Here is a 57273-nt window from a genome sequence, read left to right as displayed (position 1 = left end):
GCACGGCGTTCCACGCGTCGACGTACTTGTCGAGCGTCCACGGGTCGGGCCAGAAGCTCAGCGGGTCCTGCAGCAGCTGCGGCAGTGTCTTGAACGAGGTCAGCAGCATCCAGACGAAGGGGAACACCATCGCGAGGCCCGCGACGACGAGGGCAGCGTGGATGAGGACCCGGCCGACGGTTCGGCGGGTGCGGTCGCGTCCGGGACGAGGGCCGGCGCCGTGGTCGCCCCCGCTCTCGAGGTCCGGATCGCCGACGAGCGGCGGGGTCAGGTCTGCGGCGGTCATGCGGCGTCATCCTCGTAGTGGACGAACTTCTTCTGCGCGCCGAACTGGATCGCGGTGATGACGAGGGTCAGCAGCAGCAGGATCACGGAGGCGGCGCTGGACGGACCGAACTCGAACCGTCCGAAGCCCAGGTCGTAGATGTGGTAGACGATTGTGCGGGTCGCGTTGTCGGGGCCCGCGTTCGCGGTGAGCACGAACACCGTGTCGAACGTCTGCAGCGACGAGATGAACGCCACGATCGACGAGAAGAACACGATCGGCGAAAGCAGCGGCAAGCGGATGCTGCTGAAGAGCCGCCATGCGCCGGCCCCGTCGATGCGCGCGGCCTCGATCACCGACGGCGAGATGTTCTGCAGCCCGGCGAGGAAGATGATCACGTTCAACCCGAGCGACGACCAGATCGACACGATGCACACCGCGAGGAGCGCGAGGCGCGGGTCGTTGAGCCAGTCGGGCGGGGCGACGCCGAACACGCTCGCGATCGTGGTGCTCAGCACCCCGTCGGCGCGGAAGAGCTGCTGCCAGATCATCGCGACCGCGACCGTGCTGGTGACCACGGGAGCGAAGAACAGGATGAGGTAGAGCGTGCGCGTGCGCAGCCGCTCGAGCGCGACGGCGATGACGACCGCGATGCCGAGGCCCACTGGCACCGTGATGAGGGCGATGAGCAGCGTGTTCACGATCGATCGCAGGAGCAGTTCGTCTTGGAGCTGCGCCGTGAAGTTCTCGAAGCCGACCCATTCGAGCTCGGTGAGGCCGTTCCATGACGCGAACGCCAGGACGAGGCTCGCGACGAACGGCAGCAGCACGAACAGGGCCATGCCGACGAGCTGCGGGGCGACGAAGACGTATCCCCAGCGGCGGTCGCGGCGACGCCAGGCCGCTTCGCGCCGCGGGCCGGTTCCGTCCGAACTCGACGTGCGGGGACTGCTCGTCGCGGAGCCGGCGGGCGGTGTTGCGGGCGCGGGCGGCGCGACCGGGGTCCCGGTCGCGCCGCCCGTCGTGATCGCCATGGGTCGACTCACTCCCCCGACTTCTCGGCGACGAGCTCGGCCACGGCGTCGAGCGTCGCCTGCGCGTCGGCCTTGCCCTGGTAGAGCTCGAGGAACAGCGCGCTGATGTCGCTCGACAGGCCCGGCACGCGTGCCTCGGCGGGGTGGTTGGCGAACCCGATGTCGCGCATGTCGAGGAAGGTCCGCGCGTGCGCCGGGTAGCCGTCCTCGAGCACGACGTCGTCGGCACCCGCGATCGAGGGCACGGCGTTGCCGCCGCCCTGGAGGCGGAACGTCTGCCCCTCGGCCGAGAGGAATTCGGTCCAGAACGTGAACGCGGCATCCTTCGCCTCGGTGCGGCCGTTGATCGCCAGGTACGACGCGGCCACGCCGGTGGAGGCCTCGGCGCCGTCGGGGGTGGGCCAGCGGACGATGTCGTAGTCGTCCTCGACGCCCGCGCTCATCACGGTGCCGATCGTGTAGCGGCCCTGCACGAAGAACCCCGCACCGTGCGTGACGAACTCGCTGTCGGCTCCGGCGCCCTCCGGCATCGTGTCGGCGACGACGAAGGTGCCGTCCTGGAAGTAGTCGCCGAGCGTGGTGACGGCGTCGACCGTGGCTGGGTCGGTGTTGCCGACGAACTCGCCCGAGTCGTCGTAGGCGGTTCCGCCCTGTGCCGAGATCCAGCTGTAATGCGTCGCCCAGTAGTTCCAGAACATGGAGCCGATGAGCCCGGCCTCGGCGAGCTTGTCGTTCATCTCGAGGTACTTCTCGGTGGTCCATTCGCCGTTCTCGGCGAGCGTTGCGGGATCCTCGGTGATGCCGGCGGCCGCCAGAGCGCTCTTGTCGTACCAGAGCACGTCCGGGTTGGAGTCGTTGGGGGCGGCGTAGTACTCGCCGTCGCGCTCGGCGACGCCGAACAGCCCGGGGAAGAAGTCATCGGGCCGTGTCTCGCTCGCGTCCGACTCCATGAGGTCACCGAGCGGGAGGAGGACGTCGGCGTCGACGAACTGGCCGAGCATGTCGTCGCCGATGTAGAAGACATCGGGCGCCGTGCCGCTCGTGAGCTGCGCGAGGAGCTTGGAGTGGTAGTCGCCGTAGCTGGCGACCGGCTGCAGCTCGACCGTGATGTCGGGGTGGCGCTCCATGAAGTCCTGGTTGAACTCCTCGAAGCGCGTCAGCTCCTCCGGGGTGCCCCACGTCGACCAGACCACCGTGTCCTCGTCGGATCCGCCGCCGCCTCCCCCGCTGCAGGCAGCCAGCCCGATCGTCATCACGCTGATTGCGCCGGCTGCGAGCAGACGCCTCGTCATTGAGTTCGCACGGCGCATCGCGCCCACCTCTTCCGTCGTTGGTCTTCACACCGGCGTATCCGGCACTCAGTATTTTGTATACAGAACGCAGCGAGGTCAAGCCTTGGTTCCATCTGCGTCGACATCTCGAACGCCCAACGTGACGTCGACTACCGGACAACCGTCGGCTTCGTCCTTGCGCGGGACCGACGCGCTCTGGGCGCCCGTACGCAGTTCGGCATAGCTCGAGCGTGGGAACGCAATCCCCCTGCCGCCGAGAAGCTCTCGCCTACCCCCACCGACCTCGCATCGCACTGAGTCGATCGCAGAGCCGCCGAAGGCTCCCCGTCGAGAACGGGAACGCGGCGAGCATTCCTTCGCCGAGCGGCTGCAGCTCGAGCCGGTCGCCGGAGGCCAGGGCCACGTGGATTCCGTGACTCGACCGTGTATCGATGAAGACGCGACCCGGTGCGATCTGCTCGATGTCTCGCCATGGGATCACGGCGAGTGCGACCGGATCGCAGGCCGGCCCTCACCAACGTCGAAAGCGGGCGTAGCCTCGGATGGTGACCGAGCAACAGCCGTTCGAGGTCGCCCAGGAGCATGACGGGTGGGAGGTGCGCCACTATCCGTCACACGTCGTGGCCGAGACCGTGGTGCGGGGCGTGCCGTTCGAGGATGCCGGCAATCAGGCCTTCCGCCTGCTCGTCGGCTACATCGGCGGTGAGAACGCCGCCCGCCGTTCGATCGAGATGACGGCGCCGGTAGTGCAGTCGCCGGAGAAGATCGCGATGACGGCGCCCGTGCTGCAGGAGCGGACCAGTGAAGGGCATGTCGTGGCCTTCGTGCTGCCGGCGGGGATCACTGAGGCCGAGGCGCCGATCCCCACTCGTCCCGAAGTGAGGTTGCGGACAGTGCCGGAGCAGCTGGTGGCCGTACTCCGGTTCAGCGGTCGCTGGACGCGGGAGTCGTGGGAGCGGCACCGCGACGAACTGCTCGCCAGGGTGAGTTCCGCGGGGCTCCCGGTCCTCGGCGAACCGCGTTTCGCGCGTTTCAACCCGCCCTTCACCCCCTGATTCCTGCGCCACAACGAGGCGCAGGTGGAGGTGGAACGCGCCGCCTGATCCCGTGCGACGGCCGTGATCGGCAAGACGGCGACCGCGGATGCCGCGGCGCCGAGCTCTGCGCGCCATCCGCTGATCTGCTCGGCCGACGCGACGTACACGATGCGCCCGAGCCCGACCCACGCGTGCGCCGCCGAACACGTCGGGCAGTGCTCCCCCGACGTGTACACCGTCGCCGCCGCCGCCCGCTCACGATCTCGTGCTACGTCCACCGATGCCGCATGGCGCTGAGCTGAGCGCTGAGACGGAGAAGGCTCTTCGTCGAGAAGGGGAACGCAGCGACGAGTCCTTCGCCGAGCGGATGCAGCTCGAGCTGTTCGCCGGAGGACAATGACACGTGGAGTCCCTGACTCGACCTGGTGTCGATCGATACACGACCCGGCGCGATCTTCACGACGTGCCGCCACGGGATCACCGCCAGTGCGACGGGCTCCCGCGCCGGCCCTCCCCAGAAGGTGAGACCCGTAACCGTGCACGACACGGTGAAGTCGTAGCCCAGCGATTCCGAGTCCTGCACGACCGCATAGGGCTCAAGCGCTTCCCGAAGCCGCCGGGTCCTCCCCGACGAAAACACCAGTCCCTCTTGGTGACGAACGCGATCCCACACGCTCGTGTCCCGCCACGCGCCGATCATCCGGTAGGCCCCGAGACCCAAGACGAAGAGAGCGAGCACGGTGATCGCCCCGACGGGGACGATGACCGCATTGCCGAAGCCGCGCTCCGCCAGTCGCGCCGCAGCGACGGCCGCAAGCGCGCCCAGCAGCGCCACGCCCGCTGCTGTTCCGGCCGATGTCGCTCGCCGTTGCCATGAACGAAGCGGAAGCAGCTCTGCCACGCGGTCCCCTCCGTCATCATCACGTCAGGGCCCAGCGTAAGCGCACCCGCCGCTACGCGATTCACTCGCCTCGCCTCGTTCAGCGCCTCGGCCGCCTGATCAGTCCCATACCCTCAGCGCAGCGGATGGCACGACTGACTCGCCCGGCAAGCGCACCGCTACTCCGCTGTGTACACCGTCGCGCCGCCCGTTCGTCGGCGGTCAGGTTCGCCGCCGCCCACCGCGCGATCTCGAACTCCGGATGCCGCGTGGCATCCCCCGTCGTCACCTCACGGTTGCGGCGGTGAGCGGACCCAAGCTGTTCCGCGCCAGTGCAGGCCCTCGCGGATGCACCCGATCGGGGGGTGACTCACCGGGGTGCGCTACCGATAGACAGAAGGATGCGGCCCTACCTCGCGGGCACTGTGTGATCCGAATCCGATGATTCGGGTCGCCGTCGGAGGGAACAGGGATGAACATGACGGTGGATTCCTCGGTCCGCAACGAAGCACAGAACGACGCCGGTCCATCTCCGAATGGGCGCCGCTCCGCCGTCGTTTCGCTTGTTCTCTCCGGGCTCGGGGTTCTGTTGACGTTCGGTATTGTGGCACCGCTCGCGTCGAAGGAGCTCGCTGCGTTCTTCTTCCCACCCTGGTGGCGAGCGTTTGCGATCGTGGTGACGTTCGGTCTCCTCGCGGCGGGCTTCGTCGCCGCCATCTGGTCGCTCGTTGCCGCGAGGCGGATGATTCATGGCGCACTCGCCGTCTCGATCGCCGCCGGCGTGATCTGGACCGTCTCCATCGCGGTCGTGACGTACTTCTCGTTCGGATACCAGGTGTCGGCGGGTGACCTGTACTCCGAACAGCTCGCCGACTCTCCGACTACCCGAGCCGCCCCGCTCCCGTACGGCAGCGAGGTGGAGCTTCGCACTCTCGGCACCCGGAACCCCGCGATGCTCGTGGCGGCCGGGGATCCCATCGATATCACCCAGGAGGCCATCGCTGCAGGCGCACCCGCCCCTGAGGATCAGTACATCGCCGTTCCGCTAACGGTGCGCGTCATCGACGCAGCCGAAATCGATCCCGACCTCCTCCCCGATCGGCGGTGGGATACCGAAAGCGGTTACGAGGCGTGGCCGGTCGAATTCTCGATCGCTGGATACGAGGCGCTCAAAGGGTGGGACCTCAACGTCGAAGGCGAGTACAGCCGCTACGACGTCTTCGACGCCGATTGGTCTTCAGCTGAGGATTCGCGCTATACGTGGTTGCTGCCTGCACGAGGGCAACGGATCTACTGGGGCGCCGCAATCGAGGAGTTCATCCCGGAGGCTGATCGGGCGACCTATGGATCCTGGGTCGACCTGACCTCTACCGTGACGGGCGAGAATGCGGCACGGATCCGCGTTGATCGGCCTGTCGACGTGACCGATGCCGCGGATGCCGCCTCGGTCCCTCGGCCCGCGAACGGCGCATATTTCGCCTGCCACGTCACCGTCGAAGTAGATCGCTCCGCGCTGGCTGATCCGAACGCCGACTTCCGGTTCCCCGACATGATTTACACGATCCCCGAGGGCGCGAGCGTCGAATCACCGACCTTTGCTGCCGATCACGTGATACCCGGTTACCCCACTGTGAAGGAGCTTGCGTCAGCCGACTCCGCAACTACGTTCGAGTACGACTACGTCTTCGAAGCGCCGCCGTCGCTCGGACCCGACGGATCATGTGTCGTGATGCTGGCCGAAACCGAGTCAGGCGTCTCGTACTCGATCCAGTTCGTGCCCTGAAGCGATCGCGTCGCCATTCGGCGCCACCCCCGTCGGCGCGCGACACCGCCGACCGATGCGTCCGAGCTTCCGTAGAGCGTCCGGAGTGAGGGCGCGATGAAGGAACAGCGATCAGGACACCTTGGGGCATGCAGAAGGAATTCCGTGTCAAGGGAGGTCGCGCTGCCGCTCCCACCAGGCTGCGGCGGCGGCGCGACCGGGAAGGCCAGCCTTCTCGTACACCGATGAGAGGTGTTTGCGGACGGTGCGTTCCGTAATGAAGAGGCGGGAAGCGATCTGAGTGTTTGTCCACCCCGCGGCCATCAGGGTAAGCACTTCCGCCTCGCGCCGGCTTGGTGCTTCCCGGGCACCCCGGACCTGACCGCGCTCGGTGTCCTTCGGCGAGCCAGAGTCGGCCAGGGAGGCAAGCTGATGAAGCGCACCTTGCACAGCTCGCCGATAGCGGAATGCCGCAACGACCGGTTGCTGGAAGCGACTCAGCGCCAGCACTTCGTCATCGGAGAAGTCTCTCTTCGCGCGATTGAGGCCGACAAACACCACAGCATCCCGACCGAGATGGAGGGTGGCTCCAAGCGAGTATCGACCATTCCAGGGATGATGCATCACCCACCACGTCTCGGTCGTCCAGAACCGATCAAGGTTCACCTCGTCGCTCACGCGGACCGCCCTCGCGGTCCCCAAACGCTGCTGCGCAAGAATGCCAGGGTGCTTGGCAGCGAAGAGGGTGGCGCTAGCGGCTGTTGCCTCGGAGCAGGCGGGGCCGCCGCCCACCACCACGCGGATCTGGGGTTCGGGCACCGCGTGCCGCATCGACGTGACGCCGACTCCGCCGTCCGCATCGAAGAGAACGGAGAGCCGTTCGGCAAAGCCCTGCTCGTCGAACTCATCACGAGCGATCGAATGCGCAGATTCGACTGCGAACTGCAGCGTGTCGGCAACGTTCATGGCGCCCTTCTGACTCCGGGGGCAACGACCGGACACCATCAGATTGGCAGAAACGGCGGTGTGTCGAAAGAGTGTCGGAATCGACACCTGCTGGACCGAGCCGCTGAATGGGACCATCCGGTATACCGCTCCAATAGGCGGCTCGTGCGGTTCCTTCGTTCCTGGAGAGCGCGGGATTCCCACGATTCGGAACGACTCCTACTCCCGGTAGATGAGGGTCAGGCGTCCTATCGCACGTGTCACGTTGAGAAGGGGTTGTCCGATGGATGGACTGACTTGGCGTCAACGGCTCTCCGCCTTGACGGTTGCAGCACTGGCCTGCCTGCTTTTTTCGGCGACACCCGCTCATGCGGCGGCACCCACCAACGACAACTTCGCCGATGCAGCCGAGATCGCACAGCTGCCGTTCTCCGAGACACTGGATGCGAGCGAGGCCTCGGCGGAGCAAGGCGAGGAGAACCTTTGCAACGGTGGTGGCGCATCGGTCTGGTACCTGTTCACGCCCGACCGCGACATGTCCGTCAAGGCCGAAGCGAGTGACAACATCACCTTCCAGACGGTCGGCCTCTCCCTGTATACCGGCACATCGCTCGACGCTCTGACACCGATCGCGTGCGGAACGCAGAGCCCCCTCGGCTACTTCTTCCCGCAGTCGATCGACTTCTATGCCACAGCCGGCACCACCTACTTCGTCCGCGCGGCGGGGTTCACTGGAACGCTGGGCACCTTCACCCTCGACGTTGAGGAGCTCATCCGCCCCGCCAACGACGACAGGACGAACGCGCAACCAGTCGGCGATCTGCCCGCTTCAGTGAGCGCAGACACCACGAATGCCACAACCGAACCCGGCGAGGAGCGACCCTGCGGAGGCAGCACCGGATCCGTCTGGTACTCAGTCACCACAGCCACCGCAAGCGATTTGTCGGTGCGGCCAGCCTCGGCCGGTGTCGCGGTCTATGACGTCGACGGCGGCCTTATCGGCTGCGGTGGACCGTTCCGCACCGTGGCCGGCGGAACCTACCTGATCCAGGTCGTGAGTTACCCCAGCCAGGGGCCTATCAACTTTGAGGTTCGCACCTACACCCCAATTACGGGCTCAGTTTCGGTTGATTCACAAGCGACGATAGACCGATTCGGGAAGGTGACTGTGACCGGCACCCTCCGCTGCACCGGCGACTTCGGTACCGGATTCAACGTCCAGGTCACACTCCAACAGCAATTGGGGAAGCAGCCCGTTGCCGAGGGTTATGGCTTTGCCTCCCCCTATACGCCGCCCGGCCAAGCGATTTGTGATGGGCAGCCACACGCGTGGACGGCAATTGTCTACGACAGCCAGACATCGACCGCGTTTTGGACGGGATCGATGACGGCCATTCCGTCTGCAACTATCCTCACGGACCCGTATTACTTCCAGGCCGACCTGTCTGGGCCGACGAGCAAAGTCTCCGCCAAGCGCGCGAAATAGAGCTCTCGCGGCGGTGCCCAGCAACTCCTGCAATTCCGAATTTCAAGGTGGAAACTACTCGCAATCTGGGTGGGTTCGGGGACAGGGTTCTACGACACCAGGGAGTGAGTAAGGAGTCGATATGCACTTGCGCATCGCACTCGCCGCGATGATGACCGTTGCGGTTTCGCTCGGTTGCGCGTCGTGCGTCGCCGCCACCGGGTCACCGCCCTCGAGCGAACCGTCGGGCAGCGAGTCGCCGGCATCGGATACCGAGTCTCCGACGGCCGAACCTGAACCGGCGACGGCTCTCGTCACGCTCGATTTCGAAGGCGGCAGTCGACTTGACCCGGCGGCGAGCGTCGGATGGAGGATCTCGTTCGGGTCCGATGCTGATTGGGCACCCGATTCCGAGGCGCCGGAAGACGAGGTGCAATTCGTGCACGCGAATGGATCGTGCACTGCGCGCTACATCCAGGAGGTCATCGAGACATCGGCCACGGACGACGCCGCGGCATCCGATGAGTTCCTTGCTGAGCTGACCGGGGACACTGTCGAATCAAATGCTCCCTACGTGGCCGACGGTCACTTCGCGCTTACAGGACCCGAGGAAGATCCGGGAGCCACTGTTGCGACGCGAACCATCCTCCTCGGCGATGGTGACTCCACGTGGCTCATCGCCGTCCGAGTGTTCACCGCACTCGACCCGAGCATCCACGGAATGAGCAACGCTTACACGCTCGAACTGAACTGCGTATCGGGTATCGATCCCGAAAGCGTGGTCGAGTCGTTGGACGAGGTCGCGGCGATCACCGTCTCGCAGTGATCTCTCGCGATTCCCTCGCGTAACTCGGCCTCCGCCACACGTGCGGCGGATGGGCGACGGCATCCCTTCACGGGCCATGACCTCGAAAGCGGGCGTAGCCTCGCAATGTGACCGAGCAGCAGCCGTTCGACGTCGTCCAGGAGCATGACGGGTGGGAGGTGCGCCACTATCCGTCACACGTCGTGGCCGAGACCGTGGTGCGGGGCGTGCCGTTCGAGGATGCCGGCAATCAGGCCTTCCGCCTGCTCGTCGGCTACATCGGCGGTGAGAACGCCGCCCGCCGTTCGATCGAGATGACGGCGCCGGTGGTGCAGTCGCCGGAGAAGATCGCGATGACGGCGCCCGTGCTGCAGGAGCGGACCAGTGAAGGGCATGTCGTGGCCTTCGTGCTGCCGGCGGGGATCACTGAGGCCGAGGCGCCGATCCCCACTCGTCCCGAAGTGAGGTTGCGGACGGTGCCGGAGCAGTTGGTGGCCGTACTCCGGTTCAGCGGTCGCTGGACGCGGGAGTCGTGGGAGCGGCACCGCGACGAACTGCTCGCCAGGGTGAGTTCCGCGGGGCTCCCGGTCCGCGGCGAACCGCGTTTCGCGCGTTTCGACCCGCCCTTCACCCCCTGGTTCCTGCGCCACAACGAGGCGCAGGTGGAGGTGGAACGCGCCGCCTGATCCGGCGCCCCGCATTCCGATGGCCCGCATCTGCGCGGCAATCGCCTGGTGGTGTGAAGCCACGCCCGATCAGGTCGACCGAGCCGTCTGCTCGATGAGCGTCCGAACCTCGGGAACGAGCTCGTCGACCGGTCCCTCGACCGGCAGCCCCGGCGCGACCGCCGTGATCGGCAAGACCGCGACAGCGGATGCCGCGGCACCGGCCGCTGCGCGCCATCCGCTGATCTGTTCGGCCGACGCCACGTACACGATGCGCCCGAGCCCGACCCACGCGTGCGCCGCCGAGCACATCGGCAGTGCTCCCCCGACGTGTACACCGTCGCCGCCGCCCGCTCGTCGGCGGTCAGGTTCGCCGCCGCCCAGCGCGCGATCTCGAACTCCGGATGCCGCGTGGCATCCCCCGCCGTCACCTCACGGTTGCGGTCTTCGAACCGCACCGTGCCGGACGTGTCGACGAGCACCGACCCGAACGGGCCGTCGCCGGCGTCGAGCGCTTCACGCGCGAGCTCGACCGCGCGGCGCAGATGGACGAGGTCGGCCTCGGAGATCGTCATGCGTCCAAGCTAGGCGCGCGGCACGCCCGGTGGCGAGCACCGACCCAGCCGCGCGAGGATGGCTCCATGTCGACCCCGCTCGAAGACCTTGCGACTCAGGCCTACCTGTTCGGCTTCCCCCTCGTGTTCAACCTCGATCAGGTCGAGCGCTACGTGACATCCGGGGTCGGAAAGAACGCCGCCGCGCCGTGGAATCGTTTCAGCCACGCCCGCGCGCTCGCCGGCCCCGAGGACACGTTCGTCACGATCAACAACGACACGGTGTACTCGATGGCGCAGCTCGACCTCGGCGTCGGCCCGGTGCGGCTCGAGGTGCCCGACACGGCGGGCCGCTATTACGTGCTGCAGTTCGTTTCGGCGTGGACCGACAACTTCGCCTACATCGGCCATCGGGCCACCGGCACGGATGCCGCGACGCATTTGCTCGTCCCGCCCGGCTGGAGCGGAGAGGCGGCTCCCGGCGAGACCGTCGTCCGCGTGCCCACGCGCGTCGCGTCGATCGTCGGACGCTGGGCGGTCGCCGGCGACGACGACCTGCCCGCGGTGCATGCGCTGCAGGATGCCACGACCCTGACCCCGATCGGCTCGGCCACCCCCGAGGGCCTGCCCTCGAGCAAGGCGGCGACAGGCAGCGAGGCGCTGCAGTTCTTCGACAGGCTGCGGCTGTGGAGCCAGGCGTTCCCGCCCGCCCCGCGCGATGCCGGCACGCTCGCCGCCTTCGCCCCGCTCGGCCTCACGGCGACCGGCGCCACCCCATACGGCGAAGACCCCGAGCTGGATGCCGCACTGGAGGCCGGCTACGCCAAGGGCAAAGCCGTGCTCGAGGCCGCCGTCGCGTCGGGCGGCGGCAACCCGGTCGTGAACGGCTGGAACCTCGCCTACCACTCGTTCGACTACAACCTCGACTACTTCGAGGTCGGCTCACTCGACGACCCGGCGTTCAAGATCGCCGACCCGGCGCACCGGATCGTCCAGCGCGCGGGCGCCGCCCTCGGCGGGCTCTGGGGCAACCAGGCCTTCGAGGCCGCCTACATCGCCACCTACGTCGACGACCACGGCGACCGGCTCACCGGCGAGCGCACCTACACGCTCACCCTGAGCCCGCCGCCCCCGGTCGGCGCGTTCTGGTCGCTCACGATGTACGACGTGCCCGACTACTACCTCGTCGCCAACCCGATCGACCGCTACTCGATCGGCGACCGAACCCCCGGCATCCGCTACGAGGATGATGGCTCGCTCGTCATCACCATCTCCCACACGGAGCCCGCCGACGAGAAGGCCCGCGCCAACTGGCTGCCCACACCGGCTGGCGAGTTCCGGCCGGTGCTGCGCATGTACGAGCCCGCCGCCGCCATCCTCGACCAGACCTACCTCGTGCCCGCCATCACGCGGGTCTGACGCGGCGCTCTCCCCGGGGTCGCCCTTTCCAGTGAGACGGATGTCACGCCGCCGCGCCGTGCGTCCCGTCCATAGGATGTCCCGGTGCCTCTCTTCGATCACATCGGCATCACCGTCGACGACCTCCCCCGCGCGATCGCCCAGTTCGACCCGGTGATGCAGGCGCTCGGCTGCACCCGGCAGGACGCCGACAACGGCGTCTCCTGGTACCTCGGCGAGGAGGAGCTGATCCTCTTCCCCGCCCGCGAGCCGGGCACCGGCCCCCACCGGCACGGCCAGGTCGGATGGCAGCACCTCGCCTTCCCCGTCGCCTCCCGCGCCGAGGTCGACCGCCTCCACCAGATCGCGACGGATGCCGGGTGGACGGCGGTCAGCGGACCGAAGCTCTTCCCGCGCTTCAACGACCGCTACTACGCCGCCTTCGTCGAGGACGACAACGGCATCCGCCTTGAGTTCATGCACAATCCACCGCGGGACGCCGGCACGATGTGAGCGGCGCTTTCGCAACCGGTCACGGCTCACTCACGCTCGACCGGCAGCCACAATTCCGTCGTCGCGGTACTGAAGTCCTCGGCCCGCTCGAGCACCGCCACCATCGACGGTCCCGGCCGCAGCCGCCACGGGTTCGACGAGAACCAGTCCGCGGCCGTGCCGCCCACATCGCCTGCCGTTCCTCGGGATATGCCCCTGATGATCGGAACACACACCCATCTTTCCGGCCTGCCAGCGTCACCGTGCGAAGAGCCGAGGTCGCCGTCCCGACATGATGGGTGCCGCCGCACGGGTGCGGCGACACCCACCGGAGATCAGGCGGCCTGGTCGGAGCTGTCGCCCCCGTCGTACCGCTCGTCGACGAAGGCCTTGAAGACCCTCAGAAGATCCTCCCTACTCGCAATCGCCCTCAGAGTCACGCGAAGACTCGTCGTCCGTCCGGGCTGAAGGTCGCGCTGCTTCCTGAGGTCAGCCTTCCGCGCGTTCCAGACCTTGCCGTCAGACATGAGAATGGCCTGCTCCATCTGCGCATACGAAAGGACCACCGTGTCGTAGTAGCGGCCCGCAGACATCAGAAGTGTGGGACGCGCCCAGCCAACAGGGACGAGCAGCAGAGGCTCGCCCTTCACCACGGGAAGGGTGAACTCGGCCTCGTCCCATTCGCAGGAGTCGGGGTTCCACACGGGCTTCCTGTACGTGCGTACCTCTTTGCCGTCGGCGGCGAACTCTGGATAGTCGGCGATCATCTGCTCGGTGAAGCGTCCGAGCGGCTCGAAGTAGATCCGAGTTGCAATGTCGCTCGTGATGTCCTTGTCAATGCCACCTACGAAGACCGGAAGGTCCTCCAGTTGATGGAGAATGCCCAGCCGCACGAGGGCTTCCAGGTCGCCGACGAAGGCCTCCCAGATCCAGCCACCCACTACCGAGGCACCGCCACGTCCGTGGAAGCCCTCGTCCGACATGCCAAGTCGCGTCTCCCAGGGCTCGACGAACCGCTCGAGGAGCTCCCGTCCGCGCCCAAGTGCGCCGGGAGACCCGTCAAAGACGCAGTCGGTGACGGTGGTGAGGAATGTATCCGCACACCTCACTGCTTGGTCCGCATAACGCTGCGGGGACCTCCGCAGCCTGACGGCCCGCGGATCGATGTACAGCCGGTTGTCGGCGTCCACGTCCACGTCGATGAAGGGCACAGCACCCGTGATTCCGAAGTGATTCTTGATCGATGCCATAAGGCGATCTCCTCAATGTCGTGACACGAGGAGGAAGCAAGGTGAATCCCTTAGGTTTCTTCGCTACGCTGTAGGTGACCGTCAAAGTCACTACCGCGTCCTCGTGCCGGTTGTTCTGGCCCGTATCCGCTGCAACGGATCGGGCCAGAAGTCTGTATGGGGTTGTCATGCGCCATCCCTGGGCTGCCACTGTCCACGAGCGACGTTCACGACGCGGTCAGTGCGATTGAGGTAGGCGAGTGCCGCGCCGATGGCATCGCGTGTGTCATCCCGTCCGCCTGCGCGCAGGAACTCCTCGATCGCGGCGGGGCTTGCGGTTCCTCGCTCGTCGGCGATGGAACGCACTGCCGCCTCTACGGCGTCCGCCCGCGTCTGCTTTAGGAAGTCGTCCGTGCGCCGCACCGATCCAGGGGCGGAGTCCGCAGCGAAGTTGGGAGCGTCGATGTCTTCATCGGGGAACCGGCGCGCGAGCGCGAACCGATACCCCTGCTCCTCCTGCAGAAGTTGATCGCGCTTCACCTCAAGACCCTCGAGCTCACGACGCAGAGCCTGGATCTGCTTGTCAGTTTCGTGCCGCGCCTCAATGGTGCTCTCGATGAGCTCTACGAGTGTGCTTGCAGTGATGGCCATGAAAACCTCCTCAGGTTCCATGATACCACACTCGCAGACCTCTGTGTTGGGTCCTAAGTATATTGAATCTATATTGACCCACACCGGAGACAGAACGAAGATGATCCCTAACCGCATCTGATCCAAGAGATGCCCGCTCGGTCGGGGGTTCGAAACAGCTGGACGAGGTCGGTTCGCCGGCTACATCAAGGCGCCGAGATGGAGCCGAGTGCCGACCGCGGCACGCTCATCATCTGGATCGGGTCAAGCGGCCAATCGACAACAAGAACCTCCGCGAGGGATACGAAGAACTTAAAGCCATCATCTGCCTGCTCGACGACCAGCGAAACCTCGCCGCGACGTGCTGGACGATACGTGCGGTGAGCTCTCAACTGGCGGGCGATGGGGCCGGTTTTCAGCGGCTGGTTCCGCGGTGCACTGAGTGCGGTCTGCAGCTCCTCCCTAACAGCCTCCGCGCGCTCCGTGCGGAGCACTTCACCAAGGACCGCACAGGCGGCGAGGTAGGCGCTCTTGAGGAGGCCGACCTGAACCCGACCGGGATCCGGAGGTGAGTAGATCATCTCGAACTCGCCGCCATCGAATATCTCCGTAATGGCTTCGTCGTACTTACCGCGGTCGAAGATGAGGCCGACCCGTCCATCGGACGCCTCACGGACAAGCATGCGCGGCCCTACCCGCTTGCCTGGTACCGCGTCGCCACGGAAACTCGCACGGACTGCGTGCTCGTACCAGTCGAGCAGGTGCGGCTCGATTCGAGAGCCGAACTCGTTGTTGCACCGTTCACAGCTTCTCGTGATCACGCCTCCGCCCATGCTTTCCGGAGGGACGTGCTCAGCGGAGGTCGGCTTCGGGGCGAGACAGATCGGGCATTCCGGCAGCTCCACGAACCGGACCACGTGCAGCTTCTGAACGCTCACTTCGACCGCGTCTTTCGGTCGCGGCATCTGAAAGGTTCGCTCGACGTTTCCGGTGGCGAACGTCACCGAATGAAGGGCCGCCAGATTTCGATTCTCAGTCGTCCCGCGACCCTCGACCGCTGTGATCTCGCCGCGTTCCTTTGCGGCCTTCTTCGACTGCTCTTGCCGGTCGGCCATATTCACTCCGGTGGCTTCACGAGGATGGTCGTCGCCGCGTCGACCGAGTCAGCGGACGCGAGCGTGGGTAGGTCGGCGCCGTCGAGTCCAGCGAGCTCGAGTGCTGCACGACCGGCGCGGTGTGCCGCGCTGATGGACTGACCGTTCGCAAGTGATGCGTAGAACTGAGCTGCGTAGTTGATGGCATCGCCGTCATCGATTTCGTCAGCCATCCCGATGGCAAATGGCACAACGGCGCGGACGAGGTCGTCGATCTGTCCCGCCGAGCGGCAGGAGTTGAGGACTACAAGCACGGGCGGGTCGTCGGTGGCGTTGACCGCCGCGGCGAAGGCGCGTGCCGTGACACCGACTCCTGCGTTCGGTTCGTCCACGTCCGCTTCAAACACGAGTAAGTGCTCGTTGCTGTGACCGGAGAAATGGACGATGTGCGGCCGGAACTTCGTGATGCCGTCCAGAAGATCCGCACTGGTCGCGGCTGGACGGACATCGAGTTCGACGAGGTTTCGATGAAGGGCGGACTCCACGGCGGAACGGATACGCTTCTGCTCCCGTCCGACCCGAAGCTCGCCCTCTCCTGACGCTCCCAGGATGAGGACGCGAAGCTTCTCCGCTGAGGGCGGCTGCATTGTGCTGATGGCGTGTTCGACGGCGGTCTCCGCTGCCGACAGCCGGTTCTCGATCCGTGTCTCGCGGATGGCATCCCGGGTTCGTTCGCGCTGACGCTGCCGCTCCGCAGCCACGGCTTCGCTTCGCTGAGCCCGGGCGAGCTGTTCGGCGAGCCGGGCTTCTTCCCTGGAGTACTGGGTCGCTCGTGCCTCGTACCGGCTGGCTTCCTTCGCCGCCGCCGTGGCCTCATTATCGCGGCGTTCCGCTTCACGGAGCTTTGTCCGCGCGGTCGATTCGCTCTTCGTATTTCGGGCGGCTGCACGGGCTTTCGAGGCGTCAGTGCGCTTGCCAGACTCCTTCGCACGGTACTCACGCGCCCGCTTCTCGGCATCCAACCTCTGCCGCGTCTTCCGTTCGAGCTGACTGCGGAATGTCTGCGCGCTCATGCGGTTCCTGAGTCCTCGGGGATTCGCGATTAGGTGGCACCGCCTACTGCGGCGCAAAGGGTGCTCGTTCCGGGCCTAAATTCACGATCGACTAACCCGTCGAATGATCGGATTCAGTGTCCCGATTGATCAAGTAGGTTGGCGTTTCACAGAACGGATCCGGACGGCGCCAGCCTTGTCCACCTGACAGGTACGCGGATTACATATCAGAAGTCCCAGTCCTCGTCTTCCGTGACGACCGCCTTGCCGATCACGTAAGACGAGCCCGAACCCGAGAAGAAGTCGTGGTTCTCGTCGGCGTTCGGCGAGAGGGCCGCGAGGATCGCGGGGTTCACGTCGGTGACGGTCTTCGGGAACATCGGCTCGTAGCCGAGGTTCATGAGGGCCTTGTTGGCGTTGTAGTGCAGGAACTTCTTGACGTCTTCGGTGAGACCGACGCCGTCGTAGAGGTCCTGCGTGTACTGCACCTCGTTGTCGTAGAGCTCGTAGAGCAGCGAGAACGTGTAGTCCTTGATCTCCTCGCGCTCGGTCTCGGAGACGCGCTCGAGGCCCTTCTGGAACTTGTAGCCGATGTAGTACCCGTGCACGGCCTCGTCGCGGATGATGAGGCGGATCAGGTCGGCTGTGTTGGTGAGCTTCGCGCGCGACGACCAGTGCATCGGCAGGTAGAACCCTGAGTAGAACAGGAACGACTCGAGCAGCGTCGAAGCGACCTTGCGCTTGAGCGGTGAGTCGCCCTGGTAGTACTCCATGACGATCGCGGCCTTCTTCTGCAGGTTCGGGTTCTCGACCGACCATCGGAAGGCATCGTCGATGTCCTTCGTCGAGCACAGCGTCGAGAAGATCGACGAGTAGCTCTTCGCGTGCACCGACTCCATGAATGCGATGTTCGTGTACACCGCCTCTTCATGCGGCGTGATCGCATCCGGGATGAGCGACACCGCACCGACCGTGCCCTGGATCGTGTCGAGCAGCGTCAGGCCCGTGAACACCCGCATCGTGAGCTGCTGCTCGTCGGGCGTCAGCGTGTTCCACGACTGGATGTCGTTCGACAGCGGCACCTTCTCGGGCAGCCAGAAGTTGTTCACCAAGCGGTTCCAGACCTCGAGGTCCTTCTCGTCCTGGATGCGGTTCCAGTTGATCGCGTTGACGTGGTCGACCAGCTTGACCTTGCCCTGGTGGGCGGGGTCGTTCGTCGCCGAGTTCACGGGGTCCGTGAGCGTCATGAGCTGCCTCTTTCGTTGTTTCGATCGTCGATGCAGTGCCGGCACGTCTCCTTGAAGACGCCCTTGTTCGTGTGGTGCCGCGTGTGCGCGTTCCGGACGCTCGAGGGCATCGGGCGTCCCTTTCGGACAGCGGACATCTTGGCGCGAGTCTCAGCGCTCGCGGTCTTGCCGTAGTTCGGGTTCTTCTCGCCGCGCTTCTGCTCCGAGAGTCGCTCGAGCGTCTCCGGCGAGAAGACGCGGCCGTACGCCGGATGCGCCGGCCCGAACTTCCCGAAGTTCGGATTGGCCTCGCCGGCGTTGGTGCCCTTGCGAAGCTCAGACCAGCGGGCCTTCTGCTCGTCGGTGTGCGACCGACCAAACATCGGGTTCTCGGCGCCAGGCATGGAGACGCCGGGTCGACCCAGCATGCGCTGCCGTGCGGCTTCCCGCATCTCGTCAGTCCACTTGAATCCGGCCGCGCCGAGGCCGCCGGCTGTCAGATTGAGCAGGCGGTGTCCCTGTGCCCGGAGATCCACGATCCAGCGTTTCTCGGCCTCGCCCAGGTCCTCGAGTGAAGTCCAGATGAGTTCGAGCGGCACGATGTGCCAGTCATCGGTCTTCCGAAGCCAGTCATAGAACGCGGTCTTCTGCCCGGCCTTCGCCGCCTTGAGGTGCTGCGACATCCGCTTGGTGCAACTCAGCGTGGTCTGACCGACATATCGATACTCGCTTGAACCAAGGGTTCGCACCCCATAGACCCCGCCGACGAGACCGGCATAACCGACCTCGCGACGCCGGTATTCAATGGATTCAAGCATTTATCGATTTCTCTGCCGTATTAGTGCATTTCAATTCAATTCAGCACATTAAAGTGCACACGAAACGCACATTTCCAATTCCGTGCCCTCAAGAGCCATTTGCCGCAGGCGAATGTAGTAAATGGTCTTGATGCCCTTCTTCCACGCGTAGATCTGCGCCCTGTTGATGTCGCGGGTCGTCGCGGTGTCCTTGAAGAAGAGGGTGAGCGAGAGGCCCTGGTCGACGTGCTGAGTCGCCGCGGCGTAGGTGTCGATGACCTTCTCGTAGCCGATCTCGTACGCGTCCTGGTAGTACTCGAGGTTGTCGTTCGTCATGAACGCCGCCGGGTAGTAGACGCGGCCGAGCTTGCCTTCCTTGCGGATCTCGATCTTCGACGCGATCGGGTGGATCGACGCGGTCGAGTTGTTGATGTACGAGATCGAGCCGGTCGGCGGCACCGCCTGCAGGTTCTGGTTGTAGATGCCGTGCTCCATGATGGAGGCCTTCAGCTCCTGCCAGTCGTGCTGGGTCGGGATGTGCACGCCGGCGTCGGCGAAGAGCTCGATCACCTTCGGCGTCGACGGCACCCACGCGGCATCCGTGTACTTGTCGAAGAACTCGCCCGACGCGTACTTCGAGTCGCGGAACCCGTCGAAGGTCTCGCCGCGCTCGATCGCGATCTTGTTCGACGCCTTCAGCGCGTGGAACAGCACCGTGTAGAAGTAGATGTTCGTGAAGTCGATGCCCTCTTCGCTGCCGTAGAAGATGCGCTCACGAGCGAGGTAGCCGTGCAGGTTCATCTGGCCGAGGCCGATGGCGTGCGACTTGTCGTTGCCGTCTTCGATCGAGCGCACCGACGAGATGTGCGACATGTCCGACACGGCGGTGAGGCCCCGGATGGCGGTCTCCACCGTCTTGCCGAAGTCCGGCGAGTCCATCGTGTGCGCGATGTTCAGCGACCCCAGGTTGCAGGAGATGTCCTTGCCGATCTGGTTGTAGCTGAGGTCTTCGTTGTAGGTCGTCGGCGTGTTGACCTGCAGGATCTCGGAGCACAGGTTCGACATGTTGATCCGGCCCTTGATCGGGTTGGCCTTGTTCACCGTGTCTTCGAACACGATGTACGGGTAGCCCGACTCGAACTGGATCTCGGCGATCGTCTGGAAGAACTCGCGCGCGTTGATCTTCGTCTTCTTGATGCGCGGGTCGTCGACCATCGCGCGGTAGTTCTCGGTGATCGGCACGTCGCCGAACGGCTTGCCGTAGACGCGCTCGACGTCGTACGGCGAGAACAGGTACATGTCCTCGTTGTTCTTCGCGAGCTCGAACGTGATGTCGGGCACCACGACACCGAGCGACAGCGTCTTGATGCGGATCTTCTCGTCGGCGTTCTCGCGCTTGGTGTCGAGGAACCGCATGATGTCGGGGTGGTGCGCCGACAGGTACACCGCGCCGGCGCCCTGGCGTGCGCCGAGCTGGTTGGCGTAGCTGAACGAGTCCTCGAGCAGCTTCATGACCGGGATGATTCCCGACGACTGGTTCTCGATCTGCTTGATCGGCGCACCCGACTCGCGGATGTTCGACAGCAGCAGCGCCACGCCGCCGCCGCGCTTCGACAGCTGCAGCGACGAGTTGATGCCGCGCGAGATCGACTCCATGTTGTCTTCGATGCGGAGCAGGAAGCACGAGACGAGCTCGCCGCGCTGCGCCTTGCCCGTGTTGAGGAACGTGGGCGTCGCCGGCTGGAAGCGGCCGCCGATGATCTCTTCCACGAGGTCGATCGCGAGCTGCTCGTCGCCCTGCGCGAGGCCGAGGGCGGTCATCACGACGCGGTCTTCGAAGCGCTCGAGGTACCGCTTGCCGTCGAACGTCTTCAGCGTGTAGCTCGTGTAGTACTTGAACGCGCCGAGGAAGGTCTCGAAGCGGAACTTCTTCGAATACGCCAGGTCGTTGAGCTTCTGGATGAACTCGAACGAGTACTGGTCGAGCACCTCCTTCTCGTAGTACTCCTTCTCGACGAGGTAGTCGAGGCGCTCCTTGAGGGAGTGGAAGAAGACCGTGTTCTGGTTGACGTGCTGCAGGAAGTACTCCCGCGCCGCCTCCCGGTCCTTCTCGAACTGGATCTTCCCGTCCGGCCCGTACAGGTTCAGCATCGCGTTCAGGGCGTGGTAGTCCATGCCCGCGTTGCTCGAGCGCGGTGCGTCGATGACACTCACGCCACTGTCGTTGCCGGATGCTGCTGCGTTGACCAAAATGCGTCCAATCCCTCGTCGACGGCGCGAACGTCGTCGGGTGTCCCGAATACTTCGAAGCGATACAGGTGCGGCACGTGACACTTCGCGGCGACGATGTCGCCCGCGAGGCCGTAGGCCGCACCGAAGTTGGTGTTGCCCGCGGCGATGACGCCGCGGATGAGCGCGCGATTGCGCGGGTCGTTCAGGAACCTGATGACCTGCTTCGGCACGGCGCCCTTGCCGTCGCCTCCGCCGTAGGTCGGGACGACGAGCACGAACGGCTCGTCGGCGACGAGCGGCGCATCGCTCGCGTGGAGCGGGATGCGCGCCGCCGGCCGCCCGAGCTTCTCGATGAAGCGCGCGGTGTTGCCCGACACGCTCGAGAAGAAGATCAGGTTCGTCATGGTTGCTCCTGGTGCTGCATCACGACCCCCCGGTCGTCAGCCGCCGGGAGCGTTACGCCAGCCGCGATGCCAGCTCGTCGATCTTGTCGGGGCGGAAGCCCGACCAGTGGTCTTCGTCGGTGATGACGACGGGGGCCTGCAGGTAGCCCAGCTCCTTGACCGCGGCGAGCGCGTTCTCGTCTTGCGAGAGGTCGAGCACCTCGTACTCGATGCCCTTGCTGTCGAGGGCCCGGTACGTCGCGTTGCACTGGACGCAGGAAGGCTTGGTGTAGACCGTGACCGTCATCTCTGTGACCCCTCTTCTCTGGCTCCTCGGGAGCCGTTTCCCCCGGTGTTGCGTGTGTCCTTCAATACTACATCTAGTGTCTGCGCAAGGGAACGACCCCAACATGCAGTAGTTACATTCGTGTAGTTTTCCACCGCGTTCTCCCCAGCCCATCAACAGGTCGACACCCCCCTGACCTGCGGATTTGCGCGGCTCCTCGACACGTTCTCCACAGGCCCGCTCGTTCGAGCAGATTCCACCTGTGGACGGTTGCCGGGCGTGTCGTCGGCGTGTCACACGATCTGGACATCGGAGCCCCGACATCTGGGCCCCCTCGCCCCGCCGACCCCAACATGTGGTGTTGTGCTCGCAATGCTGCCACCACCCACCGACATCACGGCGACGGATGCCACGGCGCGTCGCTCCCGCGTCGCGGCATCCGCCCCTATCGGCAGCGGGCGACCGCCGATAGCCTGACGACGAGCCCGATCCCCCCGCAGACCGAACCTGCGAAGGAGGCCCCATGTCCCACGGCCACACCGCCATCTCGCACGACGGCGCCGCGATCGCGTACGACCGCGAGGGCAGCGGCCCGCCCGTCGTGCTCATCGGGGGCGCGTTCCAGTTCCGCGCATTCGACCCGACGACCAAGCGCCTCGCGACGCTGCTCGCCGATCGCGGCTACACCGCGATCAACTACGACCGGCGCGGCCGCGGCGAGAGCGCGCACGACGGGCCGATGGACCTGCACCACAACCTCGCCGACCTGCGCGCGATCGTCAGCGAGCTCGACCGCACGCACGACCTCGGCGAGGGCGTCGCCCTGTTCGGCAACTCGTCGGGCGGCTCGATCGCACTCGCGGCCGCGGCATCCGGACTGCCCGTCACCGCCATGGTCGTCTTCGAGGTGCCGATCGGCGCCGAGCAGGGCTCCGATGGCGGCGAGTTCCTCGCCGGGCTGCGCGACCGCATCGCCGGCGACGACCCCGACGCGGTGGTCGAGTACTTCATGAAGGACATGCCGCCCGAGTGGCTCGCGCAGGCCAAGTCGAGCCCGTCGTGGCCCATCATGGTGCGCATCGGCCCGAGCCTCGAAGCGGATGCCGAGTCCCTCGCCTGGGCGCAGTCGGCGCCGCACGCCGAGCTGCTCGGGGCCGTCGAGGCCCCGACGCTCGTGCTCGTCGGCGAGGAGACCCTCGACGAGATGACGCCCGCGGCCGAGGCGCTCGCCGCGGCCCTGCCGAACGCGGAGCGGGCGGCGATCCCCGCGGCGCAGCACTCGTGGCAGCCCGAGGACATGGCGACGGCGATCGCGGACTTCCTCGACCGGCACGTGCCGCGCTGACCGCCGCCGCGGTGCCGCGGGCAGGCGCCGAGTGAGACCGCTCCCGTCGAGTGATGCTGTTGCACCGGTATCGCTCGGCGTCGACAGCATCACTCGGCGGGCGGGCGCGCCGGCGCGCGGGCGGGCAGGCGCGCGGGCGGGCCCGCGGGCGGGCTACGCCGCCTGCGCGAGCGCCCCGCCCTCGCGCACCGAACGCAGCGCGGTCGCCCACGGCACGAGCTGGTCGAGCTGCGCGGCGAGCATGCCGGCGTGGTATCCGGCGGGGGCGAACTTCGTGTAGCCCTCGAAGTCGCTCATGAGCGAGAACGAGACCTGCTGGCGCACGTCGGCCACCTGCAGCTCGCCGAGGATGAGCCGGAGGTGCTCGGCGGCGCGGGTGCCGCCGGCCGAGCCGTAGCTCACGAGCCCGGCGGCCTTGTTGTTCCACTCGGCGTAGACGAAGTCGAGGGCGTTCTTGAGCGCCCCCGAGGTCGAGTGGTTGTACTCGGGCGTGACGAAGATGTAGCCGTCGAACGAGTCGACCTTCTCGGCCCAGGCCTTGGTGTGCGCCTGCGCATACTGCCCCATGGCGGGCGGAACCGCCTCGTCGAGGTGCGGCAGCGCGAAGTCGAGCAGGTCGACGAGCTCGAACTCGGCGTCGCTCCGCTCGCGGGCCTGCTCGAGCACCCACTTCGCGACCTGGTCGCCGACGCGGCCCGGTCGAGTGCTGCCGATGATGATGCCGATCCTGACTGCGGACATGGTCTGCCATCCCTTCCGGACGATTTGGTTGACACGTCATCATACTCATGAAAGATGACACGTCAACTAACGTCCGGTACGATGGCGGCATGCCCGCCACCGAAGTGTCCGAAGTCGACGTCGCCGAGTGGGCGCTGTACGACGGTTTCGTGAACATGCACGTCGGGCTCGGGCGCGAGCTCGACCGCCGACTCCAGCGCGACGCCGGCATCTCGCAGGCCGAGTACGGCGTGCTGCTCGCACTCTTCCGCGCGCCGGAGCACCGCCTACGCCCGGGCGCGCTCGGCGAACTCATCGGCTGGGAGAAGAGCCGCGTCTCCCACCAGCTCACCCGGATGGTCGGCCGCGGCCTCGTCGAGCGCACCGAGTGCGACACCGACGGTCGCGGCTCGTTCGTCGCCCTCACCCGGGCCGGACGGCTCGCGCTGCTGAAGTCCATGCGCGACCACGCGCTCGCGATCCGCGAGCTGTTCCTCGACGTGCTCGAGCCCGCCGAGAAGGAGGCGATCGCGAACGCGTCCGCCCGAGTGCGGCGTCGACTCAGCGAGTCGCGCGACGCCGACGCGGCCTGATCCGGCGCGCCCTCCACCCGACCGCGCCGCCCCATCTCGCGATCGAGTGCCGATTCTTCGTTCGAGTGCGAGATGGAATGACACTCCACCGCAGAAACGGCACTCGATCGGATGCCGCGTCAGGAACCGACGGCGGCCCGGTCGCGGCTCGGCGCGGCCGTGCTCGTGCGCACCACGAGGTCGGGCACCCGCGGCGGCGGCATCCGATCGTCGTCGCCGAGCACCGCGAGCACGCCGGCCATCGCATCGCGCCCGAGCGCGTCGAAGTCCTGGCGGACCGTGGTCAGCGGCGGCGTGAAGAACTCCGCCTCAGGGATGTCGTCGAAGCCGACGAGGCTCACATCGCCCGGCACCGAGAGGCCCGCCTCGGCGAGCGCGTGCATGACGCCGAGCGACATCTGGTCGTTCGACACGAACACGGCGGTCATCTCGCGGTCGGTCGCGAGGACACGGCCGTGCACGTAGCCGCTGCCGGGCGACCAGTCGCCCACGAGCGGCTCCCGGGCGGGCAGTCCGTGCGCGCCGAGCGCGGCTCGCCAACCGCGCACGCGCTCCTCCGCGTCCATGGCGTTCGCCGGGCCGGCGACATGCCGGATCTCCCGGTGCCCGAGCCCGATGAGATGCTCGACGGCCAGCCTCGCCCCGGCGTACTGGTCGAGCCAGACCCGGTGCATGGCGCCGCGGTCCTCGGATGCCACGGCGATGATCGGCACGCCGAGCTCGATGCCGTCGAGCGCGTCCAGGTCGGCGCGCTGGGCGGCGATGAGCACGATCGCCTCGACGTTCTGGCGCACGAGGAGCTCGGCCGTCGAGCGCATGCTCGCGGCATCCGTCTCGAGCATGCTCGCCGTGATGACGGCGTACCGGGCGTCCCGCGCGGCCTCGTTGAAGTGCAGCGCCGTGGATGACGGCCCGTAGTCGGGCGCGCCCGTCACGATGAGGCCGAGCGTGCGCGTGCGCCGCGTGACGAGCGCGCGGGCCGCCGGCGACGGCACGTAGCGCAGCTGCGTGATGGCCTGCTCGACCCGGGCGCGCGTGGCGGGGCGCACGTTCGGCAGGTCGTTCAGCACGCGCGACACGGTCTGGTGGGACACGCCCGCGAGCCGCGCGACGTCGAAGATGGTCGCCGCGCGGGCCTTGTCGTCGCGGTCGGTCACTCGCTGCCTGGCTCCCTGCCCCGCGCCAGTGGCGCGATCGTCCTTCGATTATCCCGCCCGCGGCGGCGCGGACGGGGAAGCCGAAGGGCCCGCCACGCGGGCGGACCCCTCGGCGGGCGCTAACGTCGCCGCGCCGTGAGCACCTTCTGCAGGATGATGAACACGAGCAGCAGGGCGCCGATGAAGATCTTCGTCCACCACGACGACAGCGTGCCCTCGAACGTGATGATCGTCTGGATGACCCCGAGCACGAGCACGCCGAGCACCGAGCCGAGCACGAACCCGTACCCGCCGGTGAGCAGCGTGCCGCCGATGACGACCGCGGCGATCGCGTCGAGCTCGGTGCCGATCGCCGTGAGCGGGTAGCCCGACAGCGTGTAGAAGGTGAAGAGCACGCCCGCGAGGCCGGAGCAGAAGCCGCTGATCGTGTAGACGAGCACCTTCGTGCGCGCGACCGGCAGGCCCATGAGCAGGCCCGACTGCTCGCCGCCGCCGATCGCGTAGACCGTGCGGCCGAAGCGGGTGCCGTGCAGCACCCACACCGCGATCGCTACGACGACCAGGGCGATGATCACGCTCGGCGTGATCGACATGCCCGCCCCGAGCGGGATGCGCGAGACGGCGAGCTGCACGAACGTCGGCTCGGTGATCGAGATCGAGCTCTGGCTGATCACGTAGCAGAGGCCGCGGGCGAGGAACATCGCCGCGAGCGTCGCGATGAACGGCTGCACCTTGAACACGTGGATCATGAGCCCCACGAGCAGGCCCAGCACGCTCGTGAGGACGAGGATCAGCGGGATCACCACGCCGGGCGACCACCCGGTCTGCAGCAGGCTGGCCGCGATCATGCCCGACAGCGCGACCACCGCGCCGACCGACAGGTCGATGCCGCCCGTGAGGATCACGAACGTCATGCCGACGGCGAGCACGATGAGGTACGAGTTGTCGACGAGCAGGTTGAGGAACACCTGGCCGGAGAAGAACCCTCGATAGCGGATGCCGCCGATGACGAACACCGCGACGAACAGGATGGCGGTGACGGTGACGGGTCCGTACTTGGGACTCGTGAGCACGGACAGGGCCGCACGACCGAACCGGGCCAGGGGGTTTCCGCCGGAGCCCGACGGGCCGGTGCCGGCGGGGCCGCGGGGCGGACGTGGCGCGCGCCGGTCGGGGCGGCTGGGAGCATCGAGCAGCTCGGTCATGATGCGGCGATCCCCTTCCCGGCTCGGACGGCGAGTCGTCGGCGGAACCCGCTGAACGCCTCGGCCGTCGTGGGCGACTGCAGCAGGCACACGACCGTGACGACTGCGGCCTTGAACACCATGGTCGCGATCGGCGGGATGCCGACGGTGTAGACCGTCGTCACGAGCGTCTGGATGACGAGCGCGCCGACGAGCGTGCCGAGCAGCGAGTACCGGCCGCCCGCGAGCGACGTGCCGCCGATGACGACGGCGAGGATCGCGTCGAGCTCGATGAACAGGCCCGTGTTGTTGGCATCCGCCGCCGCGGTGTTGGCGGTGAGGATGAGACCTGCGATCGCGGCGCACAGCGCGCAGAACGTGTAGACGGCGAACAGCAGCCCGCGGGCGCGGACGCCCGCCTGCCGGCTCGCCTCGGGGTTGATGCCGACCGACTCGATGAACATGCCGAGCGCGGTGCGCCGCGTGACGAGCGCGGCGACGCCGAACACGACCGCGGCGATGATGACCGCGATGGGCACGCCGAGCCAGAAGCCGGACCCGAGGAACTTGAACGGCGGGCTGTTGACCGTGAGGATCTGTCCCTCGGTGATGAGCATCGCGACCCCGCGTCCCGCCGTCATGAGGATCAGCGTCGCGATGATCGGCTGGATCCCGAGCACCGCCACGAGGACCCCGTTCCAGACGCCGAGCAGCAGCGAGATCAGCAGCGCCACGCTCACCGCGACGGCGACCGTGGCGAGGTTCCCCGGCTCGGGCGAGCCCAGGATGATCGAGCAGGCGACCGCCCCCGAGATGGCCGCGACCGCGCCGACCGACAGGTCGATGCCGCGCGTGGCGATCACGAGCGTCATCCCGACCGCGATGATGAGCGTCGGGGCGCCGTTGCGGAGGATGTCGACCAGGCTGCCGAACAGCTGCCCGTCGCGCACGGTGATCGTGAAGAAGCCGGGGAACGCGACGAGGTTGATCGCGAACAGGATGAGGAGCATGACGACCGGCCAGAACAGCCGGCTCGACACGATCCGGGCGAGCACGCTCATCGGCGGCCTCCTTCGGTCTGGTCGGGGGTGACGGATGCCGCGGGCGCGGGCGCCGCGCGGCCCGGCAGCTCCCGCAGCTCCTCGAGCGCCTCGTCGTCGGACGCGACGCGCCCGTCGGCGATGAGCGCGAGCAGCGAGTCGACGGTGAGCCCGTCGTTCTCGAGGTCGGCGACGACGTGCCGGTCGCGGAGCACCACCACGCGGTGGCTGAGGCGCAGCACCTCCTCGAGCTCGGCCGAGATGAACAGCACGCTCATGCCGTTCTCGGCGAGGTTGAAGACGAGCTTCTGGATCTCGGCCTTCGCCCCGATGTCGATGCCGCGCGTCGGCTCGTCGAGGATCAGCAGGCGGGGGGCGATCGCGAGCCAGCGGGCGAGCAGCACCTTCTGCTGGTTGCCGCCGGAGAGGTTGCGCACCAGGGCGTCGGGGTTGCCGGGCCGGATGTTGAGGGCCTGGATGTAGGACTGCGCGAGCTCGTCCTGCTTCTTCTTCGGGATGGGGCGGAACCAGCCCCGGTCGGCCTGCAGGGCGAGCACGATGTTGTCGCGGACCGTGAGGTCGCCGACGACGCCCTCGTCGCGGCGGTTCTCGGACGAGAACGCGATGCGCTTCGAGATCGCCTGGCGCGGCGTCCGCAGCTTCACGGTCTCGCCGCGGATCGTGAGCTCCCCCGTGTCGGCCCGGTCGATGCCGCCGAGCAGTCGCGCGAGCTCCGTGCGACCCGACCCGAGCAGGCCGGCGAGGCCCACCACCTCGCCGGCCGCGATGGGCAGGTCGGCGGGGTTGATCGCGCCGCGCCGCCCGAGCTGCGATGCCGAGACGAAGGCTGCGGCATCCGTCTCGTCGATCGTCGCCGCGTGGGCGCGCTGCTCGAGGTCCTCGAGCGCCGTGAGCTCCTTGCCGATCATCTTCTGCACGAGGTCGATGCGCAGCAGTTCCTCGATGAGGTACTCCCCCACGAGCTGCCCGTTGCGCAGCACCGTCAGCCGGTCGCAGATCTCGTACACCTGGTCGAGGAAGTGCGAGACGAACAGGATGGCGACGCCCTGCGCCTTGAGCGAGCGGATGACGCGGAAGAGCTCGGCGACCTCGTCGGCGTCGAGCGACGACGTGGGCTCGTCGAGGATCAGCACCTTCGCGTTCACGTCGATCGCCCGCGCGATCGCGACGAGCTGCTGCACCGCGAGCGAGTGGTCGCCGAGGAGCGAGCCGGGGTCCAGGTCGAGCCCGAGGCCCGCGAGCAGCTCGGCCGAGCGGCGGCGCATGGCGCGCCAGTCGATCGCGCCGAACCGGCGGGGTTCGCGGCCGAGCATGATGTTCTCGGCGACCGACAGGTTGGGCAGGAGGTTGACCTCCTGGTACACGGTCGAGATGCCCGCCGCCTGCGCCTGCGCCGGCCCGGAGAACGACACCTGCTCGCCCGCGAGCGTGATGGTTCCGGCGTCGATGCCGTACACGCCGGTCATCGCCTTGATGAGCGTCGACTTGCCGGCGCCGTTCTCGCCCATGAGCGAGTGCACTTCGCCGGGGAACATGCGGAAGTCGACGCCGTCGAGCGCCTTGACGCCCGGGAACGTGATCGAGATGCCGCGCATCTCGACGACCGGTTCGGCAGGTTCGGTCTGCTGGGTCACGGTGCTCTCCATCGAGTCGGGGTGGTTCTGCGGGTCGAGGAGCCGCGAAGCGGCGCCTCGAGACCTCTGCGGGTCGAGGTGCCGCGAGGCGGCGTCTCGAGACCGGGAAGACCGGTCTCGAGACCCGCCTGCGGCACTGCTCGACCCGCGGGGACGGGTCAGTACTGGCGAGTGGGCAGTGCCTCGATCGCCTGCTCCTGCGTGAAGGTCGTCTCCTCGGTGATGATGCGCTTCTCGGGCGTCTCACCGTCGTTGATCTGCTTCACGATGTCGACGAGCTGCTTGCCGAGCAGCGGCGAGCACTCGACGATGAAGTTGATCTTGCCGTCGGCGAGGGCCTGCATGCCGTCCTTGACCGCGTCGACCGTGACGATCTTGATGTCCTCGCCCGGCGTCAGGCCGGCCGCCTCGATCGCCTCGATCGCGCCGAGGCCCATGTCGTCGTTGTGCGCGTAGATGAGGTCGACGTCGGGGTTCGACTTGAGGAGCGCCTCGGTCACCTGCTTGCCGCCCGCACGCGTGAAGTCGCCCGTCTGGCTCGCGACGACCTCGAGGTTCGGGTTCTCGGCGATGACCTCGGCGAAGCCCTCCGCGCGGTCGATCGCCGGCGCGGCGCCCGTCGTGCCCTCGAGCTGGATGATCTGCACCGGCTCGGTCGTGTCGGCGTACTCCTCGAGGACCCACTGGCCGGCCTTCTCGCCCTCCTCGACGAAGTCGGAGCCGAGGAAGCTCACGTAGAGCGACTCGTCCTCCGAGTCCACGGCCCGGTCGGTCAGCACCACGGGGATGCCGGCGGCCTTCGCCTCGTTGAGGACCGCGTCCCACCCGGTCTCGACGACCGGCGAGAAGGCGATCACGTCGACCTGCTGCTGGATGTACGAGCGGATCGCCTTGATCTGGTTCTCCTGCTTCTGCTGCGCGTCGGAGAACTTGAGCTCGATCCCGGCTTCCTCGAACGCGGCCTGGATGTCCTTCGTGTTCGCCGTGCGCCAGCCGGACTCGGCGCCGACCTGCGCGAACCCGACCACGAGCTCGTCGAGCGGCTTGGGGCCCTCGGCCGCGGCGTCGCCGGTGCTCGCGCAACCGGCGAGGGCGACGAGCATCGCTCCGGCGGCTGCGATTCCGATGAGCTTCTTCATCAGTGGAACCTCCTTGTTCACCTGCCGGCGTGCGCTGCTGCGTCTCTCGGTGCGCCGGACCGCCAGTTCGTTCTGGCGGCATTGGTGATGTTAGCGCTCACAAGTGAGCGCTCACAAGTGGTAATTCGTCGGATGTCGCACGCAGCCGCCACGGCGCGTGGAATGCCGCCGGGCCGAGGGTCGCGATCGCGATGTGAGCGCTCATTCCACGCGCCGCGGACGGAGCCCGCGGACTCCGCGGGTCCTCGAGGCACGGGTCCTCCCGGCGGGCCCGTGCGACCGCGCGTCCGGTGTTACCGCCCGCGTCGAGTGTTACCGTTCCGGCGGCATCACTCGGCGCGAACGGCGACACTCGACGTGGAGGGATCGGGCGCGGCCCCCGCCCGGGTCGAGCGTCACCGGTCCGGCGGCATCACTCGGCGCGAACGGCGACACTCGACGTGGAGGGATCGGGCGCGGCCCCCGCCCGCCCCGCACAGCCCGGCTGGCCGCGGCCGCCCGGGTGACCGCGGGCGGCCCGGGGCGCTACGCCTTGGCGGCCTTCGCCGCCGCCTTCGCGGCCTGCTTCGTCGCCCGCACCTTCTGCAGCGACTCCGGATCGACGATGTCGGCGACCGAGGCGAACGACCCCTCCTCGCCGTAGTGGCCGGCGGCCTCGCGCCATCCGCTCGCCTGCAGGCCGCACTGCTTGCCGAGCAGCGCCAGGAAGATCTTCGCCTTCTGCTCGCCGAAGCCGGGAAGCGCCTTGAGCCGGCGTAGCACCTGGGGCCCGTCGGGGTCGCCCTCGGTCCAGATCGCCGCCGCGTCGCCGCCCCAGTCGTCGCGCACCGCGTTCGCGAGCGCCTGGACGCGTCCGGCCATCGAGCCGGGGTACCGGTGCACTGCCGGCGGCTCCTTGAACACGTCGACGAGGTGGTCGGGATCGACCGCCGCGATGGTCTCGGGCTTGATCGAGCCCACGCGGTCGCGGATCTTCGCGGGTCCCGCGAACGCGGTCTCCATGGCGACCTGCTGGTCGAGCAGCATGCCCACGAGCAGGGCGAACGCGTCCTCGCTCAGCAGCTGGTCGGCGGCGGCGTCTCCGGTGATGTTCAGCGTCGTGGTCATGTGCTCCATCCTCGCACCGGGGCGTCCCGGCGGGATCGGGGGCGTTCGCGCCGCGGGACCCCGACGCCTGGCGGTCGGCCGACACGCCGACCCCGGGGGTGCGGCCGGCAGCGACACGGAGGAGTCTTCGCCGTGTCGCCGACCGCGACATCCGGAATCGATTGCGGACAGGAACTGGCCGGATGCCGCGCCAGACTGACGTCACGACACGACCGCCGGGAGCAGGAGCACCGGCCGAGAGCAGGAGGACCCGCCATGGACTGGAAGATCGAGCTCATCTTCGTCCCCGTCACCGACGTCGACCGGGCGAAGGAGTTCTACGTCGAGAAGCTCGGCTTCAACGCCGACTTCGACCAGCGCGTCACCGAGGACCTGCGATTCGTGCAGCTCACCCCGCCCGGGTCGGCGTGCTCGATCGCGATCGGCGAGGGGCTCGGCGGCACGCTCGCGCCCGGCTCGCTCGACGTGATCCAGGTCGTCATCCCGGACGCCGACGCGGTGCTCGCCGAGCTGCGCGCCAAGGGCGTCGAGGCCGAGGGCGTCGACGAGCAGGCGTGGGGCCGCTTCGTCAGCCTGCGCGACCCCGACGGCAACCGCTGGACGTTGCAGCAACTGCCCGACTACTCGGCCGGGTAGGGCGACGACGGCGACGGGGCGGATGCCGCGGCATCTGGAACGCCCAGGCAGGCGGCGCCGGCGCGCGAGCCGGTTCGCAGGATGACGCGCGGCACGGCCGCCCCATGCCGCCCGTGCGGCGGCTCATCCTGCGGACTCCGGCGTTCGACGCCCGCCCGGGCCGCCGCGCCGCATGCTCAGCCGGACGCCGAGGCCGCGGCGGCGGCCGCGGCCGCGGCCGCCGGCCCCGAAGCGCTCTCGCGCACGACGAGCTCCGGCACGCGCGACGTGCGGTCGGGCGCCGACGCCTCGTCGCCCAGCACGTCGACCACGGTCGCCATGATGTCGCGCCCGAGCGAGTCGAAGTCCTGCCGCATCGTCGTGAGCGGCGGGGTGAAGTAGGCCGCCTCCGGGAGATCGTCGAACCCGACCACGCTCAACGCGGACGGCACCGGCACGCCCGCCTCGGCGCACGCGCGCAGCACGCCGAGCGACATGTGGTCGTTGCCCACGAACGCGGCGGTGGCCCATCCGTCGTCGATGAGGCGCCGGCCCGCGGCGTGACCGGATGCCGGGAGCCAGTCCCCCGCGATGGGCTCGCGCTCCTCGAGCCCGTGCGCGGCGAGCGCGGCCGCGAACCCGCGCCGGCGCTCCGCGGCATCCATCGAATCGGACGGCCCCGACACGTGCACGATGCGGCGATGCCCGAGCGAGACCAGGTGCTCGGTGGCGAGCCGCGCTCCGGCGAACTGGTCGAACGAGACGCGGTGCAGGCCGGGCGCCGCCTCGGATGCCACGACCACGAGCGGCACGCCCGAGTCGATGCCGCCGAGCACCTCGACGCCCTCGCGCTCGCCCGAGATGAGCACGATCGCCTCGACCCGCTGCAGCACGAGCCGATGCACGGCCTGCGTGAGCGCGTCGGCGTCGAGCGTGCGCATGCTCGCCTGGCTGACCGCGTACCCCGCGGCCCGCGCGGCCTCGTTGAACCCGAGGGCTGCGCTGGACGGCCCGTAGTCGGGCCGGCCCGCCTGGATGAGCCCGATCGACCCCGACCGGCGGCGGGCCATGGCCCGAGCCGTCGGCGACGGCGCGTAGTTGAGCTCGGCCATCGCCGCGCGCACGCGCTCGCGCGTCGCCGCCGCCACGCCCGGCAGGTCGTTGAGCACGCGCGAGACGGTCTGGTGCGAGACGCCGGCGCGCCGCGCGACGTCGAACATGGTCGGCACGCCGGCGGCATCCGTCAGCCCCGGCTCACCGCTCATCGGGTCCTCCCTCAGAGGCCCTGCGCGAGTCGGTAGTAGGCCTGGTTCCACCGTACTTCGCGCTGGAACCCGCGGAGGTCGGTCGACTCGTCGATCACGAGCAGCTCGAGCTTCGCCATCTCGGCGAAGTCGCGGAACACCTCGACGCCCACCGCGGTCGACATGACCGTGTGGTGTGCGGCGCCCGCCGCGAGCCACGCGGCGGCGCTCGTGGCGAAGTCGGGCGCCGGCTTCCAGACCGCGCGTCCGACGGGCAGCTCGGGCAGCGGATGCGGCAGCTCGACGTTCTCGACGACGTTGGCCGTGAGGCGGAACCGGTCGCGCAGGTCGCTCATCGCGACGACGACCGCGGGGCCCGGGTCGGCGGTGAAGACCAGGCGCACCGGGTCCTCCTTGCCGCCGATGCCGAGCGGGTGGATCTCGAGCGACGGCGTCGCGGTGGTGAGCGACGGCGACACCTCGAGCATGTGCGCGCCGAGGATCAGCTCGTCGCCCGGCGTGAGGTCGTACGTGTAGTCCTCCATGAGCGACGCGCCGCCGGGCAGCCCGGCGCCCATGACGTTCGCGATGCGCACGAGCACCGCCGTCTTCCAGTCGCCCTCGGCGCCGAACCCGTAGCCCTCGGCCATGAGGCGCTGCACCGCGAGGCCCGGCAGCTGCTTCAGCGCGCCGAGGTCTTCGAACGACGTGGTGAACGCGCCGAACCCGCCCTCCTCGAGGAACGAGCGCAGGCCGAGCTCGATCGCGGCGCCGTCGCGCAGCGACTGGTGGCGCTCGCCGCCGGCGCGCAGGGCGGGCACGACGTCGTAGAGCTCCTCGTACTCGGCGACGAGCGCGTCGACGTCGGCGTCGGATGCCGCGGCCACGGCATCCGCGAGCTCGTTGACGCCCCACGTGTTGACCTGCACGCCGAGCCGCAGCTCGGCCTCGGTCTTGTCGCCCTCGGTCACGGCGACGTAGCGCATGTTGTCGCCGAATCGGGCGAGCTTCATCGATCGGGATGCCGCGAGGCCGGCCGCCGCGCGCTGCCACGTGCCGAGCTCCGCCTGCACGCGCGGGTCGGAGGCGTGACCCACGATCGTCTTGCGCGGCACGCCGAGGCGCGTCTGGATGTACCCGAACTCGCGGTCGCCGTGCGCCGCCTGGTTGAGGTTCATGAAGTCGAAGTCGATCTCGCCCCACGGCAGCTCGACGTTCGCCTGCGTGTGCAGGTGCGCGAGCGGCTTCTGCAGGGCGTCGAGACCGGCGATCCACATCTTCGCCGGGCTGAACGTGTGCATCCACGCGATGAGCCCGATGACGCGGTCGTCGGCGTTCGCCTCGAGCATGATGCGGCGGATCGCGTCGGAGTCGGTGAGCACCGGCTTCCAGACCACCTTCACGGGGACGGCGGATGCCGCGCCGAGCGTCTCGGCGACCTGGCGCGACTGCTCGGCGACCTGCTGCAGGGTCTCGGGGCCGTACAGGTGCTGGCTGCCGGTGAGGAACCAGACCTCGACGCCCTCGAGCGACGTGGTGAGCGGGGTGCGGGTCATTTCGTGTCCTTACTCGTGCGAGGTGTTCCGGGTCGTGCCGCGCGGTGCGGCCGGGCGATGCGTTTCATCGAGTGGGCGATGCCGGCGGTGCCGGAGGCGACCGTCCCGCCGACGTCGCCCACTCGATCAGAGGGCGTCCACCGCAGCCGCCTCGGCGGCGAGGCCGGCGCGGTAGCGGTCGAGGTAGGCGGCGAAGCCGGCGACATCCGCCGGGTCGGGGCGGACGGTCTCGAACGCGACGTCGGCGAAGACGTGCTGTTCGAGGTACCCGGCGAGGTCGACGCCGTCGGGCGCCGCGAGGTACGACGCGAGCACCGCCATGCCCCACGCACCGCCTTCGGACGCGGTCTCGCCGACCGCGACGGGCGCGTCGAGCGCACCGGCGAGGAAGCGCTGGGCGACCCCCGCGGTCCGGAAGATGCCGCCGTGCGCGTACATGCGGTCGAGCTCGACGCCCTCGCCGGCGAGCACGCGCATGCCGAGCGCGAGCGTGCCGTACACGCCGTAGATCTGCGCGCGCATGAGGTTCGCGAGCGTGAGCCGGCTGTCGGGCGTGCGCAGCACCATCGGGCGGCCCTCGTCGAGGCCGGCGATGGGCTCGCCCGCGAGGTGGTTGTAGGCGAGCAGGCCGCCCGCATCCGCCTCGCCCTCGAGCGACTCGCGGAAGAGGGTCGCGAAGACCGCGTCGCCGTCGACGTCGGTGCCGATCGCCTGGGCGAACCGGCCGAAGACGCCGGCCCAGGCCGCGAGCTCGCTCGCACCGTTGTTGCAGTGCACCATGGCGACGGGGTCGCCGGCGGGGGTGGTCACGAGGTCGAGCTCGTGGTGGGCGCTCGCGAGCGGCCGCTCGAGCACGACCATCGCGAAGATGCTCGTGCCCGCGCTGACGTTGCCGGTGCGCGGCCGCACCGCGTTGGTCGCGACCATGCCCGTGCCGGCGTCGCCCTCGGGCGGGCACAGCGGCGCGCCGGGCCGCAGCACGCCGGACGGGTCGAGGAGCGCGGCGCCCCCGGGGGTGAGCCGCCCGGCCTCGCGACCGGCGGGCAGCACCTCGGGGAGCAGGTCGGCGACGCGCAGCCCGGGCGCGCGCTCGGCGACGAGCTCGTCGAACAGGCCGATGAGCCGCGCGTCGTAGCCGCCGGTCGCGGAGTCGATGGGGAACATGCCCGACGCGTCGCCGACGCCGAGCACGTCGCGCCCGGTGAGCCGCCGGTGCACGTACCCGGCCAGGGTCGTGAACGAGCGGATGTCGCGCACGTGCGACTCGCCGTCGAGCACCGCCTGGTACAGGTGGGCGATCGACCACCGCAGCGGGATGTTCAGGCCGAAGCGCTCGCTGAGCTCGGCGGCGGCCGGCCCGGTCGACGTGTTGCGCCAGTTGCGGAACGGAACGAGCAGTTCGCCGTCGGCATCGAAGGCGAGGTATCCGTGCATCATCGCCGACACGCCGATCGCGCCGATGGACCCCGGGCGCGCGCCGTGCCGGCGTTCGGCGTCGGCCGCGAGCCCGGCGTAGGCGGCCTGCACGCCCGACCACACGTCCTCGAGCGCGTAGGTCCAGACGCGGTCCTCGAAGCGGTTCTCCCACTCGTGGCTGCCGACCGCGAGGACGTGGTCGGGGTCGTCGCTGCGGACGAGGCACGCCTTGATGCGGGTCGAGCCGAACTCGATGCCGAGCGCGGTGCGCCCCTCGGCGATGGCAGTGCGGACGTCGTCGTTAGCGCTCACAATGGCCGATGTTAGCGCTAACGAAGCTCTCCCTCAAGCCCGGGCGACGCCAGCGGTGCCAGCAGGGCGACGCCCGCGCGCCGCAGGGCGACGGCGCGCACGCGACGAGGGGCGGATGCCGCAGCATCCGCCCCTCGCCCGACGCGCGTCGTGCGGGTCAGCGCCCGCCGGACCGCCGCTTGTTGTAGACGTCGAACGCGACCGCGAGCAGCAGGACCAGGCCCTTCACGGCCTGCTGCCACTCGATGCCGATGCCCATGATCGACATGCCGTTGTTCAGGACGCCGATGATGAGGCCGCCGATGATCGCGCCGCCGATCGTGCCGACACCGCCCTGCACCGCTGCGCCGCCGATGAACGCCGCCGAGATCGCCTCGAGCTCGAAGCCGTCGCCCGCCTTCGGTCCGGCGAGGTTGAGGCGGGCCGTGAAGATGAGGCCGGCGAGCGCCGCGAGCAGGCCCATGTTCACGAACAGCCAGAAGTCGACCCGACGCGTCTTGATGCCCGACAGCTCGGCCGCGTGGCGGTTGCCGCCGATCGCGTAGATGTGCCGGCCGAACACGGTGCGGTTCATGACGACGCTGTAGACCAGCACGAGCACGCCCAGGATGATCAGCGTGATCGGGATGCCCTTGTACGAGGCGAGCGCGTACGCGAAGAACATGATGGCCGCCGAGACGAGCACGAGCTTCGTGATGAACCACGCGATGGGCTCGACGTCCTGGCCGTACTTCTGGCGGCCACGGCGCGTGCGCACCTGCTGCACGACGAGGATCACGATCGCGAGGATGCCCACGCCGAGCGTCAGCGGATCGATCTCGAACTCGCCGAACACGTCGGTGACGAAGCCGTTCCCGAGCGCGCGGTACTCCGCGGGGAACGAGCCGATGTTGGCGTTGCCGAGCACGACCAGCGCGAGGCCGCGGAAGATGAGCATGCCGGCCAGCGTCACGATGAACGCCGGGATGCCGACGTACGCGATCCAGAAGCCCTGCCAGACGCCGACGAGCGCGCCGATGCCGAGCGAGAGCACGATCGAGAGCCACCACGGCAGCCCCCATTGCACGGCGAACACGCCCGAGCACGCCCCGACGAAGGCGGCCACCGAGCCGACCGACAGGTCGATGTGGCCTGCGATGATGACCATCACCATGCCGATGGCGAGCACGAGGATGTACCCGTTCTGCACCACGAGGTTCGAGATGTTCTGGGGGCGCAGCAGGATGCCGTCGGTCAGGACGGCGAACAGCACGACCACCGCGATGAGCGCGATGAAGATGCCGTTCTTGCCGAGGTCGGCGAGCACGTGGCTCAGCCGGTCGGTGAACTTGTTCTCGACGGGGTTGATCTGCGCCCCGACGGCCTGCGACTCCTGCGTCGGAGTCGGGTTGGGATTCGACATGGTGTCTCCTGGTGGTGATCCGCGAGCGTCGGGCTAGCGGGGCTTTTCCATGGTCATGAGCTTGAGCATCGACTCGGGCGTGGCCTCGTCGACGGGGAGTTCGCCCGTGATGCGCCCCTCGGAGAGGGCGTACAGGCGATCGCAGATGCCGAGGAGCTCGGGCAGCTCCGAGGAGATGACGATGATGCCCTTTCCGGCCGCGGCGAGCTTGTTGATGATCGTGTAGATCTCGTACTTCGCGCCGACGTCGATGCCGCGCGTCGGCTCGTCGAGGATGAGCACGTCGGGATCGGAGTAGATCCACTTCGACAGCACGACCTTCTGCTGGTTGCCGCCCGAGAGCTTGCCCGTCTTCACCAGGACGTTCGGCGCCTTGATGTTCATCGACTTGCGGTACTCGTTGGCGACCGCGTACTCCTCGTTGTCGTGCACGAGGCCGTACTTCTCGAGCTTCTTCAACGAGGCCATCGAGATGTTCCGCTTGATGTCCTCGATGAGGTTGAGCCCGTACGTCTTGCGGTCCTCGGTGGCGTACGCGATGCCGTTCTCGATGGCCTCGGCGACGGTGCGGGTCTTGATCTCCTTGCCGCGCAGGTAGACCCTGCCCGAGATCTTCGAGCCGTACGAGTGGCCGAACAGGCTCATCGCGAACTCGGTGCGGCCGGCGCCCATGAGTCCGGCGATGCCGACGATCTCGCCCGCGCGCACGGAGATGTTCACGTTGTCGACCATGACCCGGGTCGTGTCCTGCGGGTGGTGCGCCGTCCAGTCCTCGACGCGCAGCAGCTCCTCGCCGATGTGCGGCGTGTGGTCGGGGTACCGGTGCTCGAGGTCGCGACCCACCATGTCCTTGATGATGCGGTCCTCGGTGACGTCCTGCTTGGCGATCGTCTCGATGGTCTTGCCGTCGCGGATGACGGTGACGGTGTCGGCGACCTTCTTGATCTCGTTGAGCTTGTGGCTGATGATGATCGACGTGATGCCCTGCCCCTTGAGGTGCAGGATCAGGTCGAGCAGGTGGTCGGAGTCCTCGTCGTTCAGCGCGGCGGTCGGCTCGTCGAGGATGAGCAGCTTGACCTCCTTCGAGAGGGCCTTCGCGATCTCGACGAGCTGCTGCTTGCCGACCCCGATCTCGCGGATCTTCGTCGTCGGGTTCTCGCGGAGGCCGACGCGGGCGAGGAGCTTCGACGCCTCGAAGTTCGTCTTGTTCCAGTCGATGAGGCCGCCGGCGCCCTTCTGCTCGTTGTTGAGGAAGATGTTCTCGGCGATCGAGAGGTAGGGGCTCAGTGCGAGCTCCTGGTGGATGATCACGATGCCCTTGGCCTCGGAGTCGGTGAGGTCCTTGAACTCGACCGTCTCGTTCTCGAAGACGATCTCGCCGTCGTAGGTGCCGTGCGGGTACACCCCCGAGAGCACCTTCATCAGGGTCGACTTGCCGGCGCCGTTCTCGCCGCAGATGGCGTGCACCTGGCCGCGCTCGACCGCGAGGTTGACGTTCGCGAGGGCCTTGACGCCGGGGAACGTCTTCGTGATGCCGCGCATCTCGAGAATGTGGTTGGTCATCCTTGCTCCTGCTCCATTGCCGGTGCACCGTCCGGTGCGACGGATGCCGCGGCCGGGACCTGAGGCGAGAGTACTCCCGCCGCAGGTCCCGACACGCGGTGCCCGGTCATCCGGTTCGGTTCAGCGGCGAATCAGCCGTTGATTTCCTCTTCGGTCCAGTAGCCCGAGTCGACGAGGACCTCGGTGACGTTGTCCTTGACGACGATCACCGGGTCGAGGAGGTACGACGGCACGACCTTCACGCCGTTGTCGTAGTCCTCGGTGTTGTTGACCTCGGGCTCCTCGCCCTCGAGCAGCGCGGTCGCCATGTCGACGGCCACGGTCGCGAGCTCGCGGGTGTCCTTGAAGATGGTCGCGTACTGCTCGCCGGCGTTGATCGCCTTGACCGAGTCGAGCTCGGCGTCCTGGCCGGAGATGATCGGCCACTCCTCGCCGACGGAGTAGCCCGCACCCTCGAGCGCCGAGATGATGCCGCGCGAGATGCCGTCGTACGGCGAGAGCACCGCGTCGACCTGCGAGCCGTCGGAGTAGTTCGCCGTGAGGATGTCCTCCATGCGGCTCTGGGCGGTCTCGCCGTCCCAGCGGAGCGTGGCGACCTGCTCGATGTCGGTCTGGCCCGACTTCACGACGAGCGTGCCGTCGTCGATCAGCGGCTGGAGCACGTCCATGGCGCCGTCGAAGAAGAAGAACGCGTTGTTGTCGTCGAGCGAGCCGGCGAACAGCTCGATGTTGAACGGACCCTCGGGCGCGCCGTCGATCGGCGTGCCGTCGAGCTCGGTGAGGCCGAGGCCGTTGAGCACCGACCACGCCTGCTGCTGGCCGACCACGAAGTTGTCGAACGACGCGTAGTAGTCGACGTTCTCGGAGTCGCGGATGAGGCGGTCGTACGAGATCACGGGGATCTCGGCGTCGGCCGCGGTCTGGAGCACCTCCGAGAGGGTGGTGCCGTCGATCGCCGCGATGATCAGGGCCTCGGCGCCCTTGGTGATCATGTTCTCGACCTGCGAGACCTGGGTGGGGATGTCGTCCTCGGCGTACTGGAGGTCGACGGTGAAGCCCTGCTCCTCGAGCTGCTCCTTGACGGAATCGCCGTCCTGGATCCAGCGCTCGGAGCTCTTGGTGGGCATCGCGACGCCGATGAGGCCGCCGTCGCCCTCTCCTTCGCCGCCGCCGCCCGCGCCGCCCGAGCACGCGGCGAGCGCGAGCATCGAACCGGCCGCCAGCGTGGCGAGGAGCACCTTCTTCGTGCTGTTCACGGTGTGTCCTTTCACTGTGTGGTCATGGACGTCGTCGTCTTGGTGACGATGTCGGAACCCGGCCTCGTCCATGACGACCGGCTTCCCTGCGGCATCCGTTCGGGACCACGGATGCCGCAAGCTCTTCAGTTGGTCCGAGGGGTCCGGATGGCGCTCATGCGGTGACCTCCTTCTTCCTGCGGGCGTCCTGGGCCTGCCCGTAGACGTTCTGGTACCGGTCGTAGAGGCGGTCGATCGACTCCTGCGGGATGGGGATGAGCGGGCCGGCCTCGCGGGCGAGGTGGACGGTCCGCGCGACGTCCTCGACCATGACGGCGGCCTTGACCGCGTCCTTCGCGTTGGCGCCGATCGTGAACGGGCCGTGGTTCTGCATCAGCACCGCGCGGGAGCGGTGGCCGGTGAGCGTCTCGACGATGCCGCGACCGATCGAGTCGTCGCCGATGATCGCGAACGGGCCGATCGGGACGGGTCCGCCGAACTCGTCGGCCATGGCGGTGATCACGCAGGGGATCTCCTCGCCGCGCGCGGCCCATGCGGTCGCGTAGGTCGAGTGGGTGTGCACGACGCCGCCGACCTCGGGCATGTTGCGGTACACGTAGGCGTGCGCCGCGGTGTCGCTCGAGGGGCTGCGGTCGGCCCCCGGGGTGCCGGGGATGACGTTGCCGTCGAGGTCGCAGAGGATCATGTTCTCGGGCGCCAGGTCGTCGTACGAGACGCCGGACGGCTTGATCACGAACAGGTCGGCGCCGGGGACCCGGCCGGAGACGTTGCCGCCGGTCCACACGACCAGGCCGTAGCGGGTCAGCTCGCCGTGCAGCCGGGCGACATCCGCGCGCACTCGCGCGATCGCGACCTCGATCTGCGGGCCGAAGCTGGTCACGCGGGACTCCCTCGTCGGATGGTGCGGCCGTCGTGCGGCGATGGACTCGAACCTGCGACGGCTGATGTGACCGTTCACATGGCGCGTCACATGTTAGCCACAGGATGCGCGAGGCTGTCAACCGAACGGAGGTCACGGAACGGTAACGCCGTCGGGAGGTGCCCGGCCCGCGGGTCAGAACGCGGGCGCGCCCACCGAGTCGCGAACGATGAGCTCGGGCTCGAGGGTCCCGCGGTACTCGGGCGCCGCCGAGTCGATGTCGCCCAGCAGCAGCGCGACGCACCGCCGGCCGAGCTCGGCGAAGTCCTGACGCACGGTCGTGAGCGGCGGCCAGAAGTGGGCCGCCTCGGGGATGTCGTCGAAGCCGATGACCGAGACGTCCCTCGGGATCTCGAGGCCCGCGTCGCGGATCGCGTGCATCACGCCGAGAGCCATCTGGTCGTTCGAGGCGAAGATCGCGGTGAAGTCCCGCACCGTGAGCAGCTCGCGGCCCGCGTGGAAGCCGAACTCCGCCGTCCAGTCGCCGAGGATCGGCGCGGTCGTCGGCACGTCCTGCGCGCCCATCTCGTCGAGGAACCCGCGCATGCGCGCCTCGGCCTCGATCCAGTCCTGCGGCCCTGCGAGGTGGTAGATCAGCCGATGGCCGCGCTCGATGAGGTGCCGCGTGGCCTTGCGGGCGCCGGAGATCTGGTCGACCGACAGCGTGTGCTGCGGGTCGCGGCCCGTGGACTGGAGGGTGACGTACGGCACGTCGATCGACAGTTGCGCGAGCGTGTCGAACACGCGCACCTGCGGCGCGATCACGACCAGCCCCTCGATGCCCTGCGCCCGCAGGTGCGCGAGGCCGTCGGCGATCGAGCCGGCGTCGGAGGACTCGATGTTCGCGGTGCTGACCCAGTACCCGGACTCGCGCGCGGCGGCCTCGATCGCGGCGATGCTCGACGCCGGGCCGTAGTGCGTGCTCGAGGCCGACAGGATGCCGATCGTGCGGGACCGGCTCGTGACGAGCGCACGGGCGGCGCGGTTGGGCTTGTACTGCAGGTCGGCCATGACGTCGAGCACGCGCTGCTTCGTCTCGGGCCGGATGCTCGGGTGGTTGTTCAGCACCCGCGAGACGGTCTGGTGGGACACCCCCGCCAGGCGCGCGACATCGCGGATGCTGGGCGCACGGACGCGAGGCGGCTCCTGCGACGGCTCTGGCACGGTGACCTCGGGATCGATCTCGGCATGTTCACGGTCACACATGCCGGCGAGACCATTATGCACAGCGGCGCGCGGAATGTGACCGTCACAATGTGACGGTCACATCGTTTCGGCGTCCTGGCGGGGCGGCCGGACCCGCGAGGCGAGCGCGACGCCGCCGAGCGCGATCACGACCGTCACCACGAACTCGGCCGTGAATGCGCCCCCGGCGACGGCGCTCGCGGCGAGCGCGGTCACGGCGAGCGCGACGGCCGCGCCGAGCGACTCGCCGATGGTCAGCGCGGCGCTGTTGAAGCCCTGCGCCGCCTTGGGCGAGAGCTCGAGCACCGCCACCGAGAAGCGCGGGTACATGAATCCCATGCCCGCGCCCGCCGCCGTCCACGCGACGAACGCGACCACGGGCGAGAGCCCGAGCAGGGCGACCAGGAGCACCACCACGAGCGCGGCCGCGAGCGTCGCGGTGCCGATGCGCACGGCGTCGACGTTGGAGACCCGGTCCCCGAGCCGGCCCTGGAGCCATGACGCGGTGGCCCACGAGAGGCCCGCCCCGGTGAGCACCGCGCCCGCGAGGCTCGGCGCGAACCCGTAGCGCTCGATCAGGAGGTACGGCAGGTAGATCTCGGTGCCGAAGAAGGCTCCGGCGACGATCGTGCGCATGAGGACCGTCGCGGGCATGCCGCGCGCGGCGCGGAGGGTGCCGACGGGGAGCAGGGGGCGCACGGCGACCACGGTGAGCGCGATGGATCCCAGCGCGACGACCCAGCGCCACGGGTCGGCGAGCTCGGCCGACAGGCTCACCCCGAGCGCCGCGGCGGCGGCGAGGATCGACCAGGCCAGCCGGCTGCGGCTCCACGGGACCCCCGGGTCGCCGGCGACGAGCTCGCGCACGCGCAGCAGCGGCACGAGCATCATCGCGCCCGCGGGCAGCACGAGCGCGATGACGCCGAGGAAGACCCAGCGCCAGTCCAGCTGCTCGGCGATGAACCCGGCCACGGCCGGGCCGATGATCGACGGGATCACCCACGCCGCCGCGAAGCCCGCGAACACGCGCGCGCGCACCGACTCCGGGTAGACGCGCGCGACGATCACGTACAGCGGCACGATCACGGCCGCGCCTCCGACGCCGTGCACGAGCCGGCCCAGCACGAGGACCGGCATGTTCGGCGCGAGCCCCGCGATCACGAGCCCGACCACGAACAGCGCGCCCGCCGCGAGCAGGGGCGCGAGCGGACCGGCGCGGTCGGTCCAGTTGCCCGCGATCACCATGCCCACGACGCCCGCGGCGAGCGGCACCGAGAACGCGAGCGCGTACAGGCTCTCGCCGTCGAGGTCGGCCGCGACGAGCGGCATCACGGTCGTGACCGCGAGCACCTCGAACGCCGCGAGGAAGATCAGCGCGAACATGCCGAGCGAGAGCCACCGCCAGGGGCGTGCGAGCGGCCCGCCGACGGGCGCGGTCTCGATCGGGGCGGCGGTGGAGCGTTCGGTCACCTGATCGAGCCTACGACGGCCGCGCGACATCCGCCCCCGCCCGGACGGTCGCGCACCGTCGAGAACCTGCCGCCGGCTACAGCTCCTCGTGCTCGTCGGGGTCGGCACCCCAGAGCCGGCCCCGCTCGAGGCCCGAGATCGCCTCGACCTCGGCCGCGTCGAGCTCGATGTCGAACACGTCGAGGTTCTCGCGTCGGCGCGCGGCATCCGACGACTTGGGGATCGGCACCGCTCCGAGCGCGAGGTGCCAGGCGAGCACGACCTGCGCGGGCGTGGCGCCGTGGCGCGTGGCGATCTCGACGAGCACCGGCTCCGCGAGCAGCTCGGTGCGCTTCGCGAGCGGGCTCCAGCTCTCGGTGCGGATCGAGTGCTCGGCGTGGTACGCGCGCAGCTCGGCCTGCGGGAAGTACGGGTGGAGCTCGACCTGGTTCACCACGGGCACCAGCCCGGTCTCGTCGGCGAGCCGATCGAGCATCGCCGGCGTGAAGTTCGAGACGCCGATCGAGCGCACGACGCCGCGCTCCTTGAGCTTGATCATCGAGCGCCAGCTGTCGACGTACCGGTCGCGCTTCGGGTTCGGCCAGTGGATGAGGTACAGGTCCACCCAGTCGAGGTCGAGCCGACGGCGGGACTGCTCGAAGCTCGCGAGGGTCTCGTCGACCCCGTGATGCCGGCCGGGGAGCTTGGTGGTGACGAACAGGTCGCTGCGGTCGACGTCGGTGCGGCGGATCGCCTCGGCCACGACCTCCTCGTTGCCGTAGTTGTACGCGGTGTCGATGAGCCGGTAGCCGTCGGCGATCGCGGAGACGATCGCCTCGACGCCGGCCTGGTCGTTCAGCCCGTACGTTCCGAGGCCGATCGCCGGGATGGTGTTGCCGTCGGCGAGCGCGTACGCGTGGGCGGTCATGGGAGACATCCTCGCCCGGAACCGCCTGTCGATGCCAGCCGCCGCGCCCGATCCCCAGCGCTTCGGCAGCGACGCCGGCCTCGGCGAGACGGGCCGCGGTCCGCCCCGCCGAGGCCCGCTCAGCTCATCGTGCGGGCGAACGGACCGGGCGGCGGGCCCGCGCGCGACGCACGAGCGTCACGATGACGGATGCCGCGGCGAGCGCGAGCGGCATGTACAGGTTCTGCCACGCGAGCAGCAGCAGCCCCGCGGAGAGCACCGTCGCGACGACCGCGAGCCACCAGCCCACCGACCAGCGGCGGAGCAGGAGCGTCGCGGCGAGCATGCCCGCGGCGTAGATCGCGACCATGTTGCTCGTGTGGATGAGGATGAACGGCGCGAGGTCGAGCTCGACGACGAGCGCGAGGCCGAAGTACACCGCCATCAGGGCGCCCGTGAGCAGGAGGGCCCGCCGCGGCACCTCGCCGTCCGCGGCGCCCTTCGCGAGGACCCGGGGGAGGTCGCCGTCGCGGCCGAGCGCCGCGCCGAGCTTGCCGAAGGCGGGCAGGTAGGCGTTGAGCACGCCGACCGTGACGATCGCCGCGACGATCGCCACGAGCACCGGCCCGATGCCCGGCACCGTCGTCGCGACCAGGTCGACGAGCGGCACCTGCCCGTCGCCCGCGCGATCGCCGAGCACCCCGACCGTGACGACCTGGAGCGCGAGGTACCCGGCCCCGACGATGACGATCGCGATGGCGGTCGCGAGCGGGATGGTGCGGCGCGGGTCGCGGAACTCCCCCGCGATGTGAGTGCCGACCTCCCAGCCGGCGAAGGCCCAGACGAAGAGGCTGATCGCGGTGCCGACGCCCGCCCAGCCGTTCGGCAGGAACGGCGTGAAGCTCGACGACTCCACGGCGGGGAAGGTCGCCGCCACGACGCCGACCACGACGGCGAGGAGCAGGCCGGTGAGCGCGAACTGCACCCATCCGGCGACGCGCACGCCGAACCAGTTGGCGACGAACGGCGGCACGTACACGGCGAGCGCGATGAGGGGCACGGCGGAGCGGTCGACGCCGAGCACCGCGACGACGTACTCGCCGCCGAGGATCGCCACGACGGGAGCGCCCACGCAGACGCCGAAGAAGAACCAGTAGCCCGTCATGCGGGCCGCCGTGGCGCCGAGCGCGCGACGCACGTAGCTCGCGACGCCGCCCGGGTCGGGGAAGCGCGAGGCGAGCGCGGCGAACGTGCCGGCGAGCGGGATCGAGAGCACCAGGACGGCGAGGACCGCGACGATCGACGCGGGGCCCGCGGCCTCGGCGGCGAGCCCCGGCAGCACGAGGATCCCGGTGCCGAGCACGCTCGCGACGTAGAGCGCGGTGCCCTGGCCGAGGCCGAGTCGCCCGTGGTGCCCGGTCGGGTCGACGCCGGCGGAGGCCGCGGCATCCAGTGTTCTCGTACTCACCCGTTCATCGTGCCGGATGCCACCGGCATCCGCGCTGGCAGGCCTGACACGGTTGCGCAAGATCCTGCCATCCCCCCACGGTCGCCGCCGGGGGCGCGAGACGCTGCCTCGCTGCTCCTCGACCCGCGGGAGTCAGAGCCGCGCGAGCGCCTGGTCGATGTCGGCGAGCAGGTCGTCGACGTCCTCGATGCCCACCGAGAGCCGCACGATCGACTCGGGCACCTCGGCCTCCGTGCCCCGGACCGAGGCGTGGGTCATCTCCGACGGGTGGTTGACGAGCGACTCGACGCCGCCGAGCGACTCGGCGAGCGTGAACAGCTCGGTCGACTCCGCGAACCGGCGCGCCGCCGCGCCGCCGCCCGCGAGCTCGATCGAGACCATGCCGCCGAAGCTTGACATCTGCCGCGCGGCGAGCTCGTGCCCGGGGTGCGAGGCGAGGCCCGGGTAGAGCACGCGCGCGATGCCGGCGTGCTCCGAGAGGCGCTCGGCGATGGCGAGCGCGTTGCGGCTGTGCCGCTCCATCCGGATGCCGAGGGTCTTGATGCCGCGCGTGGTGAGGAACGCGTCGAACGGGCTCGACACCGCGCCCGCGGCGAACTGCGTGAACCCGACGCGCTCGGCGAGCTCCTCCTGCCCCGCGGCGAACACGAGGCCGCCGCCCACGACATCGGAGTGGCCGCCGAGGTACTTGGTCGTCGAGTGGATGACGACGCCCGCACCGAGGGCGAGCGGCTGCTGCAGGGCGGGGCTCGCGAACGTGTTGTCGACGACCACGAGCACGCCTGCCTCGTCGCCGAGCTCGGCGAGCGCCGCGATGTCGCTGATCTTCATGAGCGGGTTCGACGGGGTCTCGACCCAGAGCACCCTGGTCGTGCCGAGCTCGATCGCATCGCGCACCGCGTCGAGGTCGCTCGTGTCGACCGTCGTGTGCCGCACGCCCCAGTCGCCGAAGATGCGGCGGATGAGCCGGTGCGTGCCGCCGTACACGTCGTTGCCGATGACGACGTGGTCGCCGGGCTTCAGCGCCGTCCGCAGCAGCGCGTCCTCGGCCGCGAGGCCGGACGCGAACGAGAGGCCCCGGATGCCGCCCTCGAGGGCGGCGAGCTGCGTCTCGAGCGCCGTGCGGGTCGGGTTGCCGCCGCGCGAGTACTCGTAGCCGCCGCGCAGTCCCCCGATGCCGTCCTGGGCGTACGTGGACGTGACGTGGATGGGCGGGATCACCGCGCCCGTCGTGGGGTCGAACTCCTGTCCGGCGTGGACGGCGCGGGTGTCGAAGCGTGCGTCGCGGTTCATGGGGAGGTCCGTTCTACTTCAGGTTCCGGGACGGCGGCGGGATCAGGACGGAATCGGCGGTCGCGTCCCGACCGGGCTCCGTCATCCGGAACGGGTGGATCAGGAGGAGAGGTACGAGAGCAGGTCGGTGCGCGAGATGACGCCGAGCGCCTTGCCGCCGTCGGTCACGAGCATGGCCGGCGCGGTGCCGAACGCCTGGCGCGCGGTCGCGACCGGCTCGTTCACGCCGATGAGCGGCAGCGCCTCGCCCACGACCGTCGTGATCTCGTCGGTGAGCTTGGACCGGCCCGAGAAGACCTGCTCGAGCAGCTCCTCCTCGTGCAGCGCCCCGACGACCTCGCCGAGCACCACCGGGGGCTCGGCCGAGAGCACGACGAGCTGCGAGACGCCGGCCTGCGTCATCCGGTCGATCGCCTCGCGCACCGTGTCGTTCGGGTGCACGTAGACGAACGGCGCCGTGCGGTCGGCCTTGGCCGCCAGGATGTCGCGGATCGTGTGGCCCGAGGGCGCGTTGCCGAAGCCGTACGCGCGCATCCACTTGTCGTTGAAGATCTTGCCGAGGTACCCGCGGCCCGAGTCGGGCAGCAGGACCACGAACACGTCGTCGGAGGTGACCTCCGGCCGTGCGGCGGCCTTCAGCGCGGCGACCACCGCCATCCCGCTCGATCCGCCCACGAGGATGCCCTCCTCGCGCGCGAGTCGCCGGGTCATCGCGAACGACTCGGCGTCGGAGACCTCGATGATCTCGTGCGGCACCGCCGGGTCGTACGCGGTCGGCCAGAAGTCCTCGCCGACGCCCTCGACGAAGTACGGCCGGCCCGTGCCGCCCGAGTACACCGACCCCTCGGGGTCGGCGCCGACGATGCGCACGCCGTCGCCGGACACCTCGCGGAGGTACCGGCCCGTGCCCGTGATCGTGCCGCCCGTGCCGACGCCCGCGACGAAGTGCGTGACCTTCCCGTCGGTGTCGCGCCAGATCTCGGGCCCGGTCGTCTCGTAGTGCGACAGCGGTCCGTTCGGGTTGGAGTACTGGTCGGGCTTGAACGCACCCGGGATCTCGCGCGCCAACCGGTCGGAGACGCCGTAGTAGGACTCGGGGCTGTCGGGCGCGACGGCCGTCGGCGTGACGACGACCTCGGCACCGTACGCCGCGAGCACGTTGCGCTTGTCCTCCGAGACCTTGTCGGGGCAGACGAAGATGCACCGGTAGCCGCGCTCCTGTGCGAACAGCGCGAGCCCGACGCCCGTGTTGCCCGACGTGGGCTCGACGATCGTGCCGCCGGGCTTCAGCCGGCCGTCGCGCTCCGCGGCCTCGATGATGCGGCGGGCGATGCGGTCCTTCGACGACCCGCCGGGGTTGAGGTACTCGAGCTTCACGAGCACCGTGGCATCCGTCACCCCCGCGGTCACGTGGTTGAGCTTCACGAGGGGCGTGTCGCCCACGAGGTCGGTGATGTGCGCTGCGTACTTCATGCCGGTGTTCTGTCCTTGGTGTGGAGGTGCGTCGAGCGGCGCCGTGGATCGGGCGCGCGACGCGAGGAAGGGGGTCGCCTGCCTAGCTAGCGACGACAGCAACACCGAGGCGAGAAGCTCACCCGGCCAGCCTAGCGGGTGACGGATGCCGCGTGGCAGGCCGGCCACGCGACATCCGCCCGCGTCGTGTCTGGTGTTCTCCCAGTCGCATGCGTTTGGATGTTGTGGTCCCCTCAGGAAAGGCCGCACGTGACCACGCCCCCGCCCGGAAAGAAGCTCACCGTCAAGCAGCAGCGCGCCGCGGAGCGCGAACGCAAGCTCGAGGAGTTCAAGAAGCGGGAAGCGCGCATGAAGCGCAACCGTCGCATCGCGATCTGGGCCTCCGTGGCCGCGGGCCTCGCGATCGCGGCCCTCATCGTCACCACGGTCGTGCTGACCCCGCAGCGGCCGAGCTACACGGCCGGCGGCGAGGGCGCCGAGATCGAGGGCGTCGAGACCTTCGAGAACGCATCCGAGCACGTCGAGGGCGTGGTCGACTACGAGCAGACCCCGTCGGCCGGCGGTCAGCACAACCCGGCCTGGCTGAACTGCGGCATCTACGAGGAGCCCGTGCCGAACGAGAACGCCGTGCACTCGCTCGAGCACGGCGCGATCTGGGTCACCTACGACCCCGAGGCGCTCTCCGACGGCGAGCTCGAGACGCTGCGGTCGCAGCTGCCCGGCACGTACGTGATCCTGTCGCCGTTCGAGGGCCTGCCCGCGCCGATCGTGCTGAGCGGATGGAACGTGCAGCTGCAGGTCGAGGAGGCCGACGACCCGCGCATCGGCGAGTTCCTCGAGGAGTACTGGCAGAGCCAGAACGTGCCCGAGCCGGGCGCGCTGTGCACCGGCGCGATCGACGGTCCCGGCAAGGTCTCGTGACCGATCCGGCCACCGCAGGGGGCTCGCGCCGCGGGGTGGGCCGCTGGGTGATCGTGCTCGCGGCCGCCGTGGCCCTCGTCGTCGTCGCGGCGATCGCGTTCTCGGTGGGCCGGCTCTCGACCCTCGGCGACCCGACCCCGGGCAACACCAGCGCCGAGGCCGGCTTCGCGCGCGACATGCAGGTGCACCACCAGCAGGGCGTCGAGCTCGCGATGATCATCCGCGATCGGACCGACGACGAAGCCACCCGCCTGCTCGGGTACGACATCGCGACCGCGCAGGCGCAGCAGTCCGGGCAGATGTACGGATGGCTCGCCGAGTGGGGCCTCCCGCAGGCGGCGCCCGAGCCCTCGATGACGTGGATGACGCGCCCGGCCGCCGACGGCGACGCGCACGACGGCCACGGCGCGGGCGACGGCGGAGCGCACGAGCCGGGCGAGCCCATGCCCGGCCTCGCGACGTCCGAGGAGATCTCCGAGCTCCGCTCGCTCGAGGGCGTCGAGGCCGAGCGGATGTTCCTCGAGCTCATGATCGCCCACCATCGGGGCGCCGTCGAGATGGCCGAGGCGGTCCTGGCGCGGTCGGACCACCCGGTGGTCGTGTCCCTCGCCGAGGCGATCGTGCGGAGCCAGGAGTCCGAGATCCGGCTCATGGAGGACATGCTCGCCGAGCGGTCCTGACCCTTCGGCCGGGCGGCGCCCGCCTACGTCGCCGGCACCTCGGGCCGCTCGGCCTGCTGCCGGTACAGCGAGGCGTACACGCCGCCGGCGTCGATGAGCTCGGCGTGGGTGCCGCGCTCGGCGATGCGCCCGGCGACGATGACGAAGATCACGTCGGCCGCGACCACGGTCGACAGGCGATGCGCGATCGCGATCGTCGTGCGCCCGCGCGAGGCGTCGTCGAGGGCCTGCTGCACGACGCGCTCGCTGATCGTGTCGAGCGCGCTCGTCGCCTCGTCGAGCACGAGCACCGCCGGGTCCTTCAGCAGCACGCGCGCGATCGCGATGCGCTGCTTCTCGCCGCCCGAGAGCCGGTAGCCGCGCTCGCCGACCACCGTGTCGTAGCCCTCGGGGAACGACGCGATGGTCTCGTGGATGTTCGCCGCCCGCGCTGCCGCCTCGAGCTCGGCGTCCGCGGCATCCGGCTTCGCGTAGCGCAGGTTCTCGGCGATCGTCGCGTGGAACAGGTAGGTCTCCTGGCTGACGATGCCGATGTGCGACATGAGCGACTCCTGCGACAGCTCGCGCACGTCGACGCCGGCGAACCGCACCGTGCCGCTCGAGGCCTCGTAGAGCCGCGGCACGAGATACGACACCGTCGTCTTGCCGGCGCCGCTCGGCCCGACGAACGCGGCGAACTGACCGGGCTCGATCTCGAACGACACGTCGTCGAGCGTGGGCCGCTGGTCGTCGTCGGCGTCGGGATAGCGGAACGAGACGTGGTCGAACTCGATGCGGCCGAGGACCGGCGCGCCCGCGGCATCCGTGCCCGTGGGCACCTCGCGCGCGTCGGGCCGGTCGGTGATCGCGGGCTTCAGGTCGAGGTACTCGAAGATGCGCGCGAACAGCGCGCTCGAGGTCTGCAGGTCGAGGGCGACGCGCATGAGGCCCATGAGCGGGAAGAGCAGGCGCGCCTGCACGGTCGTGAACGCGACGATCGTTCCCGCCGTGATGTCGGCGCCGCCCGTGATGAGCCACCCCGAGACCAGGTAGACGATCGCGGGGATCGACGACATGAAGATCGACACCATCGCGAAGAACCACTGGCCCGACATCTGCTGGCGCACCTGCAGCTCGATCTGGTTGCGGTTCTCGTCGGCGTAGCGGTCGGTCTCGCTGCGCTGGCGCGTGAAGCTCTTCGACAGCAGGATGCCGCTCACCGACAGCGTCTCCTGGGTGATCGCGGTCATCTCCGACAACGACTCCTGGGTCTTCGCCGCGATGCGGGCGCGGACCTGGCCCACCCGGCGCTGCGCGATCACCATGAACGGCATGAGCACGAGCGCGATGAGGGTGAGCTGCCAGTTGAGCAGCAGCATCGCGACGAACGCCGAGATCACCGTGACGGTGTTGCCGAGCACGCTCGACACGGTGTTGGTGAGCACGGATGCCACTCCGCCCACGTCGTTCTGCAGTCGCGACTGGATGACGCCCGTCTTCGTGCGCGTGAAGAAGCTGAGCTCCATCGACTGCAGGTGGCTGAACAGGCGCACGCGCATCGCGCCCATGACCTTGTTGCCGATGGTCGCGGTGAGGAAGGTCTGCCAGACGCCCAGCAGTGCCGAGATGAGGAACACGGCGATCATGGCGCCCACGATCCACGCGAGCGCGTCGAGGTTCGGCGGCGCGACGTCGCCTGCCCCGTCGGTCGGGAAGAGCGCGTCGTCGAAGGCGCGCTGGGTGAGCAGCGGCGGGATGACGCTGAGCGCGGCGCCGACGAGCACGAGCACGACGGTGACGGTGAGGGCGGTCCTGTGCGGGGCGAACAGCTCGACGATGCGGCGGAACAGGTGCGGGATCTTCGGCGCGGACGCGTTCTCGGCGCGCTGCGCCTCCTCGTCGGCGCTCGAGATGCGCCCGCGCGGGCCCGGACCGCGGCCCGATCGGCCGCCCGATCCGCCCGCTCCCCCGCCGTGCATGCTCATGCATTCACCCTAAGCGGGGCCGCCGTCGCCGCCGCCGGGTGCGTCGCCCCGAACGGGGGCGTTCGCCGAGAGCGTGCCCGCCACTACGGTGAGGGCACCCACCCCCGCCGAGAACGGAGTGCGATGCCGGTCGCCCACTCGTCCGCACCCCGCTCGGTCGAGCGGCCTCCGTCGAGGCGGCGCTCGCTGCTCGCGGTCGCGGTGGCCGCTGCGTTCGCCCTCGCCGGACCGGCCACCGCGGTGCCCGCAGCGGCGGCGGAGACGGGTCACGAACCCGCGGCGACCCGAACCGACGGAACGGCGGGAGTGCTCGCGGGCGGCGTGCTCCTGCTCATCGCCGGCGGCGTCGCGGTCGTCGTCCGCCGGGCCGGCGGGCCCCACGCCGACTGACGCCGGGTTCCAGGCGCGGGGTGACGCATCCGCGACATCCGTCACCCCGCCCTCACCCGGGCCACCCCGCCGCCATAGACTGACCGCACCGGCGCGACGTCGCACCACGGGGAGGTGGCATGACGGGCACCCAGCGGGGCGAGCTCTCGTGGCGCGACATCGTGCGAGCGTCGCCTCGCGACCTGCGCGACCGGGTGCTCGAGCGGACGGAGTCCGACTGGTCGCGCGACCCCGCCGCGCTGCTCGCCCTCGCCGCCGCCTACCGCGAGCCCGGCGCCACCAACCCGTACGCCGCCGAGCCGTACGTCGACGCGGCCGACGCCCTGCTCGCGAACGGGGACCGGCGGCCGGAGCTCCGCATCCTCGCCGCCGTGGTCCGGGCGATGCCGCTCCGCGAGCTGGGCCGACTCACCGAAGCCCGCTCGCTCCTGGCCGGCGCGGCCGACCTCCTCGCCGCGGCCGACCTCGACTTCACCACCGGGGTGGAGCTCCGGGCGCAGGTGCTGCTCCACGACGGCATCTGCACCATGCTGCAGGGCCGCCTCGACGAGGCGCGGCACACGCTCCTGCGCTCGCTCCACCTCGCCGACGCACGGACCCCGGCGCACGCCCGCGCCGAGGCCGGCGGCTGCATCGCGTTCATCGACCTGCGCATCGGAAGCCTGCGCAGTGCCGACGCGTACCTCGGGCAGGCCTGCGCTGCGGCGCGCGAGGCCGGAACCCGCCATCGGCTGTCCACCGCCCCGGCCCGCCTCGCCGAGATCGCGGTCGCGATCGAGCGGGGCGCGATCGACGGGCTCGACGCGCGCCTCGCCGAGCTCATCGCCGACACCGCCGGCAGCGAGTACGAGCCGCTCGCGCGCGCCGAGCTCGCGACGCTGCACGAGGGCGCCGACGACGGCGTCATCGACGTCCTCCAGGAGCTGCAGCTCAGCGTGCGCGACTGGGAGCAGCCGAACCTCCCCCGGATGCTGCACGACGACAGCCGTATCGCGTTCCTCGTCCGCCGCAGGGAGGCGGTCGCCGCGCGCGCCGCGATCGACGGCCTCGGCGCGGATGCCACGCACTCGCAGTGCCCGGCAACCTGGCGGGCGCGCCTCGCGCTCGACGCGGGCGACCCCGCCCGCGCGATCGAGCTGACCGACGGCTGCCTCGCGATGGGCGACGGCCACTCGCCGCGCACCGCCGTGCGCGCGCTGCTGGTCGCGGCCGCCGCGCACGCGGCCCTCGGCGACCTGCGCACGGCGGACGTCCTGTTCGCCCAGTCGCTCAGCCTGGCGGCGCCCACCGGCGCCGTCCGCGCGTTCGCGATGCTGGGTCCGCGGCGGCTCGCGGGGCTGGTGAACCGCGCCCGTGTCGAAGACCACCCCGCGGAGGTCCGCCGGCTCCTCGACGCGATCGCGGAGCGCTATCCGGTCGACGGTGCGAGCGCGCCCGACATCCTGAGCCCGCGTGAGCGGATCGTCCTCGAGCACCTGGTCGCCGGTGCGACGCAGCTGGGCATCTCGTCCGCACTCTCGGTCTCGCCCAACACCGTCAAGACGCAGGTGCGGAGCATCTACCGGAAGCTCGGCGTCCGCACGCGCGACGGGGCCGTGCACCGCGCGCGGACGCTCGGCCTCATCGGCTGAACGGCCGTTTCGGCCCCCGGACGGGGGAGGATTTTCCGGTTCGGCGCGAATTTTCATCCCCGATTCACCCTCCACTCACCCGTCGCTGCCATTCCCGGTCACCCACTCCTCCCTGCTTGCATCGGGGTGTGCGGTACCTGTGCCGCACGGGAGACGCCTGCACGGCGCCTCCGTCGCACCGTCAAGGGGGACCAGTGAACGCACGATTCGGCGGCGCCCGGCGCCGCCCCGGCCGGGGCGATCCCTCGGCCGCACCCGAGATCCGGAGGCCGCTGCGGAATCCGCTGGCCGTGATCGCCATCGCCGCGCTCGCCATGGGCGGCATCACCGCCGCCGCGGCACCGGCCGCTGCCGAGGAGCCGCCCGCCGACCCCGCCGTCGTCGAGCTCGCGGAGGCGGAGGCGGCCGAGCCCGCTCCGGCACCGGAGCCGGAACCCGCAACCGAGCCCGAGCCCGCGCCCGAGCCGGAACCCGCACCCGAGCCTGAACCCGCACCGGAACCCGCTCCCGCGCCCGAGCCGGTCGTGGAGGCACCCGCCGAAGCCCCGTCGGAGGCGACGACCGAGGTCCCGGCCGAGGAACCGGCCGAGGAACCGGTCGAGGAACCCGCTGCGGCGGAGTCGGACGTGGTCGCACTCCTCGTGCCTCCGGGTGATGAGGTCGTCGACAAGGTCGAGATCTGCCACGGCACCGCCTCGTACAAGAACCCCTACGTGGTCAACGAGCCCGCCGCCGACGGCGACGTCTCCGGTCACGCCGGGCACACCGGGCCGATCTGGTACCCGGAGATCCCCAAGGGCACCGAGTGGGGCGACATCATCCCGCCCTTCTACTACGACGACGGCGGCGAGGAGCCGGCGTACTTCCCCGGGCTGAACTGGGACGCGGAAGGCCAGGCGATCTACGAGAACGACTGCGCCCTTCCCGAGCCGCCGCCGCTGCCCGAGATGGAACTCGAGTGGGACACCTGCGTGGGATACGAGCCGCCGTTCCTCTACGTGTACCTCTCCGGGCTGCAGGCCAACCTCGACTACCGCGTCACGGTGAGCAACCAGGACGGCGTCGTGGACGTCTGGGAGGTCCCGGCCGGGACCAGCGGTGAGGCCTCGAACTCCTGGCTCGACATCCCCGGCGGGAGCTACACCGTGGTGCTGGAGCAGGCGATCATCGCCGGCGAGTGGGAGACGGTCGACACGCAGACGTTCACCGTCGAGGCGTGCGCCGAGCTCGCGGTCGAGGCCATGGCCACCGGCTGCAGCCTCGGTGACGACGGCACCGCCTCGGTGAGCCTGTCCGGGCTCGTCGTGGGCGCCGAGTACGACTGGGAGCTCAACGGCGACGACTACGCGGTGGCGGACACCCTCGTGGCACCGTCCACGTCGCTCGACGTGCCCTTCGGCGACCTGCCGCCGGGCAACTACGAGTTCACGATCACGTACGACTTCCTGGAGTCGTCCATCTCGGCGACGGCGACCTTCTTCGTCGAGCCGTGCCCGCCGCACATCACCGTGCACGTCAAGGAATGCCCCGCCTACGGGCATGACGGCGGCGCCGTGGTGAAGCTGTCCGACCTCGTCGAGGGCCTCACCTACGAGCTGTGGATCCTCGACGGCGATGAGAACGGCGTGGTCTACGGCGACGTGCAGAGCGTGGTCGGCGACGCTTCGCACGAGGCCACCTTCCACATCACGGGACTCCCTGCCGGGAAGAACTACACGGCAGCGGTGTACGCCCCGTGGATGCCGCCCGGCGGAGAATCCGAGTGGGGCGAGGTCGACTGGTTCGAGGTCTCGGCCCAGGTGGACTTCAGCCTGAAGCCGTGCCCGGACAAGCCGCACAAGCCGGAGAAGCCGGACCACCCGGCGAAGCCGAGCGGCCTCGCCGAGACCGGCACCGACGGGACGGGCGGCATGCTGGCCGCCGGCCTGTTGATGCTGGGCCTCGGTGGAGCTGCGCTGACGGCACGACGCCTCCGCGTCGGCTCGCGCACCGAGTAACGGCCTGACCCACGTGGCGGGCGTCCCGGACGGGGCGCCCGCCACTGGCGTCCCCGGTGCGGGCCCGGGGGGGGGGGGGGGGGGGGGATCGGGGGCGGGCAATGTTGGGGTCGCCCTCCGCCCAAACCCCCACGACCCCCCCTCGCCACGACCTCCGCTCGCCGCCCTC

At 69.3% G+C, this 57273-nt stretch carries 51 protein-coding genes and 1 pseudogene (1 of these 52 running past the window's edge); 15 read left to right on the top strand and 37 right to left on the bottom strand.

The genetic code is table 11. The features are described 5' to 3' along the window. The 3 genes in view from WBQ80_RS11690 to WBQ80_RS11680 are tightly spaced (at most 8 nt apart) and all read right to left on the bottom strand, a layout consistent with a single transcriptional unit that may run on beyond the window. Positions 1-286, bottom strand: the 5' end (the start) of a protein-coding gene (locus tag WBQ80_RS11690; RefSeq protein WP_336571807.1) for a carbohydrate ABC transporter permease. It extends 641 nt beyond the left edge of the window; the window shows 286 of its 927 coding nt (coding positions 1-286); the start codon lies at positions 284-286; its stop codon lies beyond the left edge, outside the window. Then, complete coding sequence (locus tag WBQ80_RS11685) at positions 283-1299, bottom strand: carbohydrate ABC transporter permease (RefSeq protein ID WP_337282562.1); 1017 nt, start codon at positions 1297-1299, stop codon at positions 283-285. The genes WBQ80_RS11690 and WBQ80_RS11685 overlap by 4 nt, the downstream gene beginning before the upstream one ends. Before the next feature lie 8 nt (positions 1300-1307). Beyond that, positions 1308-2492, bottom strand: coding sequence for an ABC transporter substrate-binding protein (locus tag WBQ80_RS11680; RefSeq protein ID WP_336573382.1), 1185 nt, complete (start codon positions 2490-2492; stop codon positions 1308-1310). Between the two features lie 641 nt (positions 2493-3133). On the opposite strand from WBQ80_RS11680, the gene WBQ80_RS11675 reads away from it, so the two are divergent. Further along, positions 3134-3646, top strand: a complete 513-nt coding sequence (locus WBQ80_RS11675; RefSeq protein WP_336573381.1) for an SOUL family heme-binding protein — start codon at positions 3134-3136, stop codon at positions 3644-3646. Between the two features lie 250 nt (positions 3647-3896). On the opposite strand, the gene WBQ80_RS11665 is transcribed toward WBQ80_RS11675, so the two are convergent. Continuing rightward, the gene (locus WBQ80_RS11665) at positions 3897-4529 is read right to left on the bottom strand and encodes a hypothetical protein (protein ID WP_336573380.1); all 633 of its coding nucleotides are present in this window, start codon (positions 4527-4529) and stop codon (positions 3897-3899) included. A 451-nt stretch (positions 4530-4980) separates the two neighbouring features. Between WBQ80_RS11665 and WBQ80_RS11660 the strand changes: the two genes are divergently transcribed. Beyond that, a complete protein-coding gene (locus WBQ80_RS11660) occupies positions 4981-6291 on the top strand; it encodes a hypothetical protein (protein ID WP_336573379.1) in 1311 nt (436 codons plus the stop codon). Between the two features lie 147 nt (positions 6292-6438). Here the strand turns inward: WBQ80_RS11660 and WBQ80_RS11655 are convergent, their stop codons facing one another. Beyond that, on the bottom strand, positions 6439-7236 hold the full coding sequence (locus tag WBQ80_RS11655; RefSeq protein ID WP_336573378.1) for a helix-turn-helix transcriptional regulator: 798 nt from the start codon (positions 7234-7236) through the stop codon (positions 6439-6441). A gap of 262 nt (positions 7237-7498) precedes the next feature. Here WBQ80_RS11655 and WBQ80_RS11650 point away from each other — a divergent pair, with 262 nt between their 5' ends. From WBQ80_RS11650 to WBQ80_RS11640, 3 genes are all read left to right on the top strand, one after another. Next, positions 7499-8701 (top strand): DUF6299 family protein, encoded by a 1203-nt coding sequence (locus tag WBQ80_RS11650; protein ID WP_336573377.1) that lies wholly within the window; start codon positions 7499-7501, stop codon positions 8699-8701. 121 nt (positions 8702-8822) lie between these two features. Then, complete coding sequence (locus WBQ80_RS11645) at positions 8823-9506, top strand: hypothetical protein (RefSeq protein WP_336573376.1); 684 nt, start codon at positions 8823-8825, stop codon at positions 9504-9506. Between the two features lie 107 nt (positions 9507-9613). Next, positions 9614-10171, top strand: coding sequence for an SOUL family heme-binding protein (locus WBQ80_RS11640; protein WP_336573375.1), 558 nt, complete (start codon positions 9614-9616; stop codon positions 10169-10171). A gap of 69 nt (positions 10172-10240) precedes the next feature. On the opposite strand, the gene WBQ80_RS11635 is transcribed toward WBQ80_RS11640, so the two are convergent. Further along, on the bottom strand, positions 10241-10462 hold the full coding sequence (locus tag WBQ80_RS11635) for a hypothetical protein (RefSeq protein WP_336573374.1): 222 nt from the start codon (positions 10460-10462) through the stop codon (positions 10241-10243). A gap of 329 nt (positions 10463-10791) precedes the next feature. Between WBQ80_RS11635 and WBQ80_RS11630 the strand changes: the two genes are divergently transcribed. Next, positions 10792-12123 carry a DUF1254 domain-containing protein gene (locus WBQ80_RS11630; RefSeq protein ID WP_336573373.1) on the top strand — a complete coding sequence of 444 codons (1332 nt, stop codon included), beginning with the start codon at positions 10792-10794 and terminating at the stop codon, positions 12121-12123. 84 nt (positions 12124-12207) lie between these two features. Then, positions 12208-12615: a VOC family protein gene (locus tag WBQ80_RS11625; protein WP_336573372.1), complete on the top strand. Its 408-nt coding sequence runs from the start codon at positions 12208-12210 to the stop codon at positions 12613-12615. 26 nt (positions 12616-12641) lie between these two features. Here WBQ80_RS11625 and WBQ80_RS11620 read toward each other — a convergent pair. The 10 genes and pseudogenes from WBQ80_RS11620 to nrdH form a co-directional block, all read right to left on the bottom strand. Beyond that, positions 12642-12826: pseudogene (locus WBQ80_RS11620) on the bottom strand (AraC family transcriptional regulator); the annotation flags it as partial. A 103-nt stretch (positions 12827-12929) separates the two neighbouring features. Further along, complete coding sequence (locus WBQ80_RS11615) at positions 12930-13844, bottom strand: hypothetical protein (protein ID WP_336573371.1); 915 nt, start codon at positions 13842-13844, stop codon at positions 12930-12932. A gap of 165 nt (positions 13845-14009) precedes the next feature. Further along, a complete protein-coding gene (locus tag WBQ80_RS11610) occupies positions 14010-14474 on the bottom strand; it encodes a hypothetical protein (RefSeq protein WP_336573370.1) in 465 nt (154 codons plus the stop codon). 185 nt (positions 14475-14659) lie between these two features. Continuing rightward, positions 14660-15568 (bottom strand): HNH endonuclease, encoded by a 909-nt coding sequence (locus WBQ80_RS11605; RefSeq protein WP_336573369.1) that lies wholly within the window; start codon positions 15566-15568, stop codon positions 14660-14662. A gap of 2 nt (positions 15569-15570) precedes the next feature. After that, positions 15571-16620, bottom strand: a complete 1050-nt coding sequence (locus tag WBQ80_RS11600; protein ID WP_336573368.1) for a CHAT domain-containing protein — start codon at positions 16618-16620, stop codon at positions 15571-15573. A gap of 206 nt (positions 16621-16826) precedes the next feature. Further along, positions 16827-17846 (bottom strand): class 1b ribonucleoside-diphosphate reductase subunit beta, encoded by a 1020-nt coding sequence (gene nrdF, locus WBQ80_RS11595; RefSeq protein WP_336573367.1) that lies wholly within the window; start codon positions 17844-17846, stop codon positions 16827-16829. Further along, positions 17843-18643, bottom strand: a complete 801-nt coding sequence (locus WBQ80_RS11590; RefSeq protein WP_336573366.1) for an NUMOD3 domain-containing DNA-binding protein — start codon at positions 18641-18643, stop codon at positions 17843-17845. Before WBQ80_RS11590 ends, nrdF begins: the two co-directional genes overlap by 4 nt. 48 nt (positions 18644-18691) lie before the next feature. Then, positions 18692-20797 carry a class 1b ribonucleoside-diphosphate reductase subunit alpha gene (gene nrdE / locus WBQ80_RS11585; RefSeq protein ID WP_336573383.1) on the bottom strand — a complete coding sequence of 702 codons (2106 nt, stop codon included), beginning with the start codon at positions 20795-20797 and terminating at the stop codon, positions 18692-18694. A gap of 35 nt (positions 20798-20832) precedes the next feature. Next, entirely contained in the window at positions 20833-21258 is a 426-nt protein-coding gene (nrdI, locus tag WBQ80_RS11580; RefSeq protein WP_336573365.1) for a class Ib ribonucleoside-diphosphate reductase assembly flavoprotein NrdI, read from the bottom strand. A 52-nt stretch (positions 21259-21310) separates the two neighbouring features. Next, positions 21311-21544 (bottom strand): glutaredoxin-like protein NrdH, encoded by a 234-nt coding sequence (gene nrdH, locus WBQ80_RS11575; protein WP_336573364.1) that lies wholly within the window; start codon positions 21542-21544, stop codon positions 21311-21313. Between the two features lie 502 nt (positions 21545-22046). On the opposite strand from nrdH, the gene WBQ80_RS11570 reads away from it, so the two are divergent. Beyond that, positions 22047-22868: an alpha/beta fold hydrolase gene (locus WBQ80_RS11570; protein ID WP_337282561.1), complete on the top strand. Its 822-nt coding sequence runs from the start codon at positions 22047-22049 to the stop codon at positions 22866-22868. Positions 22869-23021: 153 nt separating this feature from the next. Here the strand turns inward: WBQ80_RS11570 and WBQ80_RS11565 are convergent, their stop codons facing one another. Further along, positions 23022-23609 (bottom strand): NADPH-dependent FMN reductase, encoded by a 588-nt coding sequence (locus tag WBQ80_RS11565; protein WP_336571653.1) that lies wholly within the window; start codon positions 23607-23609, stop codon positions 23022-23024. An 89-nt stretch (positions 23610-23698) separates the two neighbouring features. Here WBQ80_RS11565 and WBQ80_RS11560 point away from each other — a divergent pair, with 89 nt between their 5' ends. Then, entirely contained in the window at positions 23699-24181 is a 483-nt protein-coding gene (locus tag WBQ80_RS11560) for a MarR family winged helix-turn-helix transcriptional regulator (RefSeq protein WP_336571652.1), read from the top strand. A 119-nt stretch (positions 24182-24300) separates the two neighbouring features. On the opposite strand, the gene WBQ80_RS11555 is transcribed toward WBQ80_RS11560, so the two are convergent. The 6 genes from WBQ80_RS11555 to WBQ80_RS11530 form a co-directional block, all read right to left on the bottom strand. Next, positions 24301-25338, bottom strand: a complete 1038-nt coding sequence (locus WBQ80_RS11555; protein ID WP_336571651.1) for a LacI family DNA-binding transcriptional regulator — start codon at positions 25336-25338, stop codon at positions 24301-24303. A 119-nt stretch (positions 25339-25457) separates the two neighbouring features. Next, positions 25458-26543: a galactofuranose ABC transporter, permease protein YjfF gene (yjfF, locus tag WBQ80_RS11550; protein ID WP_336571650.1), complete on the bottom strand. Its 1086-nt coding sequence runs from the start codon at positions 26541-26543 to the stop codon at positions 25458-25460. Next, on the bottom strand, positions 26540-27583 hold the full coding sequence (locus WBQ80_RS11545; protein WP_336571649.1) for an ABC transporter permease: 1044 nt from the start codon (positions 27581-27583) through the stop codon (positions 26540-26542). The genes yjfF and WBQ80_RS11545 overlap by 4 nt, the downstream gene beginning before the upstream one ends. Then, positions 27580-29229, bottom strand: a complete 1650-nt coding sequence (locus WBQ80_RS11540) for a sugar ABC transporter ATP-binding protein (protein ID WP_442892688.1) — start codon at positions 29227-29229, stop codon at positions 27580-27582. Before WBQ80_RS11540 ends, WBQ80_RS11545 begins: the two co-directional genes overlap by 4 nt. 146 nt (positions 29230-29375) lie before the next feature. Beyond that, a complete protein-coding gene (locus WBQ80_RS11535) occupies positions 29376-30356 on the bottom strand; it encodes an ABC transporter substrate-binding protein (protein WP_336571648.1) in 981 nt (326 codons plus the stop codon). A 525-nt stretch (positions 30357-30881) separates the two neighbouring features. Continuing rightward, a complete protein-coding gene (locus tag WBQ80_RS11530) occupies positions 30882-31463 on the bottom strand; it encodes an HhH-GPD-type base excision DNA repair protein (protein WP_442892687.1) in 582 nt (193 codons plus the stop codon). A 255-nt stretch (positions 31464-31718) separates the two neighbouring features. Here WBQ80_RS11530 and WBQ80_RS11525 point away from each other — a divergent pair, with 255 nt between their 5' ends. Then, positions 31719-32099, top strand: coding sequence for a glyoxalase superfamily protein (locus WBQ80_RS11525; RefSeq protein ID WP_336571646.1), 381 nt, complete (start codon positions 31719-31721; stop codon positions 32097-32099). Positions 32100-32275: 176 nt separating this feature from the next. Here WBQ80_RS11525 and WBQ80_RS11520 read toward each other — a convergent pair whose 3' ends face one another. The 13 genes from WBQ80_RS11520 to WBQ80_RS11460 form a co-directional block, all read right to left on the bottom strand. After that, positions 32276-33343 carry a LacI family DNA-binding transcriptional regulator gene (locus WBQ80_RS11520; protein WP_336571645.1) on the bottom strand — a complete coding sequence of 356 codons (1068 nt, stop codon included), beginning with the start codon at positions 33341-33343 and terminating at the stop codon, positions 32276-32278. 11 nt (positions 33344-33354) lie between these two features. Next, positions 33355-34878: an L-arabinose isomerase gene (araA, locus tag WBQ80_RS11515; protein ID WP_336571644.1), complete on the bottom strand. Its 1524-nt coding sequence runs from the start codon at positions 34876-34878 to the stop codon at positions 33355-33357. A 126-nt stretch (positions 34879-35004) separates the two neighbouring features. Further along, entirely contained in the window at positions 35005-36609 is a 1605-nt protein-coding gene (locus WBQ80_RS11510) for a xylulokinase (protein WP_442892689.1), read from the bottom strand. A 154-nt stretch (positions 36610-36763) separates the two neighbouring features. Further along, the gene (mmsB, locus tag WBQ80_RS11505) at positions 36764-38008 is read right to left on the bottom strand and encodes a multiple monosaccharide ABC transporter permease (protein ID WP_336571642.1); all 1245 of its coding nucleotides are present in this window, start codon (positions 38006-38008) and stop codon (positions 36764-36766) included. A gap of 33 nt (positions 38009-38041) precedes the next feature. Then, on the bottom strand, positions 38042-39571 hold the full coding sequence (gene mmsA, locus WBQ80_RS11500; RefSeq protein ID WP_336571641.1) for a multiple monosaccharide ABC transporter ATP-binding protein: 1530 nt from the start codon (positions 39569-39571) through the stop codon (positions 38042-38044). A 131-nt stretch (positions 39572-39702) separates the two neighbouring features. Continuing rightward, positions 39703-40779, bottom strand: coding sequence for a multiple monosaccharide ABC transporter substrate-binding protein (gene chvE, locus WBQ80_RS11495; RefSeq protein WP_336571657.1), 1077 nt, complete (start codon positions 40777-40779; stop codon positions 39703-39705). Positions 40780-40981: 202 nt separating this feature from the next. Beyond that, positions 40982-41707, bottom strand: a complete 726-nt coding sequence (locus WBQ80_RS11490; protein ID WP_336571640.1) for an L-ribulose-5-phosphate 4-epimerase — start codon at positions 41705-41707, stop codon at positions 40982-40984. 174 nt (positions 41708-41881) lie between these two features. After that, complete coding sequence (locus tag WBQ80_RS11485) at positions 41882-42952, bottom strand: LacI family DNA-binding transcriptional regulator (RefSeq protein WP_337282560.1); 1071 nt, start codon at positions 42950-42952, stop codon at positions 41882-41884. Between the two features lie 57 nt (positions 42953-43009). Further along, complete coding sequence (locus tag WBQ80_RS11480; RefSeq protein WP_336571637.1) at positions 43010-44401, bottom strand: MFS transporter; 1392 nt, start codon at positions 44399-44401, stop codon at positions 43010-43012. A gap of 76 nt (positions 44402-44477) precedes the next feature. Further along, a complete protein-coding gene (locus tag WBQ80_RS11475) occupies positions 44478-45308 on the bottom strand; it encodes an aldo/keto reductase (protein ID WP_336571636.1) in 831 nt (276 codons plus the stop codon). Between the two features lie 124 nt (positions 45309-45432). Further along, positions 45433-46755 (bottom strand): APC family permease, encoded by a 1323-nt coding sequence (locus WBQ80_RS11470; protein WP_336571635.1) that lies wholly within the window; start codon positions 46753-46755, stop codon positions 45433-45435. Positions 46756-46887: 132 nt separating this feature from the next. After that, complete coding sequence (locus tag WBQ80_RS11465; RefSeq protein ID WP_336571634.1) at positions 46888-48048, bottom strand: cystathionine gamma-synthase; 1161 nt, start codon at positions 48046-48048, stop codon at positions 46888-46890. A 99-nt stretch (positions 48049-48147) separates the two neighbouring features. After that, positions 48148-49521, bottom strand: a complete 1374-nt coding sequence (locus WBQ80_RS11460) for a cystathionine beta-synthase (protein WP_336571633.1) — start codon at positions 49519-49521, stop codon at positions 48148-48150. 249 nt (positions 49522-49770) lie between these two features. On the opposite strand from WBQ80_RS11460, the gene WBQ80_RS11455 reads away from it, so the two are divergent. Next, positions 49771-50442 carry a DUF3105 domain-containing protein gene (locus WBQ80_RS11455; protein ID WP_336571632.1) on the top strand — a complete coding sequence of 224 codons (672 nt, stop codon included), beginning with the start codon at positions 49771-49773 and terminating at the stop codon, positions 50440-50442. Next, positions 50439-51122: a DUF305 domain-containing protein gene (locus tag WBQ80_RS11450; RefSeq protein ID WP_336571631.1), complete on the top strand. Its 684-nt coding sequence runs from the start codon at positions 50439-50441 to the stop codon at positions 51120-51122. The genes WBQ80_RS11455 and WBQ80_RS11450 overlap by 4 nt, the downstream gene beginning before the upstream one ends. A 23-nt stretch (positions 51123-51145) precedes the next feature. Here WBQ80_RS11450 and WBQ80_RS11445 read toward each other — a convergent pair whose 3' ends face one another. Beyond that, positions 51146-53086, bottom strand: coding sequence for an ABC transporter ATP-binding protein (locus WBQ80_RS11445; RefSeq protein ID WP_442892686.1), 1941 nt, complete (start codon positions 53084-53086; stop codon positions 51146-51148). A gap of 123 nt (positions 53087-53209) precedes the next feature. Between WBQ80_RS11445 and WBQ80_RS11440 the strand changes: the two genes are divergently transcribed. The 3 genes from WBQ80_RS11440 to WBQ80_RS11430 all read left to right on the top strand — a co-directional run bounded on the left by WBQ80_RS11440 (position 53210) and on the right by WBQ80_RS11430 (position 57104). Beyond that, a complete protein-coding gene (locus WBQ80_RS11440) occupies positions 53210-53476 on the top strand; it encodes a hypothetical protein (RefSeq protein ID WP_336571630.1) in 267 nt (88 codons plus the stop codon). Between the two features lie 119 nt (positions 53477-53595). After that, a complete protein-coding gene (locus WBQ80_RS11435; protein ID WP_336571628.1) occupies positions 53596-55107 on the top strand; it encodes a helix-turn-helix transcriptional regulator in 1512 nt (503 codons plus the stop codon). 194 nt (positions 55108-55301) lie between these two features. After that, a complete protein-coding gene (locus WBQ80_RS11430; protein ID WP_336571626.1) occupies positions 55302-57104 on the top strand; it encodes a hypothetical protein in 1803 nt (600 codons plus the stop codon). The last annotated feature ends 169 nt before the right edge of the window (positions 57105-57273 follow it).

This window comes from Agromyces sp. CCNWLW213, from assembly GCF_037199545.1.
Lineage (GTDB): Bacteria > Actinomycetota > Actinomycetes > Actinomycetales > Microbacteriaceae > Agromyces.
Note: the sequence above shows the minus strand (reverse complement) of the source record. Positions and strands in the feature narration are given on the sequence as shown.

Bases quoted from the DNA above. Each gene is read 5' to 3' on its own strand.
- WBQ80_RS11685 (WP_337282562.1), bottom strand. From the start codon at position 1,299: ATGGCGATCACGACGGGCGGCGCGACCGGGACCCCGGTCGCGCCGCCC.
- WBQ80_RS11675 (WP_336573381.1), top strand. From the start codon at position 3,134: ATGGTGACCGAGCAACAGCCGTTCGAGGTCGCCCAGGAGCATGACGGG.
- WBQ80_RS11660 (WP_336573379.1), top strand. From the start codon at position 4,981: ATGAACATGACGGTGGATTCCTCGGTCCGCAACGAAGCACAGAACGAC.
- WBQ80_RS11655 (WP_336573378.1), bottom strand. From the start codon at position 7,236: ATGAACGTTGCCGACACGCTGCAGTTCGCAGTCGAATCTGCGCATTCG.
- WBQ80_RS11650 (WP_336573377.1), top strand. From the start codon at position 7,499: ATGGATGGACTGACTTGGCGTCAACGGCTCTCCGCCTTGACGGTTGCA.
- WBQ80_RS11645 (WP_336573376.1), top strand. From the start codon at position 8,823: ATGCACTTGCGCATCGCACTCGCCGCGATGATGACCGTTGCGGTTTCG.
- WBQ80_RS11635 (WP_336573374.1), bottom strand. From the start codon at position 10,462: ATGTGCTCGGCGGCGCACGCGTGGGTCGGGCTCGGGCGCATCGTGTAC.
- WBQ80_RS11630 (WP_336573373.1), top strand. From the start codon at position 10,792: ATGTCGACCCCGCTCGAAGACCTTGCGACTCAGGCCTACCTGTTCGGC.
- WBQ80_RS11615 (WP_336573371.1), bottom strand. From the start codon at position 13,844: ATGGCATCGATCAAGAATCACTTCGGAATCACGGGTGCTGTGCCCTTC.
- WBQ80_RS11610 (WP_336573370.1), bottom strand. From the start codon at position 14,474: ATGGCCATCACTGCAAGCACACTCGTAGAGCTCATCGAGAGCACCATT.
- WBQ80_RS11605 (WP_336573369.1), bottom strand. From the start codon at position 15,568: ATGGCCGACCGGCAAGAGCAGTCGAAGAAGGCCGCAAAGGAACGCGGC.
- WBQ80_RS11600 (WP_336573368.1), bottom strand. From the start codon at position 16,620: ATGAGCGCGCAGACATTCCGCAGTCAGCTCGAACGGAAGACGCGGCAG.
- nrdF (WP_336573367.1), bottom strand. From the start codon at position 17,846: ATGACGCTCACGGACCCCGTGAACTCGGCGACGAACGACCCCGCCCAC.
- WBQ80_RS11590 (WP_336573366.1), bottom strand. From the start codon at position 18,643: ATGCTTGAATCCATTGAATACCGGCGTCGCGAGGTCGGTTATGCCGGT.
- nrdE (WP_336573383.1), bottom strand. From the start codon at position 20,797: ATGGACTACCACGCCCTGAACGCGATGCTGAACCTGTACGGGCCGGAC.
- nrdI (WP_336573365.1), bottom strand. From the start codon at position 21,258: ATGACGAACCTGATCTTCTTCTCGAGCGTGTCGGGCAACACCGCGCGC.
- nrdH (WP_336573364.1), bottom strand. From the start codon at position 21,544: ATGACGGTCACGGTCTACACCAAGCCTTCCTGCGTCCAGTGCAACGCG.
- WBQ80_RS11570 (WP_337282561.1), top strand. From the start codon at position 22,047: ATGTCCCACGGCCACACCGCCATCTCGCACGACGGCGCCGCGATCGCG.
- WBQ80_RS11565 (WP_336571653.1), bottom strand. From the start codon at position 23,609: ATGTCCGCAGTCAGGATCGGCATCATCATCGGCAGCACTCGACCGGGC.
- WBQ80_RS11560 (WP_336571652.1), top strand. From the start codon at position 23,699: ATGCCCGCCACCGAAGTGTCCGAAGTCGACGTCGCCGAGTGGGCGCTG.
- yjfF (WP_336571650.1), bottom strand. From the start codon at position 26,543: ATGACCGAGCTGCTCGATGCTCCCAGCCGCCCCGACCGGCGCGCGCCA.
- WBQ80_RS11545 (WP_336571649.1), bottom strand. From the start codon at position 27,583: ATGAGCGTGCTCGCCCGGATCGTGTCGAGCCGGCTGTTCTGGCCGGTC.
- WBQ80_RS11540 (WP_442892688.1), bottom strand. From the start codon at position 29,229: ATGGAGAGCACCGTGACCCAGCAGACCGAACCTGCCGAACCGGTCGTC.
- WBQ80_RS11535 (WP_336571648.1), bottom strand. From the start codon at position 30,356: ATGAAGAAGCTCATCGGAATCGCAGCCGCCGGAGCGATGCTCGTCGCC.
- WBQ80_RS11530 (WP_442892687.1), bottom strand. From the start codon at position 31,463: ATGACCACGACGCTGAACATCACCGGAGACGCCGCCGCCGACCAGCTG.
- WBQ80_RS11525 (WP_336571646.1), top strand. From the start codon at position 31,719: ATGGACTGGAAGATCGAGCTCATCTTCGTCCCCGTCACCGACGTCGAC.
- WBQ80_RS11520 (WP_336571645.1), bottom strand. From the start codon at position 33,343: ATGAGCGGTGAGCCGGGGCTGACGGATGCCGCCGGCGTGCCGACCATG.
- araA (WP_336571644.1), bottom strand. From the start codon at position 34,878: ATGACCCGCACCCCGCTCACCACGTCGCTCGAGGGCGTCGAGGTCTGG.
- mmsB (WP_336571642.1), bottom strand. From the start codon at position 38,008: ATGTCGAATCCCAACCCGACTCCGACGCAGGAGTCGCAGGCCGTCGGG.
- mmsA (WP_336571641.1), bottom strand. From the start codon at position 39,571: ATGACCAACCACATTCTCGAGATGCGCGGCATCACGAAGACGTTCCCC.
- chvE (WP_336571657.1), bottom strand. From the start codon at position 40,779: ATGCTCGCGCTCGCCGCGTGCTCGGGCGGCGCGGGCGGCGGCGGCGAA.
- WBQ80_RS11485 (WP_337282560.1), bottom strand. From the start codon at position 42,952: ATGTGTGACCGTGAACATGCCGAGATCGATCCCGAGGTCACCGTGCCA.
- WBQ80_RS11475 (WP_336571636.1), bottom strand. From the start codon at position 45,308: ATGACCGCCCACGCGTACGCGCTCGCCGACGGCAACACCATCCCGGCG.
- WBQ80_RS11465 (WP_336571634.1), bottom strand. From the start codon at position 48,048: ATGAACCGCGACGCACGCTTCGACACCCGCGCCGTCCACGCCGGACAG.
- WBQ80_RS11460 (WP_336571633.1), bottom strand. From the start codon at position 49,521: ATGAAGTACGCAGCGCACATCACCGACCTCGTGGGCGACACGCCCCTC.
- WBQ80_RS11445 (WP_442892686.1), bottom strand. From the start codon at position 53,086: ATGAGCATGCACGGCGGGGGAGCGGGCGGATCGGGCGGCCGATCGGGC.
- WBQ80_RS11440 (WP_336571630.1), top strand. From the start codon at position 53,210: ATGCCGGTCGCCCACTCGTCCGCACCCCGCTCGGTCGAGCGGCCTCCG.
- WBQ80_RS11435 (WP_336571628.1), top strand. From the start codon at position 53,596: ATGACGGGCACCCAGCGGGGCGAGCTCTCGTGGCGCGACATCGTGCGA.